The organism is Limosilactobacillus gorillae (assembly GCF_001293735.1).
In the GTDB taxonomy this organism is placed as follows: Bacteria; Bacillota; Bacilli; order Lactobacillales; family Lactobacillaceae; genus Limosilactobacillus; species Limosilactobacillus gorillae.
Genome location: NZ_BCAH01000018.1, coordinates 1 through 56,036 on the forward strand (window position 1 = coordinate 1; position 56,036 = coordinate 56,036).

Here is a 56,036-nt window from a genome sequence, read left to right on the forward strand (position 1 = left end):
TATATCATATTTAGATGTGAAAAAAGAAGCACCGTAATTGCTTGAGTGGGGGTTTTCCTCCCATCACTAAAGTGACGGGTATCCAGCCCATAATATATCAATGAATTAATGTAAGGGCGCCGAACGGTTAATTAACTGTCCGGCGCCCTTATTTAGTTGCTAAATAATTATGGAGACGAGAAGTCCCAGTGATAAATAGGGTAAGAAGGGAAGACGCTGATGGCGCCATAACTTAGGAGAAGTGAAGGCGAGGCCGCACCCGATTAGGACCGTTTGCCAGTAACAGCGCCAACCGCACAGGACCAAAACTAAGACTAACCACTCGACATCACCTTGCCCGATCCCGTGGCTGAAGAGGGCGACCAGCAGTAATAAGCAGGTCACCAGCAGGTAGGCCCAGAGGTTGGTGAAGGAGAAGGGGACAAGCACGATCATAGGTAAGGGGATGAGGCCGATTAGGGTTAGTGGGTTGATCCAGCAGGCGTACCAGTCAGTGGTGGCCATGGTTAAAAGACTGCTTAAGACGACCAGGCAGGCGAGCCACTCTATTAAATCGCTAGGGGAATATAGGGTCAGCCAGGTTCCGCAGATAAGTTCACACCCGCTGGACCAGGGATCGATTCGCTGCCGGCACCAGTGGCAGCGGCCGCCTTGGATGGTAAAGCCAACCAAGGGAACTAACTGCCACCAGGCGAGGGGATGCTTGCAGTGGTCGCATAGGGAACGCGTGGTTAGGGGGCCTATTTGCAAGAGGTGGCGCTGAGTCATCGTGATGATAAAGGAAGCCAGGCAGGCGCCGATGATAAAGGTGATGAAGTGTTCCATGATAATACCTCCTGCCCATTAAGTACGTTAAAACCACGGGTTGTCACGAAATTACCCGGAGTTCTCGTTGACTTTGTGGAAATAGCATGGTACCTTAATAAAGGTGCTTTTTGAAGCAACGGATTAGTCTGTCGTTGGGCAGACGGCATGCGCAGCGATAGCACAAAAATGAATAGCATCCGGCACTTTTTTTTATTCCTAAAAAAGAACCGCCTGGATGTGTGGACTTAAATTAAGGAAGGGGAACAATTATGCCTACCATTAACCAATTGGTTCGTAAGGGCCGCAAGAGCCACAAGGGTAAGTCAAAGTCACCTGCCCTGGGCTTTGTATACAACAGTTTTAAGAAGGAAGAAATCAAGAACCCGTCACCGCAAAAGCGTGGGGTTGCCACCCGTGTTGGGACGATGACGCCAAAGAAGCCTAACTCCGCCCTGCGGAAGTACGCTCGTGTGCGTTTATCCAACTTGATCGAAGTGACGGCTTACATTCCGGGGATTGGCCACAACCTTCAGGAACACTCCGTTGTCCTGATCCGTGGTGGTCGTGTTAAGGACCTTCCTGGGGTTCGTTACCACATCATCCGTGGGACGCTTGATACCGCCGGTGTTGATGGCCGGATGCAAAGCCGTTCCAAGTACGGTGCTAAGAAGCCGAAGAAGTAATCTTTTAATAGGAGGAATTAAGCAATGCCACGTAAGGGACATGTAGCAAAGCCGGAAGTTTTACCGGATCCAATTTACAACTCAAAGCTGGTTACCAGCCTGATCAACCACTTGATGCTTGACGGTAAGCGCGGGACCGCTTCTAAGATCCTCTACCAAGCCCTTGACCAAATCAAGGAACAAACTGGTAACGACCCGATCGAAGTGTTTGAACAAGCAATGGAAAACATCAAGCCGGCCCTTGAAGTTAAGGCACGCCGGATTGGTGGTTCTAACTACCAAGTGCCGATCGAAGTTCGTCCAGACCGTCAACGGACGCTGGCACTTCGTTGGCTCGTGCAATACGCACGTCTTCGTGGGGAACACACGATGGTAGAACGTCTTTCTGGCGAAATCATCGATGCTTCCAACAACACTGGTGCTTCCATCAAGAAGAAGGAAGACACCTTGCGGATGGCCGAAGCTAACCGGGCCTTCGCACACTACCGCTGGTAAGTTAGCGGTTTGAAACTAGTCTTTAAACTAGTTACAATATATGAGGGGTGACGGCGGAAACTCCACTCGTCACCCCTTTTTCTAAAAACAATAACACACGCACGGAAGGAGAACACTTTTAAGATGGCTAACAAGCGTGAATACCCTCTTGAAAAGACCCGTAACATTGGGATCATGGCTCACATCGATGCTGGTAAGACGACCGCCACTGAACGGATTTTGTACTACACCGGTAAGATTCACAAGATTGGTGAAACTCACGATGGTGCTTCACAAATGGACTGGATGGAAGAAGAAAAGGAACGTGGGATCACGATCACTTCTGCCGCTACCACGGCCGTTTGGAAGGACACTCGGATTAACATCATCGATACCCCAGGTCACGTTGACTTCACTGTCGAAGTTGAACGGGCCCTCCGGGTTCTTGACGGTGCCGTAACGGTTCTTGATGCCCAAGCCGGTGTTGAACCACAAACCGAAACCGTTTGGCGTCAAGCCGACGACTTCAATGTTCCGCGGCTGGTCTTTGCTAATAAGATGGATAAGATGGGGGCTGACTTCGACTACTCCGTTAAGACCATCGAGGAACGCCTGAACGTTACTCCGCTTCCAATCCAAATGCCAATTGGTGCCGAAGACGAATTCGCTGGTGTTATCGACCTCGTTAAGATGGTTGCTTACATCTACGACGAAGACAAGCTCGGCAAGAACTGGGACACTGTTGAAATCCCAGCCGACATGAAGGACGAAGCTGAAAGCCGTCACGATGCAATGATCGAAACGTTGGCTGACGTAAACGACGACATCATGGAAAAGTACCTTGAAGGTGCTGAAATTTCCGTTGATGAAATCAAGGCTGCCATCCGTCAAGCAACTCTGAACCAAGAACTCTTCCCTGTATTGGCTGGTTCTGCCTACAAGGATAAGGGGATCCAAATGATGCTTGACGCTGTCTTGGACTACCTGCCGTCTCCAGTTGATGTAAAGCCATTCGTTGCTCACGACGAAGAAGGTAACGCCATTGAACTGACTGCCGGCGATGACAAGCCATTCGCCGCTTTGGCCTTCAAGATTGCCACTGACCCATTCGTTGGTCGTTTGACTTTCCTGCGGGTTTACACTGGTTCCCTTCAATCCGGTTCTTACGTTTTGAACGCCACGAAGGGCAAGCGTGAACGGATTGGTCGTCTGCTTCAAATGCACTCCAACCAACAAAACGAAATCCCAGAAGTCTTCTCTGGTGATATCGCCGCTGCTATCGGTCTGAAGAACACCACCACTGGTGACTCCTTGACCGACCCAGACCACCCACTGCAACTTGAATCCATGGACTTCCCAGAACCAGTTATCCAGGTTTCTGTTGAACCAAAGTCCAAGGCTGACCAAGACAAGATGGACAAGGGTCTGCAAAAGCTGGCTGAAGAAGACCCAACCTTCAAGGCTGAAACGAACCCAGAAACTGGTGAAACGCTGATCGCCGGGATGGGTGAACTTCACTTGGACATCATCGTTGAACGTCTTCGCCGTGAATTTAACGCTGAAGTAACGGTTGGTAAGCCACAAGTTTCCTACCGTGAAGCCCTCACGAAGCAAGTTTCTGCTCAAGGGAAGTTTGTTCGTCAGTCTGGTGGTAAGGGTCAATACGGGGACGTATGGATCGAATTTACGCCGCTGGAAGAAGGGGCTGGCTTCGAATTCGAAGACGCCATTGTCGGTGGGGTTGTTCCGCGTGAATACATCCCAGCCGTTGAACAAGGTCTGAAGGAAGCAATGGAAAATGGTGTTCTTGCCGGTTACCCATTGGTTGACCTTCACGCTAAGCTTTACGATGGTTCTTACCACGAAGTCGACTCCTCTGAAGCTGCCTTCAAGGTTGCCGCTTCCTTAGCATTACGTAACGCCGCTCCTAAGGGTGGTGCCGTAATCCTTGAACCAATCATGAAGGTTGACATCGTTGCCCCAGAAGACAACCTGGGTGATGTTATGGGTCACGTTACCGCTCGTCGTGGTTCGATCGACGGGATGGAAGAACGTGGGAACGCTCAATTGGTTCACTCTTACGTTCCGCTGTCCGAAATGTTTGGTTACGCAACGACCCTTCGTTCCGCAACCCAAGGACGTGGTACCTTCACGATGACCTTCGACCACTACTCTGCTGTGCCGAAGTCCATCCAGGAAGAAATCATTGAAAAGAACGGTGGCAAGTAATTAACTTGAATCACTAATTAAACAGGTGCCGATTTCCGGCACCTGTTTTTTTTTAATAAATAAATGGGTGGCGAAACCACTTTCTTGAAAATAATCCCATAAAATCCTTGCTACACCAGGCTTTTTCCTGTATTATAGAAAAGTGCTTGAGTAAATGAGGGGTAAAGTATCGCCCCCGTAAGGATCTCAGCATTAAGGCGATGAAGTGGAAGGTTGCGACACACCCGGCCGCTTTGCCACAGGATGTGGCGGTAATTTCCATGGAGCTAGTCATATTTCAAATTTGACGAAGGAGGGAACACAATGGCAAACCAAAAGATTCGTATTCGTTTAAAGGCTTACGAACACCGCGTTTTGGATGAATCAGCAGACAAGATTGTTGAAAGTGCAAAGCGGACTGGTGCTCAAGTAGCAGGCCCGATTCCGTTACCTACTGAACGGACTCTTTACACGGTGATTCGTTCACCGCACAAGTTCAAGAAGTCTCGGGAACAATTCGAAATGCGCACGCACAAGCGTCTGATCGACATCATCGACCCAACCCCTAAGACGGTTGATTCTTTGATGAAGCTCGATCTGCCAAGTGGTGTTGACATCGAAATCAAGCTTTAATTAAAAACTTAAAAACAAATAAAAAAATCAAATTAAATTGGAGGTGTACTCATGACCAAAGGAATCTTAGGTAAGAAGGTTGGGATGACTCAAGTCTTCACTGACAACGGTGAATTGGTTCCAGTTACTGTTATCGACGTAACGCCAAACGTTGTTATGCAAGTTAAGACCCTTGAAAATGACGGTTACAACGCCGTTCAACTTGGGTTCGAAGACAAGCGCGAAGTCTTGAGCAACAAGCCTGAACAAGGTCATGCAGCAAAGGCTAACACGACTCCTAAGCGCTTCATCGGTGAAATCCGCGACGCTGAATTAGGAGACGACATTAAGGTTGGGGATAAGGTAGCAGCCGATATTTTCGCAGAAGGCGAAACGGTTGACGTTACTGGTATCACCAAGGGTCATGGTTACCAAGGTAACATCCACAAGGATGGTCAACGTCGGGGCCCAATGGCTCACGGTTCTCGTTACCACCGTCGCCCAGGTTCACTTGGTGCCATCATCAACCACGTGTTCAAGGGTAAGAAGTTGCCAGGTCGGATGGGTAACAACACCCGGACCATGCAACACCTACGGATCGTCAAGGTCGACACCGAAAACAACGTACTCTTAATCAAGGGGAACGTTCCTGGTGCTAACAAGTCCTTTGTTACGATCAAGAACTCCGTTAAGGCTAACACCAAGAAGAGCCTTAGCAAGCAATCCAACAAGTAAGAAAGGAGGAAGTAATCAATGACTAGTGTTGCATTATTCAAGCAAGACGGTAGTCAAAACGGCACCGTTGAACTGAACGACAGCATCTTCGCTGTTGAAGCAAACGAATCCGCTGAATTCGATGCTATTCTTCGTCAACGCGCTTCTATGCGTCAAGGTACTCACGCCGTTAAGAACCGTTCTGCTGTTCGCGGTGGTGGGAAAAAGCCGTGGCGTCAAAAGGGGACTGGTCGTGCCCGTCAAGGTTCCATTCGCGCACCTCAATTCCGTGGCGGTGGGATCGTCTTTGGCCCAACCCCTCGTTCCTACAACTACGCATTACCACGTAAGGTTCGTCAATTGGCCATCAAGTCAGCCCTTTCCCAAAAGGTTGCTAACGACAAGTTCGTTGTTGTTGATGGGTTAAACTTTGACGCACCGAAGACGAAGGAATTCGCTGGTGTAATGAACAACCTTAAGGTTAACGAAAAGGTCTTGATTGTCGTTACTGACGAAGATAAGAATGCACAATTATCAGCACGCAACCTGCCTAAGGCAACTGTTGTGACTCCTGCTGGTGTGAACATCTTGAACGTCGTTGACGCACAAAAGATCATCATTACCCAGTCAGCTCTTTCTCAAGTAGAGGAGGTGCTCGCATAATGGAAGCACGCGACATTATTTTACGTCCAGTTATTACGGAAGCCTCCACGGCTGCCATGGACAACAAGCGTTACACGTTCGACGTTGATTTACGAGCAACTAAGACGCAAGTCAAGAACGCCGTTGAAGAAATCTTCGACGTTAAGGTTGTTAAGGTTAACATCATGAACGTTAAGGGAAAGCAAAAGCGCCAAGGCCGCTACGTCGGCTACACGAAGCGTCGTCGCAAGGCGATCGTTCAGCTTTCTGCTGATTCCAAGGAAATCAAGTTATTCGGCGACGATAACGAATAAATCTAGCGGATAGGAGGAAAACACAGTGGGAATTCGCAAATACAAGGGCACCACTAACGGACGCCGTAATATGAACGGTTACGACTTCGCGGAAATCACGAAGACGACGCCGGAAAAGTCATTACTGGCTCCGCTCAAGCACACTGCTGGTCGTAACAATGCCGGTAAGATGACCGTTCGTCACCGTGGTGGTGGTACGAAGCGTCAATACCGGATTATCGACTTCAAGCGAATCAAGGATGATGTTCCAGCAACTGTTAAGGCCATTGAATACGACCCGAACCGTACTGCTAACATTGCATTGCTTGGTTACGCTGACGGGACTAAGTCTTACATCCTTGCACCAAAGGGTCTTAAGGTTGGGATGACTGTTCAATCCGGTCCCGATGCTGACATCAAGGTTGGTAACACGCTGCCGCTGAAGAACATTCCAGTTGGTACTGTTATCCACAACATCGAACTTAAGCCGGGTAAGGGTGGTCAATTGACTCGTTCTGCCGGTACTTCTGCTCAACTTCTTGGTAAGGAAGAAAAGTACGTCTTGGTACGTCTCTCTTCCGGTGAAGTTCGGATGATCCTGGCTGCTTGCCGGGCAACGATTGGTTCGATCGGTAACGATGAACACGGTCTGCTTGTTAAGGGTAAGGCTGGTCGTTCCCGTTACGCAGGTCAACGTCCTCACGTTCGTGGTTCTGTTATGAACCCTAACGATCACCCACATGGTGGTGGTGAAGGTAAGGCTCCAGTTGGTTTACCATCTCCACTCTCCCCATGGGGTAAGAAGACTGTTGGTAAGAAGACTCGTTCACACAAGGCTCGTTCCAACAAGTTCATTGTTCGTGGGCGTAAGCGTGGTCCACACACGCGTTAATCACTCATAAATCGTCAAATACCCGAGAGGAGGTACAAAAATGGGTCGTAGTTTAAAGAAGGGACCTTTTGCAGATGCTTCTTTATTAAAGAAGGTTGAAGCTCAAGCAGATAGCGACAAGAAGACCGTCATTAAGACCTGGTCACGTCGGTCCACGATCTTCCCGAGCTTTATCGGATACACGTTCGCAGTATATGATGGTCGTAAGCACGTGCCAGTTTACGTACAAGAAGACATGGTTGGTCACAAGCTTGGTGAATTCGTACCAACGCGGACTTTCCGCGGTCATGCTGCCGATGACAAGAAGACTGGTCGTAAGTAAAGGAGGGAATTGATTAATGGCTGAAAACGTTACTTCAGCTAAGGCAACTGCTAAGATGGTCCGTGTATCATCTCGCAAGGTGCGCCTGGTGCTTGACACCATCCGTAACAAGTCCGTTGCCGAAGCATTTGCTATTCTGAAGTTCACTCCAAACGGAGCAGCTTCAGACGTCGAAAAAGTTTTGAAATCTGCTGTTGCAAACGCTGAAAACAACTTTGACCTGGACCAAGCATCCTTGGTTGTAAGCGAAGCCTTTGCTAACGAAGGACCAACCTTAAAGCGGTTCCGTCCACGCGCCAAGGGTTCTGCTTCTCCAATTAACAAGCGGACCAGTCACATCACAGTGGTTGTTGCAGAAAAGTAGGAGGAATGAATAGTGGGTCAAAAGATTAATCCTAATGGTTTCCGTGTTGGGGTCATTCGCGACTGGACTGCTAAGTGGTACGCAGACAAGAACTACGCCGCTTACCTGAACGAAGACCTTCGGATCCGTAAATACATCGAAAAGCGACTTGCTGACGCCTCTGTATCAACCGTGGAAATTGAACGTGCTGCTAACCGCGTCAACGTTTCAATTCACACTGCCAAGCCAGGGATGGTTATTGGTAAGGGTGGTTCAGAAGTTGAAGCACTTCGTAAGGAACTCAACAAGCTGACCAACAAGCGGGTACACATCAACGTGGTTGAAATTAAGAAGCCAGACCTTGATGCACACCTGGTTGGGGAAAGCGTTGCTGAACAACTTGAAAACCGGATTGCATTCCGTCGTGCGATGCGTGGTGCCATGCAACGTGCTATGCGTGCCGGTGCCAAGGGGATCAAGATTCAAGTTGCCGGCCGTCTGAACGGTGCCGACATGTCTCGGATCGAATCCTACTCTGATGGGACTGTTCCTCTGCACACGCTTCGCGCTGATATCGACTACTCCTGGGATGAAGCACACACCACTTACGGGGTACTTGGGATCAAGACCTGGATCTACCGTGGTGAAATTCTCCCAGCTAAGAAGAATAACGCAGCTAAGGGAGGGAACTAAAACATGCTAGTACCAAAGCGAGTAAAGCACCGTAAGATTCAACGCGGTAAGATGCGTGGGGAAGCTAAGGGTGGCAAGACCGTTACTTTTGGTGAATACGGTCTGCAAGCTCTCGATTCCCACTGGATTTCTAACCGTCAGATCGAAGCCGCTCGTATTGCCATGACGCGTTACATGAAGCGTGGTGGTAAGGTTTGGATCAAGATCTTCCCACACCTTTCTTACACTAGTAAGGGTGTTGGTACCCGGATGGGTAACGGGAAGGGTGCTCCTGAAGGTTGGGTAGCCCCTGTTAAGCGCATGAAGGTTATGTTCGAAGTTGCTGGGGTTCCTGAAGAAGTTGCCCGTGAAGCTCTTCGTCTTGCCGGTAACAAGTTGCCAGTTCGCACTAAGATCGTTAAGCGTGAGGAAGTAGGTGGACAATCTAATGAAGACTAAAGATTACGTACAAGAACTGAATGGATTAACCACTGAGCAATTGCTAAACCGTGAGAAGGAATTGAAGGAACAATTGTTTAACTTACGTTTCCAATTAGCAACCGGCCAGTTGGAAAACACTGCAAGCCTTAAGACTGTTCGCAAGAACATTGCACGGGTTAAGACGGTTCTTCGCCAACAAGAATTAAACAACTAGAATACGAAAAGGAGGATTACGCATGAGTGACGAACGTAATGCACGTAAGGTGTACCAAGGTCGCGTTGTTTCTGACAAGATGGACAAGACGATCACGGTCGTAATTGACACCTACAAGAGTGCACCGATCTACGGTAAGCGGGTTAAGTACTCCAAGAAGTACTACGCTCACGACGCTAACAACGAAGCCCACGTTGGTGATACTGTTCAAATCATGGAAACGCGGCCGCTGTCTGCTAAGAAGCGTTTCCGGCTTGTTAAGGTCGTAGAAAAGGCTGTTATCTTATAATACAAACCTTAAATTCGTATTCTAATTCTTATTTATAGACGGAAGGAGGACACTAACCGTGATTCAACAAGAAAGTCGGTTGAAGGTCGCAGATAACTCTGGTGCCCGCGAAATCCTGGTCATCAAGATTTTGGGTGGTTCCCGTGTTAAGACCGGTAATATTGGTGACATTATTGTTGCTACTGTAAAACAAGCAACACCAGGTGGCGTTGTCAAAAAGGGTGACGTGGTAAAGGCCGTTGTCGTACGGACTAAGCATGGCCTTCACCGTAAGGATGGCTCCTACATCAAGTTCGATGAAAACGCAGCTGTTTTGATCAACAACGACAAGAGCCCAAAGGGTACTCGTATTTTTGGCCCAATCGCTCGTGAGTTACGTGACGATGACTACATGAAGATCATCTCACTGGCCCCAGAAGTTCTGTAAAGATTACCAAAAATAAGGAGGTGCACTACCACATGTTTTTAAAGACAGGTGACAAAGTTCGCGTCATCACCGGTAAGGACAAGGGTCAAGAAGGTACGATCAAGAAGACCTTCGCCAAGGAAAACCGGGTGATCGTTGAAGGTGTTAACATGATCAAGAAACACCAAAAGCCAAGTAACATGAGCCCTAACGGCGGGATCATTGACACTGAAGCGCCAATCAATGCTTCAAACGTGATGCTGCTTGACCCATCAACCAACGAACCAACTCGTGTTGGTTTTGCAGTCGTTGATGGCAAGAAGGTTCGGGTTGCCAAGAAGTCTGGCAAGCAAATCGACTAATCATTAGCGAAAGGAGGAACAATCTTCTTATGGAAAACCGTTTAAAAGCTAAGTACGAAAACGAAGTTCGCCCATCCCTGATTGAAAAGTTTGACTACTCTTCAGTTATGGCCGCTCCCAAGATCGAAAAGATCGTCTTGAACATGGGGGTTGGGGACGCAACGCAAAACTCCAAGAACCTTGACGAAGCCGTTGAAGAACTTGGGCTTATCTCCGGTCAAAAGCCACTGATCACCAAGGCAAAGAAGTCCATCGCCGGCTTCCGTCTTCGTGAAGGGATGGCCATCGGTGCCAAGGTTACCCTTCGTGGCACGCGGATGTACGACTTCTTGGATAAGTTAGTTAACGTTTCCTTGCCACGGGTTCGTGACTTCCGTGGGGTTTCCAACAAGGCCTTCGATGGTCGTGGTAACTACACGTTGGGTGTTCGGGAACAACTGATCTTCCCAGAAATCGATTACGATAACGTTAACCGTGTCCGTGGTTTGGACATCGTTATTGTTACGACTGCTAACACCGACGAAGAAGCTCACGAATTGCTGGCCCAATTAGGGATGCCATTTGCTAAGTAATTAGGAGGTTACAAAATTGGCTAAAAAATCAATGATCGCTAAGTGCGAACGTCCGGCCAAGTTCTCAACGCAAGAATACACGCGTTGCGAACGTTGTGGCCGCCCACACTCCGTTTACCGTAAGTTCCACCTCTGCCGGATTTGCTTACGTGACCTTGCCCACAAGGGACAGATTCCTGGTATGAAGAAGGCTAGTTGGTAAACAAATCACCGACAAAAGGAGGAAAAACATCGATGTCTATGAGTGATCCAATCGCAGATTTCTTAACTCGGATCCGTAACGCCAACATGGCACACCACGATTCAGTTGAAGCACCTGCATCCAAGATGAAGAAGGACATCGCCGAAATCTTGAAGCAAGAAGGTTTCATCCGCGATGTTGAATACGTTGAAGACAACAAGCAAGGCATCATCCGCGTATTCTTGAAGTACGGCCAAAACGGCGAACGCGTTATTTCTGGTTTAAAGCGGATTTCCAAGCCAGGTCTTCGCTCCTACGTTAAGGCTGACGCTGTGCCGAAGGTCTTAAACGGTTTAGGGATTGCCATCATTTCTACGTCTAACGGCGTGGTTACTGACAAGGTTGCCCGTGCTAAGAAGGTCGGCGGCGAAGTCGTTGCCTACATCTGGTAATAAATAAACTAACAAAGGAGGTGTACGCATGAGTCGTATTGGTTACAAGGAAATTGACTTGCCAGCAGGCGTTGAAATTTCTCAAGAAGGTAACGTTGTTACTGTTAAGGGCCCAAAGGGAACCCTTTCTCGTGAAATCTCCCCACTGATCACGATGTCTGTTGAAGACAATGTTGTGAAGTTTAACCGTTCTCGTGAAGATAACAAGGTTCGTGCCCTTCACGGGACTACCCGTGCCAACGTTAACAACATGGTTGAAGGGGTCGTAAATGGTTTCAAGAAGACCTTGAAGCTCGTCGGGGTTGGTTACCGTGCCCAATTCAAGGGTGACAAGCTGATCTTGACGGTTGGTTACTCCAACCCAGTTGAAATGGTAAAGCCTGCTGAACTTGAAATTGCCGTTCCAGACAACACTACCATTGAAATCAGCGGGACCGACAAGCAAAAGGTCGGGGACTTCGCTGCCGAAGTTCGTGCCGTTCGTTCACCTGAACCATACAAGGGTAAGGGTATTCGTTACGAAAACGAACACATCGTCCGCAAGGAAGGTAAGACTGGTAAGTAATCTCAGGTTACAACCAGCAAGCTAAACTAAATTAATCTAAATAATAAGAGGTGACAGTTGTGATTTCTAAACCAGATAAGAACAAGATCCGTCAACGTCGTCACATGCGCGTTCGCGGTAAGATCTCTGGTACTGCAGAGCGCCCACGTTTAAGTGTTTACCGTTCTAACAAAAACATTTACGCTCAATTAATTGATGACGTAAAGGGTGTGACGCTCGCAAGTGCCTCAACCCAAGATACTGAAGTAAGTGGTAAGACTAAGACCGAACAAGCTGCCGGTGTTGGTGCCCTGATCGCTAAGCGTGGGGTTGAAAAGAACGTTACCACTGTTGTGTTTGACCGTGGGGGTTACCTTTACCATGGTCGGGTACAAGCTTTAGCAGAAGCCGCTCGTGAAAACGGGCTTCAATTCTAAGGAAAAGGAGGAATTACCCGTAATGGCATCATCATCATACATTGATCCAGCTAAGTTGGATCTTGACGATCAAGTTGTTTCCATCAACCGGATTACCAAGGTTGTTAAGGGTGGTCGTCGTCTCCGCTTTGCAGCCCTCGTGGTTGTCGGTGACCACAACGGCCACGTCGGCTTCGGTACTGGGAAGGCCCAAGAAGTTCCGGAAGCAATCCGCAAGGCTTCTGCCGCTGCCCAAAAGAACCTGATCAAGGTCCCAACTGTTGGGACGACCATTCCGCACGAAGTTATCGGTACTTACGGCGGTGGTAAGATCATGTTGAAGCCAGCCGTTGAAGGTTCTGGAGTTACTGCCGGTGGTGCGGTTCGTAACGTAATGGAACTTGCCGGGGTTAACGACGTTACCTCGAAGCGGTTAGGTTCTAACACGCCGATCAACGTTGTTCGTGCCACTTTCGAAGGTCTGAAGGCCCTGAAGAGTGCCGAAGAAGTTTCCAAGCTGCGCGGCGTATCCGTTGACCACCTGGCAGAATAGGAGGACACTAAACATGGCTAAAGTTAAAGTTACTTTAATCCGCAGTGTTGCCCACCGTCAGCCGACTCAACGCCGGACCGTTAAGGCTCTGGGGCTGGGTAAGCTTCATAGCTCCGTTATCCTCCCAGATAACGCGGCTACCCGTGGTGCAATCTTCAAGGTTGCGCACTTACTTTCCATCGAGGAAGTTAAGTAAAAAACAAAATCAAATAAGGAGGTGCCAACAAATGCAATTAAACGAATTAAAGCCTGTTGCAGGCTCACGTTTCAAGCGGCTTCGTAAGGGTCGTGGCCTTTCTTCCGGTCACGGTTTTACTTCCGGTCGTGGGACCAAGGGTCAAAAGGCTCACGGTAAGACTCGTCTTGGGTTTGAAGGGGGCCAAATGCCTCTCTACCGGCAAAAGCCAAAGCGTGGTTTTACTAGCATGAACCACAAGGACTACGCACTCGTTTCCTTGACGATGCTTAACCAATTCGAAGACGGCGCTGAAGTTACGCCAGAAGTTCTGGTTGCCAACGGCGTAATCAAGAATGTTAAGAGTGGTGTTAAGGTTTTGGCAACTGGGAAGCTTGAAAAGAAGCTGACCATCAAGGCTAATAAATTCTCTGCTTCAGCTGTTAAGGCAATTGAAGCTGCCGGTGGTACGACTGAGGTGATCTAAATGTTCACAACCGTCAAAAACGCGTTCCGGGTCAAAGAAATTCGACACCGGATCTTCTTTACCCTGTTCGTGTTGATTGTTTACCGGTTGGGAGCTTCGATCACCGTTCCGGGAGTTAACGCTGCAGCCCTGCAGCAACTCTCGTCATCGGGATTAGCATCTATTCTTAATACCTTTAGTGGTGGGGGTTTGGAAAATTACTCCCTCTTTGCGATGGGGGTTTCGCCGTACATCACGGCCCAAATTGTTGTTCAGCTGCTTCAAATGGACATTGTTCCGAAGTTTGTTGAATGGTCAAAACAGGGTGAAGTTGGACGGCGGAAGTTAAACCAAGCAACCAGGTGGTTAACGATTGTTCTGGGCTTTGTCCAGTCAATCGGGATCACCGCCGGGTTCAACGCCCTCTCCACCATTAAACTGGTGAATAATCCGGGGGTGAAGACCTACCTCATGATTGGTCTCATCTTGACTGCTGGAACAATGTTTGCGACCTGGATGGGGGACATGATTACAGAGCGGGGACTTGGGAACGGGGTTTCCATGTTAATCTTCGCCGGAATCATTGCCCAAATGCCAAGCGCAATCCAACAGTTGTGGACGGATCAAATCACTGGCGAATCCGGGAGTGCCCTTTGGATAGGCATCGGGTTCATTGCGCTGGTTGTGGTAGCGCTGTTGATCATCGTTTCCTTTGTAACGTGGGTTCAACAGGCTGAACGGCGCCTGCCGATTCAGTACACCCGGCGGACGACCGTTTCGCCGGCTAACAGCTACCTTCCATTAAAGATCAATGTTTCTGGGGTGATCCCCGTCATCTTTGCCGGCTCCTTTATTTCGACGCCGCAAACGATCTTAATGGCCTTCCAGCAAAATCATTCCGGGGATACTTGGTACCAAGTCATGACCAGTATCTTTAACCTTCAATCGGGCCCCGGAATAACCCTGTATATCTTCTTGATCGTTGTGTTTACCTTCTTTTATGCCTTCGTTCAGGTTAACCCGGAAAAATTAGCCGAAAACTTGCAAAAGCAAGGCTCCTATATTTCGGGGGTATGGCCGGGGAAGGGGACGCAAGACTTTGTCTCGGGTCTCTTGATGCGGCTATCGACCGTTGGGTCCCTCTTCTTGGGACTGATTTCCCTGATTCCACTGATTGCATCCAATGTTTGGAACCTTAGTCAGTCAATTGGACTCGGGGGGACGAGTTTATTGATCGTCGTCCAAATTGCTTTGGACGTCGTCCGGCAACTAAACGGGTTGACGATGAAGCGTGAATACATTGGTTTTATCCATGAAAAGTAGCCATAAGGAGGCACAACAATGAGCACAATGAACCTTGTGTTAATGGGGTTGCCGGGTGCCGGTAAGGGTACTCAGGCCCAGTTAATCGTTAAAGACTTTGATATCCCGCACATTTCAACGGGGGATATCTTCCGGGCTGCCATCAAGAACCAAACACCGATGGGTGTTGAAGCAAAGAAGTTCATTGACAAGGGTGAACTGGTTCCTGATGAGGTTACCAACGGAATCGTTCAAGAGCGGCTTGCTCAAAACGATACCAAGGATGGATTTATGTTGGACGGGTTCCCTCGGAACCTCGTCCAAGCTGATGCGCTAAACGCGATGCTTGTGGACAGTGATCGCCAACTGGATGCGGTGATTAATATTCACGTTCGTCCAGAAGTTTTAGTTGAACGACTGAGTGGTCGGTTTATCTGCCGGAATTGTGGGGCTACGTACCACCGTCTCTACAACCCGACGAAGGTTGAAGGCACCTGTGATGTTTGCGGGGGCCATGACTTCTACCAGCGGGACGACGATAAACCGGAAACTGTCAAGAACCGGTTAGACGTCAACATTAAACTGAATACGCCACTGATTGACTTCTACAAGAAGCAAGGTGTCTTATACACTATCGATGGCGAACAAGATATCGATAAGGTTTACCAAGCCGTTAAGGAAGTTCTGACGAACCTGTAAGCGAGGTTAATCTTGCGTATGCACCATCACTGTGGTAAAATACACAAGGTTTATCTAGTTTTCGTGGGAGACAGCAGTCTTCCACCCTTTTTACGTAAGTAAATAGTAATATTAAATCCAAACGGCAAGGAGGAACCATTCAGTGGCAAAAGCCGATGTTATCGAAGTCGAGGGTAAGGTTACTGAAACCTTACCGAACGCAATGTTTAAAGTTGAATTGGAAAATGGGGTTGAGATTCTCGCCCACGTTTCCGGTAAGATCCGGATGCACTACATCAAGATCTTGCCTGGGGATCGGGTTCGAGTTGAAATGTCTCCATATGATCTGACCAAGGGCCGGATTACTTTCCGCTTCAAATAAGACTTAGTCTAAAGATCTTTTAGGAGGATTATTTACAATGAAAGTACGACCATCAGTAAAACGAATGTGCGATAACTGCAAGATTGTTAAGCGCCGTGGCCGGGTTATGGTTATCTGCACTAACCCTAAGCACAAGCAACGCCAAGGCAAGTAATTTAGAATAGGACGGAGGTGTCAAAATGGCTCGTATCGCAGGTGTCGATTTACCTCGTGACAAGCGAATCGTAATCGGCTTAACTTACATTTTTGGGATTGGTAACACGACTGCACAAAAGATCCTGGCTAACGCCGGTGTTTCCGAAGACATTCGGGTTCGCGACTTAACGCCGGAACAAGAAGAAAAGATCCGTGCAGAAGTTGACCAAATCAAGGTTGAAGGTGACCTTCGCCGTGAAGTATCCCTCAACATCAAGCGTCTTCAAGAAATCGGCTCTTACCGTGGCATGCGTCACCGTCGTGGGTTACCAGTTCGTGGTCAACACACGAAGAACAACGCCCGGACTCGTAAGGGTAAGGCTGTTGCCATTGCCGGCAAGAAGAAGTAATTATTATTTAGAAAAGGAGGTTAGTTAATCTATGGCAACCAAAAAGGGTACGCGTAAGCGTCGTGTAAAGAAGAACATTGAGACTGGTGTTGCCCACATCCACTCAACGTTCAACAACACTCTAATTATGATTACCGATGTTCAAGGGAACGCAGTTGCTTGGTCTTCTGCTGGTGTCCTCGGCTTCAAGGGTAGTCGTAAGTCCACGCCATTTGCTGCACAGATGGCTTCTGAAGCCGCTGCTAAGCAAGCAATGGAACATGGTATGAAGACGGTAGAAGTAGAAGTTAAGGGTCCAGGTTCTGGTCGTGAATCTGCTATCCGGGCACTTCAAGCTACTGGTCTTGAAGTTACGGCCATCCGGGACGTAACTCCAGTACCACACAACGGTTCTCGTCCTCCAAAGCGTCGTCGTGTTTAATGTGCATCTGCGGCGATGTTTTAATCGGCCAGGTGCCTTTTACAGAATATGATTCACGTTTTGAAAGGGGTAACAGAGTAGAATGATCGAATTTGAAAAACCAAACATCCACAAAGTTGAAGAAACAGACAACTACGGTAAGTTTGTCGTAGAACCGTTGGAACGCGGTTACGGGACGACTCTGGGCAACTCTCTTCGGCGTGTTATGCTAGCATCCCTGCCAGGGGCAGCTATCACCAGCATTCAAATTGATGGTGTTCTGCATGAATTCAGCACGGTTCAAGGAGTTACGGAAGACGTCACACAGATTATCTTGAACTTAAAGCAAGTCGCTTTAAAGATTGATTCTGAAGACGCAAAGGACCTGGAAATTGACGTTAAGGGTCCGGCCGAAGTAACAGCGGCCGACATCCAAGGTGACGGCGATATTACCATCCTAAACTCTGACCTTCACATTGCAACGGTTTCCGAGGGTGCTGAGTTGCACGTTAAGATGACCGCTGATAAGGGTCGTGGTTACTCATCTGCTGATGATAACAAGACTCGTATGGAGGGCTTGGCGATTGGTGTCTTACCAATTGATTCCATCTATACTCCGATCGAACGTGTTAACTACACGGTGGAAAACACCCGGGTTGGGCAAAGCAATGATTATGATAAGCTGACGTTAGACGTTTGGACCAATGGTTCCTTAACGCCAACGGAAGCAATTAGTCTTGCTGCCAAAATCCTCAATGAACACCTGATGATGTTCGTTAACCTCACGGAAGAAGCTAAGGCTACTCAAGTGATGGTTGAACGGGAAGAGACCCACCAAGAAAAGGTACTTGACAAGACCATCGAAGAACTTGACCTGTCTGTACGTTCATACAACTGTTTGAAGCGTGCTGACATCCAAACCGTAAAGGACTTAACTGAACGGACCGAAGCCGACATGATGAAGGTTCGGAACTTAGGAACTAAGTCACTGGATGAAATCAAGCTCAAGTTGGCTGAACTTGGCGTTGGTTTTCGCCAAGAAGATTAATTAATTATTTAAATTAAAGGAGGGAACACTTTCATGAGTTACCGTAAATTGGGACGGACCAGTTCACAACGGAAGGCTTTATTACGTGATTTAACGACGAGCCTCATCGTTAACGGTTCTATCACCACCACTGAACCACGCGCGAAGGAAGTTCGCAAGACCATGGATCAAATGATTAGCCTGGCCAAGAAGGGCGACCTTTCTTCCCGCCGGAAGGCTGCTGCCTTTGTTCGTAACGTTGTTGCTGACGTTAAAGAAGATGGCGATGACATCAAGATCCAATCTGCTTTGCAAAGTTTATTTGATGACCTTGCACCGAAGTACGCTGACCGCAATGGTGGTTACACTCGGATCCTCAAGACCATGCCGCGGCGTGGTGACGGTGCCAAGATGGTTATCTTGGAACTTGTCTAAGCTGGATTAAGTTAAATACGTAATAAAGAATCACTACGTTTGGTGGTATAGAGCGCTACGATGGTGAAGCATCTGCTTCTAGTCTAGCTTGAAGGTCGGAAACGGCGCGCCCCATTCGTAAGTGATTTTTTATTTGCGTAAAAATTTGCTAGAATAGTGAAGATACTTTAGTTTCAAGAGGAGGAAATTGGGTTTGGCAATGATTGAAGTGAATGGCGCAACCTTTACCTACCCGGGCAATAAGACCCCCGCACTAAGGGACGTTTCCTTTGAAGTCCAGGTGGGGACCTGGCTGGCAATTGTGGGGCATAACGGGTCTGGGAAGTCAACGTTAGCGCGCCTAATCGATGGCTTGCTTCCCCTGGGGACCGGGACAATTACCGTTGACGGCCTTCCAGTGACCGTTGCCAATTTGACGGCGATTCATCAGCGGGTGGCCTTCGTCTTTCAAAACCCGGATAATCAGTTTGTGGGGACGACGGTGGCCGATGACGTCGCCTTTGGCCTTGAAAACCAGCGCCTTGACCGGAATGAGATGCAAGCGCGGGTTAATCAGGCGCTTAAGGAGGTCAACATGCTCGAATTTGCCGATCGTGAGCCAGCCCAGCTCTCAGGGGGACAAAAGCAACGGGTGGCCTTAGCCGGGGCCCTTGCCTTACACCCCCAGGTGTTAATCGTTGACGAGGCAACGGCAATGCTCGATCCGGAGGGGAAGGACCAGATCATGAAGCTTTTGACTCGCCTCCATAATGAGGGGAAGCTGACGATCCTTTCGATCACCCATGATACCCGGGAGGCGGCCTTAGCCGACCAAATGATCATGATCGATGGTGGGCAACTGGTCGCCAACGGGGACCCGAAAAAACTCCTAGCCGACAAGAAGCTGATGGAAGACCACCAATTAACCCCGACCTTTCTGGTGGCCCTAAAGGATGAGTTAGCTAGCCAAGGGGTAACCGGCTTAGATGATGTTACGACCGAAGACGAAATGGTGACGTGGATATGGCAGAAGTTAAATTCAACCAAGTGAGCTACCGGTACGAAGGATCAGACAATATAGGCACGACGGCGGTAGCGAAGATCTCAGCCACGGTTCCCTCGGGGACAACCGCGGCGATCATTGGGCACACGGGAAGCGGTAAGTCGACTTTAATGCAAATGGTTGACGCCCTGCTGCTTCCCACGCAAGGTGAGATTCAGGTTGGGGACCTCACGATCAATGCGCAGACCCCAAAAAAGGAACTGGTTAACGTTCACCGCCGAGTGGGCTACGTTTTTCAATTCCCTGAAAAGCAATTGTTTGCGCCAACGGTCTTAGAGGACGTTGCCTTTGGCCCCATCAACCTGGGCCGCTCTGAAGAGGAGGCCCGTCAGGCAGCGAAAGAAACCCTGGCGGCACTAAACTTCCCACCGGAGCAACTAGACCACAGTCCGCTTGAACTTTCCGGCGGCCAGATGCGTCGGGTAGCCCTGGCCGGGGTGCTAGCCATGGAGCCAGACGTCTTGATCCTCGATGAGCCCACTGCCGGGCTTGATCCGGCCGGGCAAGAGGAACTCTTGCGACTGGTGGAGGGCCTTCACCAGCGGGGCATCACCGTCTTAATGATCACCCACCAGATGGACCAGGTAGCTCGCTTGGCCCAGCAGGTATTGGTGTTAAACGGGGGAAAATTGGCCTTTGATGGGCGGCCGGCCGACCTGTTCGCCCAGCCTGATTTGTTGGAGCAAAACCACTTGGCGGCGCCTCAGTCGGTGGCCTTTGCCAACCGTTTAAAGCAAGCGGGGATTAACATCGGGGCGCCCCTATCGTTATCCAAATTGGCGGCTAAAATTGCCGCGCAAGTAGGGGGTGGCCACAATGATGAATAGCCGGGTCTTATTTGGGAGTTATGTCCCAATGAACGCACCGTTACACCGCTTGGATCCCCGTCTTAAGTTGGTAACCTGCTTTTGGTACGTTGTGCTCGTCTTCTTTGCTCGGGGACCGTGGACCTATCTGATGTTGGTGGCCATGCTGGCAGGGATGATTGGTCTCTCCAAGATTGCCCTGCGTCTATATTGGACGGGGATTAAGCCGCTTATATGGGTAATCGGGCTGACGGTGGCCATCCAGATCCTCTTCTCCTCGGGCGGACATGTCTACTGGCACTGGGGATTGATGGCAATTACCAGCGCTGGGATCGCCCAGGCCTTCGTGATCTTGGCCCGGTTCATCCTGATTGTCTTGGCCTCGACGGTTTTAACCGCCACGACCCCACCGTTGCGGCTGGCCGATGCGATCGAGTCCCTGATGAGGCCGCTCAAAAAGCTTCGGGTGCCCGTCAACCAGATTGCAATGATGATCTCAATTGCCCTGCGCTTCATTCCGACGATCATGGAAGAGGTAAGCACGATCGTTAAGGCTCAGCAGGCCCGGGGCGTTGACTTCGCGTCCGGGAGCCTCTACACCCGGGTCAAGCGGATGGTGCCAATCATGGTACCGCTGTTTATTGGCGCCTTTCGCCGGGCTGAAGACCTGGCCATGGCTATGGAGGCCCGGGGCTACGACCCTGATCAGGAACGGACCCGTTATCGTCAATTAACCTGGCAGCGCCCCGACAGCATCGTGCTTGCGGTGGTGGTGCTTGTTTCTGCGCTCTTCTTCTTGGTTTTAGCGTTCACATAAGAAAGGACGGTTTTTTGTGCACCGCTATAAGATAACCTTTGCCTACGACGGCAGTAATTTTGCTGGCTTTCAAGTCCAACCCGGGGAACGAACGGTTCAACAGGTTCTTGAGCGGGCGGTCAATAAGATTGCCAAGAAGCCAACGCCACCGCTTCAAGTAATTGGCTCCGGGCGGACTGACGCCGGGGTGCATGCCTATGGTCAGGTGGCCCACTTTGATTTACCCTACCAGATTCCGGGCCCAGCTTTAGTCCGGGCGCTCAACTCCAGCCTACCACTGGACGTATTGGTCAAGGAAGCGACGGAGGTTTCCGCCGACTTCCACGCCCGCTTTGGCGCCCACCACAAGCGCTACCGCTACCGGGTAGTGGGGGGCGAGTTTACCAACCCCTTCAAGCGCAAGTACACCGGCCACTTCAAGTACCCGGTTAACGTTGAGAAAATGCAAGCCGCCGCTAAGGACCTGGTTGGCGAACACGATTTCACCTCCTTTGTCGCGTCAGGATCCCAGGCCGTGAGCAATGTTCGTCGCATTGATGAGGTCACGGTAGTTAAGGATGAGGAAAATGACGAGGTGGTGTTTGACTTCGTTGGGAACGGCTTTTTGTACAACCAGGTCCGGATCATGGTTGCCTTCTTGCTAGAAATTGGCAACGGGCGGCGGCCGGTCAGCGACGTCAAACGGGTGCTAGCGGCCAAGAATCGTGACCTGGCCCGGGGAACGGCCCCGGCTAGCGGTCTTTACCTGATGGAGGTCACCTACGATTCCCCGGTGAATTCACAAAATAATTGACGATCGCCGGTTTAACGAGTAAACTACTAAATGGTATTTCTTTTCCATAAATTACTCGGTACACAATTTATTGTAAAAGAAAGACAAATATTGGAGGAACTTAATCGTGAGAACGACATACATGGCAAAACCTGGTCAAGTTGACCGTAAGTGGTACGTTGTTGATGCTAAGGGCATTTCCCTTGGTCGTTTGGCTTCTACTGTTGCAGCTATTCTGCGCGGTAAGAACAAGCCAACCTTCACTCCGCACGTTGACACTGGTGACTACGTTATCGTTATCAATGCCGCAGAAGTTAAGTTAACTGGTAAGAAGGCTACTGGGAAGATCTACTACCGTCACTCCAACCACCCAGGTGGTTTGAAGCAACGTACGGCCGGCGACTTCCTCGCTAAGGATCCTGAAAAGATGGTTGAACAAACTATCAAGGGGATGCTTCCTCACACTCCGCTCGGCCGGAAGATGGGGATGAAGCTGCACGTTTACGCTGGTGAAAACCACAACCAAGCAGCTCAAAAGCCAGAAGTACTCGACATCACTAACTTAATCTAAGGAGGGAACGGAATTGGCTCAACAAGTACAATACAGCGGTACTGGACGTCGTAAGGATGCAACCGCACGCGTTCGTTTAGTGCCAGGTTCTGGTAACATCACTATGAACGGCAAGGCAATCGAAGACTATATTCCGTTTGCCAACTTACGTGCCATCGTTAACCAACCATTTGCCGTAACTAAGACGGAAGGTCAATACGATGTCTTGGTAAACGTAAACGGTGGTGGCTTCTCCGGTCAAGCCGGTGCTACCCGTCACGGGATTGCCCGCGCATTACTGGCCGTTGACCCTGACTTCCGTGATGCCTTGAAGAAGGCGGGTCTCTTAACTCGGGACTCACGGATGAAGGAACGTCGTAAGCCAGGTCTCAAGAAGGCCCGTAAGGCTTCACAGTTCAGCAAGCGTTAATCATTTATTATCGCTTATCAAAAAGCACCGACTTGTGTCGGTGCTTTTTTTGTAGTCGTATATTTGTCTACTTAAGGGTAAAGGTTAGCTTGACCGGGTTGTGGTCAGCGTAGTCAAAGTTGGTGTTGAGGTTGGTGGCGGTGGCCCGAACGTTTGAGGAGACCAAGAAACCGTCACAAACGGTCCGGTAGTTGACTCCTGGGTGATAGGCAATATCGGTTGAGCGCACGGTCGGGACGGTTTCCTGGTTGGTCGCCTTGATTATCGTGAAGTGTTTGGCGACCATGTCTTGGTCGAGCACCGAGATCCAGTCGGGGACCCGTTCTTGGCTAGCGAAGTGGGTCAGCATGTCCTTGCCTAGGGCGTGGTTGTAATCTCCCCCGACAATCACGTAGTTGCCGTTCTGGTAGGCCTTTTCAATCACCGCGTTCAATAATTTCATCTGGGCCTTTCGCATCTGGCCGCCCTTGTCATAGGCCGACATGTGACTGTTGATCAAAAGCAGGGACTTACCGTTATTGACCGGGATGGTGGTAATTGAAAAGCAGCGGTCGAGGTCGGTAAAGCGTGAGATGAAGCTGGTGGTGACCGGGTACTTACGCCGGGTTGCCGTCGTAATCTGGTAGCGGCTGAGCGTCAAGAGGCCGGACTGGACGCTTCCGTGCGGATCGGTTAATGGCCACATCAGGAAGGCCGAGTGGAAGTTGTTGGCAAAAACATGGCCGTAGCCCTTAAACGACTGTTCGAGGATTCGGACCTGATTGACGTGCTTTGAGCGGGTTGAATTCGTGTCGATTTCTTGGAAGAGCATGAAGTCAGGGTGCTGGGTTTGCATGACCTTGACAACGCCCTTAGTGTCATTCAGAACGGTCGTCTTACTTGCCGCCGTTCCGCGCTTGCCCCGCGTCTTAGTACCATTTTTCAATTCACCTTCGTCCATGAAGAAGCTGAACTGGTGGTTGTATGCCCCAAAGCCAACGTTATAGGTGGTAGTGGTGTAATTCTTACCCACCGTCAGTTTGGCTGCCTGGTTATTGCCCACCTTTAGACTCTGGTGGTCAGGGATCCGGTAGTACTGGTGTTGCATGTACAAGACGTAGCCTAGGATGGCCACGGTTAAAACGGCCACCACGCACAGCAGGGTAGTGACGGTCCTCTTAAAAGCTTTCACTGATTTGAACTTCCTCGTTGTTGTTTGGCCCTATCATATCAGATTGGTGGGTGGGACTTAAAGAAGGGATTAAGTAAAACGGCAGCGCCCGTTTTGAAATGCTTGCCACGTGACTCAAAAGAACGAGGGGCGCCGGACAGTTATCCACAAATTAAATTATAGTATGAAAAATGACTAGCTAAGCATTGTGAAGGATGATACAATCATAACCGTAATTAAGAGTTCACAATTCATGATTGAGAGAAAGTGGGGAACCTTATATGTCAAAGAAAGTTGCTTTAGTTACCGGTGCCGGCCAAGGAATCGGGGAAGCCATTGCCAAGCGGTTAGCCAAGGATGGGTTTGCCGTTGCCTTAGTGGCACGTCATGCGGAGGCCTTGGAAAAGGTTAAGCGGGAAATCGAAGCCGAAGGTGGTCAGGCCCTCGTTGTCTTGGCTGACGTTGCTAAGCGTGATGAAGTGTTTGCCGCCGTTGACAAGACGATTGCGGAATTCGGCGACTTTAACGTGATTGTTAACAACGCCGGGGTTGCCCCGACCACGCCAATCGACACGGTGACGCCAGAAGACCTCAACTTCGTTTACTCCATTAACGTCGGTGGGGTAATCTGGGGAACTCAAGCAGCCCACGCGGCCTTCAAGAAGCTGGGCCACCCGGGGAAGATCATCAACGCTACTTCCCAAGCCGGGGTGGTGGGGAACCCGAACCTGACCGTTTACTCCAGCTCCAAGTTTGCTATCCGGGGGATCACTCAGGTAACGGCCCGGGAACTAGCCGAAGAAGGGACAACCGTCAATGCCTTTGCCCCTGGGATCGTTAAGACCCCGATGATGTACGATATCGCCCACAAGGTCGGCCAAAACGCCGGTAAGAGTGATGAATGGGGGATGCAGACCTTTGCCAAGGACATCGCCTTAAAGCGCCTGTCCGAAGCCAGTGACGTTGCCAACGCGGTGGCCTTCCTGGCTGGTCCGGATTCTGATTACATCACCGGGCAAACCCTTGAAGTCGATGGTGGGATGCAATTCCACTAAAATTAAAGAGCGCAATCATCAAATAAGGGAGTGTGACAGCCTTGCCACACCCCCTTATTTAGTTGATAAAACTTCGGTAAAAATTAGTAATCTTTCAGTAATAAATGCGGTAAGATGAATGTATGATTATCTGAATAAACCTGAGGAGGAGAATTTGTGGCTAAGCGAAAGAGACGCACGAAGAAGGGGGGCCAAAAGAAGGCCTATTGGCTGGTTGCCGTTCTGATCATCTTAATTGCCCTGATGGGGGGGTACGTGGGTTACCATTTATACCAACGCCACGTACAAGAGCAGATCATCGAAAGACAGCAAAATGCTAAAAGACTCTTTATCAAGGAGATCGCCCCGGAGGCCCAGGCAATGCAAAAGCAGTACCACGTGATGGCCTCAATCACCATGGCACAAGCAATCCTGGAGTCGGACTGGGGGTCGTCGGATCTGGCGGCCAAGTACCACAACCTGTTTGGGATTAAAGGGACCGGCGCCGATTCCAAAGAGTTATCGACTAAGGAATACGTTAACGGTAAGTGGGTCGTGACCAAGGGCCGGTTCAAGGTCTATGATTCCTGGGACGATTCAATCGCTGATCACACCAAGCTGATGCTTAATGGGACCGACACTAATAATCAGAATTACCAAAGCGTAGTTAATGCCACGACTTACCAACAGGCGGCCGTTGCCCTGCAAGACGCTGGGTACGCAACTGATCCTGATTACGCCTCCAAGTTAATTAACGTGATTAAGTCCTACAACCTTGACAAGTATGATGAATAAGGAGTTGCACCACCAATGAAAGAATTAGAAGAAAAGATTCGTCAGTACGGAACCGTTTTACCGGGTAACGTTTTGAAGGTGGACGCCTTTTTGAACCACCAGGTGGATCCGGTGTTGATGCAACACATCGGCCAAGCGTTTGCCAAGCTCTTCAAGGATGCCGGCGTAACGAAGGTATGGACGGTGGAGTCATCCGGGATCGCTCCGGCGGTGATGACGGGGTTGGCCATGGGCGTTCCGGTGGTGTTCGCCCGCAAGCACAAGAGTTTAACCCTGAATTCTGATATGTACACGGCTGACGTTTACTCCTACACCAAAAAGACCACGAACCGGATCTCAATTTCACAAAAATTTGTTGAACCAAGTGACCGGGTCCTCTTGATTGACGACTTCTTGGCCAATGGTCAGGCCGTTGAGGGGATGCTTGAAATTGCCGATCAGGCCGGTATCGAGGTTGTCGGGGCCGGAATTGTGATTGAAAAGAGTTTCCAACCCGGGGCCGCAGAACTGGCAGCCAAGGGAATTCGAGTGGAAGCACTGGCCAAAGTTTCGTCGCTTGCGGATGGAAAGGTAAGCTTTGAATCAACGGAAGGGGATAATTAAGATGGCTGGACAAAACCTCTTATCGCAAGGAAAGACACTTGGGATCATTGGTTTAAGCAGTAAGGATTGGCCAATGCTGGTGGCGGCCAAGAAACTAGGCTTAACGGTGGGGGTCTACGTTGATCACGCCCAGCCCCAGCTGACCAAGCTAGCGGACTTCACGATTGTGGGCAACTACCGCGACCGCGATAAACTAACCGAGTTCGGCCAAAACAGTGATTTGGTGGTTTATGCCAGCCCGTTGATCGCCCCGGTCGCCATCAAGTACCTCACTAACTTCACCCTGGTACCCCAGGGCTTAGAGGCACTTGAAATCGCTCAGGACCGCCTGATGGCGCGGGCCCTTTTGGATGAGATCAACGTCAATGTCTCGCCCTACGTAACCGTGGTTTCCCTTGATGATATCTACCAATCAATCGATTCAATCGGCTACCCAGCCATTCTAAAGCCCATTCAGCGGGGCGTGGGTGAACGAAGCCTGCAGATCAACCGCCAAGCGGACATCGCCTACGCGGACAACTACATTCAGGGTGGCGCCTACCTCCTGGCGTCCTGGATTGATCACGACGCCGAATACAACCTGACGGTGGCTACTGACGGCCAACAGGTAATGACCTTCCCACTGGTGGAGGAGTTCTTCAACGAAGACCGTGAGCTGATCGAGGCTACGACCCCAACCCAGGTATCGGAGGCCATGAAAGACGAGATGGAACGGATCGCAACCGAAATTGCCAAGAAGCTTGGCTACCGGGGGGTAATCACGGTTCGCTTCTACGTCACTTCGTCCGGGGCTTTATACATTAGCTCCTTTGACCTGGCGCCAACCATCTCGGGGAACATTTTCGAGCAGGTCACGGAGGTTAACCAGTATGAACAGTTCTTACGAGTGGTCGGGGGGATGGCCCTTCACGAGCTGCACGCACTACAACCGGCCGTGCTGGTGCCTCTTTACAATGATCAATTAGCATCGGCCGCCTACCAGCAGGTCCTAAAGGAGAATTGGCAGTTCGCCTTCTTCCCCGATGATGAACCCCGTCGCAAGGATGTTAAGGGAGTGGCCTGGGTGACTGGAGGGCCGACGGCAATGGTTAACGACCTCTTAAATCAGGTTGACGCAACGGAAATTCTTCGTCCCTTAACCACCACTACGGCTGATGAGGAAGAGTCCGATCACGAATAAGTAATTAAAGGGGAACCCAGATGCATCCACGGGGGTATTTCCCGGGAAATTTGGTATAATGGAAGTCACGATTTACTACAGAGAGGATGGTACCAGGCGTGCAAAACCAACCGATGTTAGAAGGAATGAACGATAAACAAAGCGAGGCCGTTTTAACCACGGAGGGGCCCTTACTGGTGATGGCCGGAGCGGGTTCCGGTAAAACCCGGGTTTTAACCCACCGGATCGCTTACCTGATTGAGGAGCGTCATGTCTTACCGTGGCACATTTTGGCGATCACCTTTACCAACAAGGCGGCCCGGGAAATGAAGGAACGGGTTGCCAAGCTACTGGGGGAAGCCGGCAACGACGTGTGGGTTTCAACCTTCCACGCCCTGTGCGTCCGGATTTTACGGCGTGACATCGAACAATTGGGTTACAACCGGGCCTTCACGATTGCCGACACCAGTGAGCAGCGGACCCTGATCAAGCGGATCTGTGAGGAACAAAACATCGACACCAAGAAGTTTGAACCACGCCAGTTCTTGTCGGCGATTTCGAACGCCAAAAATGCGATGGAGGACCCAGCGACCTTTGTTAAAAACCACCAGCGCCCCTTTGATCGGATGACCGGGCGCGTGTACGAAGCCTACCAAAAGGAGCTGGAACGCAACCAAACCTTGGACTTTGACGACCTGATCATGAAGACGATCGAGCTGTTTAAGAAGTCCCCGGAAACCCTGGCTTACTACCAAGATAAGTTCCAATACATTCACGTCGATGAGTACCAGGATACCAACGACGCTCAGTACGAGCTGGTGCACATGCTGGCTCAAAAGTACGAGAATATCTGCGTGGTTGGGGATGCTGATCAGTCGATTTACGGTTGGCGCGGCGCCAACATGAATAACATCTTGAACTTTGAAAAGGACTACCCCAACGCCCATTCCGTGATGCTGGAACAAAACTACCGTTCCACGCAGACGATCTTAAAAGCGGCCAATGAAGTGATCGCCAACAACCTGGAGCGGAAGGATAAGAACCTGTGGACCGAAAACGGGGCCGGCGAAAAGATCTCCTACTACCGGGCCCAAAACGAGCACGACGAGGCTCAGTTCATTGTTAAAAAGATCCAAGAGGAACGGGCTAAGCACAACTACCAGTTTCAAGACTTTGCCGTCCTGTACCGGACCAACGCCCAGTCGCGGGTGATCGAAGAAACCTTCCTGAAGTCGACGGTCCCGTACACGATGGTGGGGGGACACCGCTTCTACGACCGGATGGAAATTCGTGACCTGTTGGCCTACCTGACCCTGATCGTTAACCCGCTAGATTCAATGTCCTTTGAGCGGGTCGTTAACACCCCGAAGCGGGGGATTGGGATGACCTCGGTTGAACGGTTACGGGAGTTTGCCCAGGAATCGAATCTACCGCTGCTGGCGGCGGCCCAAAACGTTCAAAATGCCAATGCCATCACGGCGCGGACCCGTAATAAGATTGACGAGTTTGGCCAACTGATGGCGGCGCTGCAAGAAGAGGCCAAGGTTCTGTCAATCACGGACCTGACTGAACAGGTTCTTGAGCGCTCAGGCTACTTAGACGAGCTGAAGAAGGATCGGACCCTGCAAGGACAAACCCGGCGCGAAAACTTGGAAGAATTCAAGTCGGTAACGGCCGAATACGACCGCCAGCACAAGGATGACGCGGGGATGGACAACCTGCAGAAGCTGGCCGACTTCCTGGCCGGCTTAGCCCTGGTTTCTGACCAGGACGACGTTGATGAGGCCGAACCGGCCGTGACCCTGATGACCCTCCACGCCGCCAAGGGGCTGGAATTCCCGGTAATTTTCTTAATCGGGATGGAAGAGGGGGTCTTCCCGCTTTCCCGGGCAATGACGGACAACAAGGAGCTGGAAGAAGAACGGCGTCTGGCCTACGTGGGGATCACCCGGGCCAAGAAGAAACTCTATATTTCAAACGCCTTCTCACGGATGCTATATGGGCGGATCCAACGCAACCGCCCGTCGGAATTCGTTGAGGAAATCACCCCGGAACTGCTGCAATCAGAGAACCAAAATCAGGGCGAACGCTCGTTAAGCGGACGGATCGCCGGCGGCAATTCCTATTCCTACCGAGCCGCCACGGCCACGACCTACCGGCGCCCATCTAACGCCGGCAAGCGGGTGGCACCGAAGACCAACACTGGTACGGGGGCCGAAAAGAAGGCTTGGCGGATCGGTGATAAGGTGAACCACAAGAAGTGGGGGCAGGGAACGGTGGTTTCCGTCAACGGGGACGGGGCCGACATGGAGTTAGACATTGCCTTCCCGCAACAGGGCGTTAAGCGCCTGCTGGCAAGCTTTGCCCCAATTACCAAGGTGGAGGATTAAGATGGCAAAAGAACAAGCGGTCAGCGAACTGACCAAAGAGGAAGCGACGCGGGAATTAGGCCCCCTGCGCGACCAATTACGGACCTGGGGGGAGGAGTATTACGAACAAGATGCCCCAAGCGTGGCGGATTACGTTTATGACCGGGCTTATCAGCGGCTGGTTGAAATTGAGCGCCGTTTCCCAGACCTGGTAACGCCGGATTCGCCAACCCAGCGAGTGGGGGGGCAGACCGAGAGCCAGCTTAAGAAGGTCACTCACGAAATCCCGATGCTTTCGATGGGGGACGTCTTTTCGCCCGAGGAGCTAGCTGACTTCAACCGTCGCCAGCAGGCGAACAGCGCCGTGGACGTTGACTTTGATTACAACCTGGAGCTCAAGATTGACGGCCTATCGCTCTCCTTGGTCTACGAAAACGGAAAACTCGTGCAGGGGTCAACCCGCGGGAACGGGACCATTGGCGAGGACGTGACCGAAAACGTTAAGACGATCAAGTCGGTGCCTAAGAAGTTGTCCGCACCACTCTCGCTCGAATTCCGGGGCGAGTGCTACATGCCCAAGGAAGCCTTCGTTAAACTGAACGCCCAGCGTGAAGCCGATGGGCAGCCGGTCTTTGCCAACCCCCGTAACGCCGCTGCCGGTTCCCTTCGTCAATTAGACCCCCGGGTGACGGCCCGCCGCCAGCTAGACACCTTCATGTACTACGTCCCAGACTTTCAGGCGCTGGGGGTAACCACCCAAGCAGAGGCGCTTGAAAAGATGAAGGAGCTGGGCTTCACGGTCAACCCCAACTATCGAGTGGTTCATAGCCAAGCGGAATTGACCGCCTACATTGAAGAATTCACGGCCAAGCGGAACCAGCTCCCCTACGAGATCGATGGGATTGTCGAGAAGGTTAACGACTTGGCCACCCAGGTCGACCTGGGAAGCACGGTTAAGGTACCCCGTTGGGAAATCGCCTATAAGTTTCCGCCGGAAGAGCAAGCAACCGTGGTTCGCGACATCGTGTGGACGGTCGGTCGGACCGGGAACGTCACCCCAACGGCGGTCATGGACCCGGTTCAGTTAGCGGGGACAACCGTTTCACGGGCCTCCCTGCACAATCCAGCCTACCTGGCCCAAAAGGATATTCGGCTGGGTGATACCGTTTTACTCCACAAGGCCGGCGACATTATTCCGGAAATTTCCCAGGTAATAATTGAGCAGCGCCCTGACGACAGCCAGCCTTACCAGGTCCCGACCACCTGTCCGGAGTGTGGGGCCGAGCTAGTCCACCTTGATGACGAAGTGGCCTTACGTTGCATCAATCCAATGTGCCCGGCTCAGATCAAGGAGGGCCTGGCCCACTTTGCCTCCCGGAACGCCATGAATATCGACGGCCTGGGGCCAAAGATTATTGAGCACCTCTTTGACCGGGGGCTGGTTAAGGACGTCGCCGATCTGTACCGCTTAAAGGCCGAGCAATTGTTAACTTTGCCTAAATTTGGGGATAAATCGGTCAGCAACCTATTGACAGCCATTGCTAATAGTCGTCATAATTCATGCGAACGCCTTTTGTTTGGCCTGGGGATCCGTCACGTGGGAGTCAAGGTTGCCCAGCTGCTAGCGGCCGAGTTTGGTTCCATCGACGCCCTGATGCGGACCCCACTGGAGACTATCTCCGCCGTCGATTCGATTGGGCCGATCATCGGTGATTCGGTGGCCACCTACTTTGCAAACGAGCAGGTCCACCAGCTGATCGGTGAACTCAAGGAGGTCGGGGTTAACATGACCTACTTGGCGCCAACTGCTCCAGCCACGGCAAGCGACGAGTGGCAAGACAAGCGGGTGGTTTTGACCGGGAAGCTGACGAAGATGACCCGGGGCCAGGCCCAAGAATGGCTGACGGCCAGGGGCGCCACCGTCACCGGGAGCGTCTCGAAGAAGACCGACCTCTTAATCGCCGGTGAAAAGGCCGGTAGTAAACTAGAAAAGGCACAAACGCTGGGGATTCTGGTCTGGAATGAGGACCAATTCGACCAAGCAATGAAGGAGGAAAACTAGACGTGCGAGTAAAGAAAATCGTCTTGGCGGCGGCTTTGACCATGGTGGCCGCCGTGACGCTTGCCGGTTGTGGCAAGAAAAGCTCGAGTGTGACAACCACCGGGTCAACCAGTGGTAACTACCAAGGGGTGATTGAAGACGGTCGCTACAAGACCAGTAAGGCCCGGGGGGTTAATACCGCCCAAAACAGCAATGTGAACAACCTTAAGGCCTTTGAAGCCGGGTTGACCAACGTTTCAAAACAGGTTTTCTCCACCAAGAGCTACATCTTCCAAGAGGGCCAGTACCTGTCCTCAGGCACCCTGGAAAACTGGTTAGGCCGCAAGACCTCCAGTAACCCGACCGGTTTAAACCCGGCCAAGGGGAAGAGCAGCGATCCGAACCCAGTGTACATCCAGCAGATTGAAGAACAGGATTACATGCAACAAAGCGGCGATTCCCTTAAGCTGAAGGGGATTGTGATCGGGATCGGGGTCAACAGCGAGTACACCTACCAAAAGACCACCGGTGGCCCGAACTACACTAAAGACATCTCGGATGCTGAGGTGCAAAAGCAGGGGAAGCTGGCCGCCCAAAAGATCTTGAAGCGGCTCCGGGAACGGAAGAGCCTGAAGAACGTGCCGATCGTGATCGCCCTGTTCAAGCAGGCACCGGACGATTCCCTGGTCGGCGGGACCTTCTTCGCCTATAGTAAGAACGATGGTGACACCATTTCGTCATGGAAGAGCCTGAATTACAAGGCGGTAGTCCTGCCCAAGGCAAGTGACGCCACATCCAACGAAGCCAGTGATCAATCCGATAACTCCAACTTCACTAACTTTAAGACCCAAATCCAGTCCTTCTTCCCGAACCTGAGTGGGGTGACGGCCCAGGCCGAGTACCAGAATAACTCGCTTTCCGGGATGAACATCACGGTTACCACGCAGTTCTACAGTCAAACTGAAATTCAATCCTTCACGGAATACATCCTGCAGGCCGCTAAGAAGTACCTGCCAAGTGGGATTCCAATTGAAATCAAGATTGAATCATCAAACGGGATTCAGGCGGTGGTCTTCCGCAATTCCGGCTCCAGCTCTTACCAAGTTCACGTCTTTGGTGCTTACTAATCTAATGAGTTGAACATGATCAGAGAACCCCGGCGTTCATCAAAAAACGCCGGGGTCCTTCTTTTTTAGCGGGGCTTGAGTTAATAAGTTGCCCTAATTGTGATAAAATAAGGGATTGTATAAATCATCAATGCAGATAGGAAAAGAGGTTGAGAGAATGGCTGAGCAATTAGACCGGCAACAGGTCGAACACGTTGCGGACCTGGCCAAGCTTTCGTTTACTGATGCGGAACTGGCTAAGTTCACTCCCCAACTCGAAGAAATCGTTGGCTTGTTTAATGACCTGGCAGAGGTCGACACGACGGGCGTTGAACCAATGACCACGCCGACGACCGAGGTCAACGTGATGCGCGAAGACGTAGCGGTGCAGAGTAGTGATGAAGAACGAAAAGCCCTGCTTGATAACGCACCGGAAACGGCGAACGGCTTAATCAAGGTGCCAGCAATCATCGACGAAAGCGAGGACGGAGAAGAGTAATGACTTTTTACGGTAAAGACATTTCGGGCCTGCACGCCGATTTGGTTGCGAAGAAGGTTAGCGCCACTGAATTAACCAAGGCGGCCTTTGACCGGATCCAGGCCACCGACGATCAAGTGCAAGCCTTTTTGGCCTTAAATAAGGAGGCAGCCTTAAAGCAAGCGGCCGAACTGGACCAAGCGGGAATTGCCGCGGATCAGCTACTGGCCGGAATTCCGCTGGCCATTAAGGACAACATCGTTACCAAGGGCCTGACGACGACGGCGGCTTCCAAGATCCTGGAGAACTTCAAGCCGGTTTACGACGCCACCGTGGTTGAAAAGTTGAATAAGGCGGGGGCGATCACGGTCGGGAAGGTTAACCTGGACGAATTTGCCATGGGTTCCTCGACCGAAAATTCAGCCTTTCAGACGACCAAGAACCCGTGGGATCTGACCCGGGTGCCGGGTGGTTCGTCTGGTGGCTCGGCTGCGGCCGTGGCAGCTGGCGATGTTTTAGGGGCGCTGGGCTCTGACACCGGTGGTTCGATCCGGATGCCCGCCTCCTTCACCGGGACGGTCGGAATGAAGCCAACTTACGGGCGGGTTTCCCGTTGGGGCTTGATCGCCTTTGCGTCCTCCTTTGACCAGATCGGCTGGCTGACCCAAACCGTTAAGGATAACGCCATTTTGATGAGTGCCATTGCCGGACTTGATGAACGCGACATGACCAGTGCCAACCAAATGGTACCGGACTTTGCCGCCGGCTTGAACGATCAGGCTGACATCAAGGGCATGAAGATCGCCGTTCCGCGTGAATACATGGAAGGCGTTGACGACGACGTTCGCGAAGTGATTGAAAACAGCTTAAAGCATCTTGAATCACTGGGCGCAACGATCGATGAGGTTTCTCTGCCGCACACCAAGTACGGGGTACCGGCTTACTACATCCTGGCCTCTTCGGAAGCCTCCTCCAACCTACAACGGTTTGACGGCATTCGTTACGGCTTCCGGGCCGATGACGTCAAGAATCTGGAGGACGTTTACGTTAAGACCCGTTCCCAAGGCTTTGGGGATGAAGTTAAGCGCCGGATCATGCTGGGGACCTTCTCCCTGTCCGCTGGGTTCTACGACGCCTACTTCAACAAGGCCGCCAAGGTTCGGCGCCTGATCGCCCAGGACTTTGACAAGGTCTTCAAGGACTACGACTTGATTGTCGGGCCAACCGGGACCAGCACGGCCTTCAAGATTGGGGCTGAAATTGCCGATCCAAAGCAAATGTACTTTAACGACGTTTTGACCGTGACCTTGAACATGGCCGGCCTGCCGGGAATGTCGATTCCTGCCGGCTTCTCTAAGGACAACAAGATGCCGGTCGGCCTGCAGTTGATCGGGAAACGCTTTGACGAAGCGACGATCTACAAGGCCGGTTACGTCTTTGAACAGACGACCGACTTCCACAAGCAAACGCCAGAATTAGGATAGGGGGAACGTTAATGAACTTTGAAACAACGATTGGGCTAGAAGTCCACGTAGAATTAAAGACCAACTCCAAGATCTTCTCCCCGTCCCCGGTTAACTTTGGGGCGGCGCCAAACGCCAACACCAACGTGATCGATTGGGGGTACCCAGGGGTCTTGCCGTCCATCAACAAGGGTGTGGTTCGCGATGGGATCATGGCCGCTTTGGCCCTGCACGCCAACGTGACCAAGAAGATGCACTTTGACCGTAAGAACTACTTCTATCCGGACAACCCGAAGGCCTACCAGATCACCCAGTCAGAAACGCCAATTGCCCACGACGGTTGGGTTGAAATTGAAGTTGACGGCAAGAAGAAAAAGATCGGGATCAAGGAAATGCACATCGAAGAAGACGCCGGGAAGAACACTCACACCGGCAGTCACTCCTATGTCGACTTGAACCGGCAGGGGACGCCGCTGATCGAAATTGTTTCCAAGGCCGATATTGCTTCCCCAGAAGAGGCCGTGGCCTACCTGGAAGCATTGCGCCAACGAATTCAGTTCACCGGGATTTCCGACGTTAAGATGGAAGAAGGGTCGATGCGGGTCGACACCAACATCTCCGTTCGGCCGTACGGCTCCGATCAATACGGGACCAAGACGGAAATGAAGAACATCAACTCCTTTAACTTCGTCAAGAACGCCCTGAACTTCGAAGCCGATCGGCACCAAAAGGTCTTAATGGCCGGGGGTGAAATCGTCCAGGAAACCCGTCGTTACGATGAGGCAACCAAGGGAACGGTCGCTATGCGGACCAAGGAAGGCTCCGATGATTACCGCTACTTCCCGGAACCGGACCTGCCACCACTGATCGTTGATGACGCCTGGATCGAAGAAATTCGTTCCCAGATGCCGGAGATGCCAGGTGAACGTCGGCGCCGTTACGTTAACGACTTAGGATTAACGGATTACGACGCGATGGTCCTGACCCAGACCAAGGAAATGGCCGATTTCTTTGAAGCTGCCGTTAAGGATGGGGGCGACGCCAAGAAGGTTGCCAACTACCTGATGAACGACGTCAACTCCTACTTGAACAACCAGCACGTTGACCTGCAAGACACCAAGCTGACGCCGGCCAACCTGGCGGGGATGATCAAGCTGATTGACGACGGAACGATCTCCTCGAAGATGGCCAAGAAGGTCTTCAAGGGAATCCTGGCTGGGGAAGAACCGGCCGCCTTTGCCAAGGCCAATGGTTTAGTTCAGCTTTCCGATCCGGCAGAACTACAGCCGATTATTGACGCCATTTTGGATGACAACCAGCAGTCAATCGAAGACTTTAAGAACGGGAAAGACCGGGCCTTTGGCTTCTTGATTGGTCAAATCATGAAGAAGACCCAGGGGAAGGCTAACCCGAAGGTGGTTAACCAGTTACTCAGTAAGTCACTCAACGAACGTTAGGAGGGGCGGCCATGACCAAACGAGCCCGGATAATTTATAACCCCACCTCGGGGCGTGAAACTCTGCGTAATGACTTGGTCGACATCCTCGCCGTCTACGAGCAGGCCGGTTACGAAACCAGCGCTTACGCCACCACGCCTGAACCGAATTCGGCTAAAAACGAAGCCACCCGGGCAGCCAAGGAGGGCTTTGACCTGATTGTGGCGGCCGGGGGGGACGGAACCTTAAGCGAGGTTATCAACGGACTAGCCGGGCTAACGAAGCGCCCCCTATTGGCGATCATTCCGGCCGGGACGACCAACGATTACGCCCGGGCCCTGAAGGTACCCCGCGATAACCCGGTGGCCGCGGCCAAGCTGATCCTGGACCCGGCCAACCGCTTCAAGATTGATATCGGTAAGGCCGGCGAGAAGTACTTTATGAACATCGCGGCCGGCGGGACGCTGACGGAGTTGACCTACGACGTGCCTTCCCAGATGAAATCGATGTTTGGCTACCTGGCCTACTTCGCTAAGGGCGCCGAAATCCTGCCCCAGGTGAAGCCGGTTGCCATGGAGATCACCTACGATGGGCAAACCTTTAGGGGCAAGGCCTCAACGATCTTCTTGGCCCTAACCAACTCGGTGGGGGGCTTTGAACAGATCGTCCCGGACGCCTCCTTAGACGACGGGAACTTCTCCTTGCTGATCGTCAAGGACTCCAGCCTCCTGGGGATGATGCAGCTGATGGGGAAGGCCCTAAACGGCACCCACATTGATGATCCACGGGTGATCTACGTTAAGGCCAAGGACGTAACGGTGAAGCCCCTTAATTCAAATGATCGGTTAATGATTAATTTGGATGGGGAGTACGGTGGGGACGCACCAATGGAGTTCCACAACCTTCACCAACACATGACAGTGGTGGCCAACATGGACGCCATTCCGGACGACGCGATTACCCGCGACATCACGCCCGACATGCAAAAGGCCGAAGCCGACTTTGTGCGGGGGCTGGATGAAATGGAAAAGGATGCCGGACAAACCAAATAGCGTCTGAAACATAGGACTAGAAGCAACGTAGCAAGGGGCTCCAGTAGAAGTTGGGTTATCCAACCGCTGGAGCCCCTTTGTTCCTTGCGGGGGTGCGCCCCCGCTACATATCAAATTACACGGAGGAAATTATGAGTAAGGTGCAATTACCAGTTTACAAAAACGAGACGGTTAGGGGGACGGTCCAGGACTTGACCTACCAGGGGAACGGGGTCCTAAAGATTGATCACTATCCGATCTTTGTTCCCAATACCCTGCCGGGGGAAGTGGTCGCGGTTAAGGTGACCAAGCTAACGAAAAACTTTGCCTGGGGAAAGCTGCTCACCATCGAAAAGAAGAGCGCCGATCGGATCGATAACCCCAACTGGAAGTACTTGCAAACGGGGATTGCGCCGCTGGGCCACTTGACCTACCCGGCGCAGCTCAAGTTCAAGCAGCGCCAGATTGAAGAACTCCTGGAAAAGGCCCACTTGAACCTAGCGGTGGCCGAAACGCTGGGGATGGCCCAGCCCTTTGGCTACCGTAACAAGGCCCAGGTGCCGGTGCGGATGGTGCAGGGCCAGCTGACGACCGGCTTTTACAAGCGGGGCAGTCACGACCTGGTTCCAATTGAGAACTTCTACATCCAAGACCCGGTGATTGACCAGACGATTATGATCGTCCGTGACATCTTGCGTAAGTACAAGGTGCCGGCCTACGATGAACAAAACCACCGCGGGGTGATCCGGACGGTGATGGTCCGGCGCGGTTTTTACAGCCACCAAGTGATGGTTGCCTTAGTGACTAACGGCAGGGCGTTGCCACATTCAACCGAAATTACCCGGGAAATAAGTGAACGGGTACCCGGCATCGCAAGCATCGTGCAAAACGTTAACGCCAAGCGGACCAACGTTATCATGGGCCCCGAAAACCACTTGCTATGGGGCGAGCCAACCATTCACGACACCCTCTTGGGGATCGACTTTACCATCTCGCCACTGTCCTTTTACCAGGTCAACCCGCAACAGACTGAACGCCTCTACCAAACCGCGATTGATAATGCCGGCTTAGACGGGAGCCAGACCGTTATCGACGCCTACTGTGGGATCGGGACGATTTCGCTGGCCGTGGCTAAGCATGCCAAGCACGTTTACGGGGTTGAAATCGTGCCGGCTGCCATTGAAGATGCCAAGCAAAACGCCGCTAACAATGGGATCACCAACGCCACCTTCGTCGTTGGCAAGGCCGAAGAGCAGTTTGCCAAGTGGCAAGCAGCGGGCCTCAAGCCTGACGTGGTAATCGTTGACCCGCCACGCAAGGGTCTGGACGAACAACTCATTGAAGCTACTGGGAAGATGGCGCCGAAGAAGGTCATCTACGTCTCCTGTAACCCGGCCACCCTGGTCCGTGATTTACAACGCTTTGCTGAACAGGGGTACCAGGTCACCAAGCCAATTCGACCGGTGGATCAGTTCCCGCAAACGACACACGTGGAATCTGTGACGGTTTTAGAGCGCACACAAATCGATTAGAATTTGCTAAATGGTTGTTGGATGAGTCGCTGACCTCGGATTGCTCTATCCTTTGGCTAGTGCGGGATAGGAAAATAGTGTTTAAGCGAGCTTAATGAGTAGCTTCTAATAAATCGAGAGGACGAAATCTAAAACTATGACATCAAAAAAGTGTTAGTGCAACTTTTTAGGAGCGGGAGGTGATGCGATGAAGCCTGGAGTGTTAAATGAGATACTTGCTAAAGCGCCAAATGAAAGTGATCATTGGGATTTCAAAGAAAAATGGTATGCGAATAAAGGTGAGCTACTAAGAGACATTATGAATTTAGTAAATACGGTCCATCATGATGATTGTTATATTATAATCGGTGTTGATGACAGTGGGAAAATAGTTGGCGTCGAAGATGATTCAAATTTTATAAATAGACAGCAGCTACAAGATTTTTTAAGAAGGAAGCCATTCGCTCAGAATTGGTATCCCAAGACAGATGTTGAATCTTTCCAAAAAAATGGACATAGGATTGATGTAATAACAGTCTATAATTCTGATAATACGCCAATTTATCTTAGCAAAAATGTAAATCGAAAAGGCGGGCCACTTAAAGCCGGTTTAATTTACTCTAGAATTAATGATTCTAATACTCCGGTAGACGAGTCAACTACTGACAATCAGATGGAATTATTGTGGCAAAAGAGGTTTCATTTAGATAGAACTATTAAAGCCAGATATAAATATGCACTAAAGCATCCAGAAGATTGGGATGATATCTATCCACTTGAAACAATGGATCAAACGTACGTTTATTCTAAGGATCCGAATTTGGTAATTAAAACCGAGGGGCCCTTAACGGATAAAAATAGACATTTTGATTCGTACATGATGTCAGAATTCACAATAAGAATAGATTGGTCTTTGATACAACTTTACTATGGAAATACAATTATATATGACTCATATATTTTTCCGGTGGATGATGGGTCATATAAAATGATTATTCCAGATCATGGATTTATAAATGTCCCAGATAGCTTTAAGAATAAAAGTTATACATTCTACTTAAAGGACGATTTTCCGTATCTTCTTACAAAGTTTGTAAATAGTTTTGGGCAAGGCAGATCATGGAGAGTAGGGTGGCATAATATACAATCTGATGTTGTCATTTATAATGATGAAGATGAAAGAAACTATTATGAAAGTCTGTTTATGGAGTACTATCAGAATAGTGATAAGAATGACTTTGAACCAAAATTAGATAGGATAAGAAGTCTGATTGGTAAAATAGAACAAAGCGGGACACATGGTGAAGGTGGAGACATAGATCTTATAGCAAAATCAATGGAAGAAGAGCATTTAGTTGTTGAATGTATCAAGAAACTTCAATCTAAGGCACAACAAAACCCCGATAATAGCTAAGCTACTATCAGGGCTGTGTGGTAAAATTTTCTTACAGATTAACTTTTAATGAATCGCCATTTTGGAATTCTACATCACAGTAGGTTTCCTGAATGGTGATTTTTTTGATTAGTTGTCGTACAAGATGTTCATCAAATTCGTTTAGCTGTTTGCTATTGGAATCAATAAACTTTTGGAGATTGACGATTTTCTCAATTTCTTCAGTTTGCTGATCATGGATTGTTTGAAGCTCATCACGTTGTTGTTGGTTTTTTGCAAATTCATTCGCGATTTTTTCATATGATTCGGAGTGGGGTGATTGGTTGACCAGAAGAATTTGTAGTCGATCAAGTTCACGATCTAATTGGGTTGCTTTTTCTTCATTTACCTGATTGATTGCGTGACTGATATTTCTTTGGAGTTTAGCGCGGAAGGCTTTGTTAGGCTTAATGATTTGATTAAAGGCGGCTAAGCAAACTTCCTTTAAGCGCCGTTCTGATATGGGTCGCCCGTGGCAAGTTACAAGGTCATGATCATGGCCGGTTATACAAAGCCATTTAACTACTTGGCCATGTTCGTCAGAGTAGTTATAAGCAACTCGGTGGTAGATATCCCCACAGCGTCCACAGAATACTTTCAAAGAGAAGCAAGTGCGTTTGTTATAATGCCGTGTTTTCCCGCATGGTACTTTGACACCAGCTCGACGCCGTTTTCGTTCTTCTTGCACTCGCCGAAAGAGGTCTTTAGGAATTATCGCTTCATGGTCGTCTTTGATATAGTACTGAGGCATAATGCCTTGGTTGCGAATGCGCTTTTTGGTTAGAGAGTCAATGGTATAAGACTTTTGAAGTAGGGCATCACCGATGTATTTTTCGTTCCTTAGAATTGAGGCAATATTGGAATCGGCCTATTTGGTATTGCCGGCACTATTTTGGGATGCCTTCTGCGGTTAAGTGCCGGGCAATTTGTTTACAAGAATAAAGAATATCATTCAAGGTAATCATAGTAGATACGTTTTACCGTTTTTGCCTGGTCAGGGTTAACGATTAAGTGGCCTTCTTCATCTTTTGTGTAGCCTAGAAACCAATAGTGGCTAACTTTTATCTTGCTGGTAACGATATTGAAGGCCTAACTCAACATCTTGGGCCAAGGAGCCATGATAGTTAGGAGGACTTCACCTTTGGCGTCAGTAGTCTTGATGTTCTCATTTTCAAAGTATACGACGATATTCTTATCTTTTAACTTCCGGATGTATTGCAGGCAGTCAAGGATGTTTCTGGCAAACCGGTTGATTGACTTGGTAATGATAAGGTCGATTTACCCGCCCTCGACAAATGATTGGGTAAACTGAACCGTCGAGAGTACTACTGTAATCGAACGAGATTAGAGCGCAGAAGTTTGAGTAAGCCTTTCTGAGAAAACCGAGGTAAGTAATAATAAATCTCTTGGAAAAATAACCAGTTTGCTATATTATAATGATATAACAAATTGATTATATCAAGGATTAACAATCATGTATCAGATTGATTTTTATGAAGATAGTACTGGTTACTCAGATGTTGAAGAATTTATCAAGCAACTTAATCAGAGTCGTCAGAAACAAGATCATCAAATTTTAACAAAGCTAACCTATCAACTAGAACTTTTATCCCATTTAGGAAAACTAATGCATGAGCCACAAGCAAAATTTTTAAAAGGGTATCGTCATCCGTTAATGGAATTACGGCCTATGCCTGAAAGGTTTTTCTATGCAAGCTGGGATCGTGATCGTTTTGTCATATTGAGTCACTATCGTAAAAAGCAAAATAAGACAGATCCTCGTGAAGTTGAAAAAGCATTGGCTAGACTCGATGACTGGTTAGAGCGAAAGGAGAAATAACTATGGCCACTTGGAATGATATTAAAGGAAGTCTCGATTCAATTGAACCAGCTGAAATGACAGCAATTAAAGGCCTTGCCTACTTACATGCTCAACGAATAAAAAAGGGAATATCACAAGTTGAATTAGCAAAACGGATTGGCATGAAGCAGCCACAACTGGCTAAAATCGAAAATATGTCTTCTATCCCAAGCCTTAGCACTCTAGATCGCTATGCCAAGGGATTGGGCTTAGTTGCAACAGTTTCGTTTAAACCAATGTCAACTGTTTAATTTTTGTGGCCGTTTATAGTTAGCTCAGTGGAACGAATAAAGGGTGAGTAGGGCCATGAAACCAAAAGAATTACATGATGGTATTAAACAAAATTATGAAACGAGTAAGTATGATGACAACGCCAAAGAAATCAATGGCTATCATCGAATGAGCAAGAATAGCTACTACTTACGTGCCTTATCCGTCAATATCGGAATTCTTTTAGTGTTACTTGCGATAATATATTTACCGGTGGCGAAGAGTATGTTTGCAAGCTACATGTGGTTAGCACTTATTTTCCGTATCTTTATCGTGCTGAGTATTTTTGGAGTCATTTATGCTCTAGTAGTATATTTAAGGATTAGAAAGGTAACTCAACCAAAATAGTTATTTAGGTTTGAAAAAGTAGTAGCAAAAAGCATGACGATCTTCACTAGACTGCCATGCTTAATTACTAATGATTGATCACGATATTTTTGACGACGCTTAGATACTTTCCTTTGATAACACATCTCTTTATTTAGCTGCTTTTCAGCAGAGTGCTTCACCTTTCGTAAATTTTTCTTTTCCTCAAACTGTTTTTGTAAAGTGGCCTGTGCCTTGGTACTAATACCTTACGATTTATTAGCCAGTCGTTGGACTCGCTTGGGATTAATACGATTAACGATTTTCAGTTGCTCATCCTTTTATGCTGGAATTGGAATCGCTAGTAATCTCTATTCACCAGATTTAAAATTAACGATATCTTCGGCTCTGAGCTGCCAAGTGTGACAGACGCTACTGAGTAACGACTACCGTCATGACGTGTCCTATAAAAATTACCATCAAAAACAATTGTTAAACAAGATTTGATAACCATCGTGTCCCCTCCTTAAATTTAGATTAGCGAAAGTTGGATATCCCAGGAGGGGAAGGATACTGATCAGGTAATGGAATTAGTGCAGCAAGTTAACCGGGGTGGTATTACCGATCAACAATTTTTTACGCAGATTTGGTCCTTTATTCAAGGCTATTATTAATATTAAATGGAACCACAAATTATGATCCAGCCTTGGTTGAAAGAACTTTAGACGAGATGATTCGAGGTGGCGAAAAATGATTTTGATAATTTACTGTCATCCATATGACCAAAGCTTTAATCATGCTGAACTAGAGGCAATCCAAGATAATTTGAGTATTGCTCATCGGGAATATAAGGTAATCGATTTGTATGCTGATCATTTTAATCCAGCATACTCCAAGGAAGAATTGAGACTCTATCATCAGGGTGAAACTACCGATCCTTTAGTCACAAAATACCTAAAATTGTGTCAACAAGCGAATACTGTGATTTTTATTACCCCTTTCTGGTGGAATAGTATTCCTGGGATGTTAAAGGGCTTTATTGACAAGGTAATGAAAGAGGGAGTGGGTTACACTGTTACTAAAACAGGAGTGAAGGGTGAGCTAACTAATGTTAAGCATTGCTATGTGTTAACCACATCGACTTCTCCAACTTGGTATATTTACCTCTTTTTAGGTAATGCTATCAAGAAAATTTTCATCAACAAAACTTTGCGTCAATTGGGCTTTCGCAACATTAGTTGGCAGAATTTTGGTGGCATTACCAATTCTTCACTTAAGCGGCGGAGAAAATATTTAGATAAATTAACTAGACAAATTTTTAGCTAAAAACAACACCTGGCTAAAATAGCTGAGTGTTATATATCCTGAATATTCACATCTTAACTTTAATCACTTCACTATCTTTGAACGTGCACTTCATGTGGCGTTGGAAGATGGTGTTTTTTAACTAGCCAGTATCAATGATGGCGCCGAAGAAGGTCATCTACGTCTCCTGTAACCCGGCCACCCTGGTCCGTGATTTACAACGCTTTGTTGAACAGGGGTACAAGGTTACTAAGCCAATTCAACCGGTGGATCAGTTCCCGCAAACGACACATGTTGAATCCATAACCGTCCTTGAGCGTACAGATAAATAGCTGAGAAATGCCGGTGTGAAGGCATTATTAATAGATTGAAAGTGTACTAATTCCTGTTTTGAAGTTTGGAATTAGTACACTTTTTACTTTTTGAGTCCGAGGGTCGAGTGGGCAACGTGCTGGATTTTCAGGTTGTGTAGACCAGTGTCCATTTTGGAGAGTTGAGTTGGTTAATGTGATGAGAGAAACTGTAATGGTTGACATGACGGGGATAATGTGAGGTGCCAAAATTCCGATTTTTGGGTGCTCAAGCCGAGTGGATTAGGACACTGTCACGGTGTCGGATTTTGTTTAATTTAGTCACCATGATTGAGCAGAATAGTACACTCAACTATAATTTAAGAAAAGATAGTTATAAGGGTGGAAAATCATAAAATGGCAAATCATCAAATTGAGATTGAAAATAAAGCAATGAAAGAAATCTTAATTGCTATGCATAACCTTGGTGGACAGGTTACTAGAAAACAAGTGCTGCAGGAACTTCATGATAATTCAAAAGTATTCAGCGAGAAAGAAATTGATGAGGTTCGAACATCCAAAAAGAGTGGTAAAGAATATCACCCTTTCCATTGGAAGTTTAATTTTGCAGTAAAGCATCTAATTCTTGCTGGGTTTATTGATACTGACAATGGACACGACTTAGAGCTTTCCAAAAAGGGACGCACTGTTGATATTGATGATTTTGACGCTGATAGGGACGTTAGGTCAATTTCTGAAAGTAAAATGCCCCACCGGAAGGTAACTCGAGTTAAGGTTAACTCAGTTTCCGATAGCACCAACTCTAATCAAGGAGATTCGGAAGACCTAGAAGAACCTTGGCGTCAACAACTGCTAGATGCGTTAATCAAGATGAGCCCTAAAAAATTTGAGCTCTTTTGTCGCGGTTTGCTGACGAAAATGGGGATTGACGTCGATGATGAGATTGGGGTTCAATATGTCGCTGATGGTGGATTAGATGGCTTTGGTTATGTTCGTTCTGATGACTATCGGACTACAAGAGTAGCGTTGCAAGCAAAACGTTGGCAAGGAAAGGTTTCAGCACCAGAGATCGATAAGTTTCGTGGTGCGATGGATAAATTTAATGCTGAGTTTGGGATTTTCATTACCAATTCGGACTTCACAAGAGATGCTGTTAAGACAGCGCGGCAAGGAACCCGAATTATCACATTGATTAATGGTGATCAGATTTGTGATCTAGTAGCCAAGTATAACTATTATGTGGAGCCAGTAACTACTTATCGATTGAAGAGCTTTTATTTGGACGAGGATTAATTTAGAAGGGAATGATTAAATGTCTTTAATCTCGGATTCCATAACCGTTGCTGAAAAAGTGCAGTCAATTGCTAAAAAATATAAGGATAAGGAATTGAATGATGAGATAATATTGCTTCAACAAAAGCTAAGTTTGCTTAGCAATGAAAATATTAAGCTAAGGGAAGAAATGGCTGAAATAAGATCAGATGTTCTTAGTAATAAGAATGTGTATATGGATGACAACGGTTTTCTTAGAAGAAAAAACGATGAAACAAAGTATTGTCCAAAATGTTGGAATAAAGATAGAAGGTTATCTATAATGCCAAACCATGGTGTGAAGGAATTTGATAGTATTAACGAGTATACATTTAAGTGTTCGGCCTGTGGTTTCATGGTCTATAGCAAAGATAACTTTGATAAAAATAGCACCCAGCCAATTAGCTGAGTGCCGCACATCCTGAATATTCACATCTTAACTTTAATCACTTCACCATCTTTGAACGTGCACTTCATGTGGCGTTGGAAGATGGTGTTTTTTGACTAGCCAGTATCAATGATGGCGCCGAAAAGGGTCATCTACGTCTTCTGCAACCCGGCCACCCTGGTCCGTGATTTACAACGCTTTGCTGAACAGGGGTACTAGGTCACCAAGCCAATTCAACCGGTGGATCAGTTCCCGCAAACGACACACGTGGAGAGCGTAACGGTACTGGAACGGATAGAAAAATGACGGTGAAACACTGGTATGATGGTATTCATGATAGATTAAAGGTGCACCAATTCTTCTTTTGGTGATGGAAAAAGATTAAGTAAACAGTGTGCCAGATTTTAGATTTATGTAGACCAGTATCCATTTTGGAAAGTTGAGTTAACGAGTGTATATTGTTAAATTGGTACCTTTTACCCATAAAGTTGGGACTTGGTAGAATAATAGTATACTCATCTATACAAAAACAACACCCTACTAAATGGCAGAGAGTGTTGAATACATATAATAATTATTTTCTTCTATTTTTTATTTGTTGATTAATTCGGTGAATTTGACGTTCTTCTACCAAACGGATGATAATCCAAATCATAATATAAACAAAGATAAAAATTAAAATAGTTTGCCAATTAAATAACCAACGATTGATAAGCATCATTCCTAAGAATAGGATAAAAGTTCCAGTTAGGTGAATAATAAGAGCATTTGAAAAAGATAGTTTTGTTTGGAACAGAAAACTTAATTCCCCAATTAAGCCACTAATAATAAAAACCGTGATGATATTTGTTGTAGAAATGGATGAGTTTTGCGATAAAAAAGCAATGATGGCAAGATAGGCGATAGATCCATAACCCATTCCACGGACAAAGTAACGGATGCCCCTTCTTAAATTTATCATTTTATAATCCCAATCTTCTTTCTAATTCTGGTAGATATTTTCGTGAAACATCGGTACGTTGATCAAAACTTAACTTGGCGATCATATTACCTGTAAAACCAGCTTCTAATGAAACTAAATGGCTTATATTGATAATGCCATGTTTTGATACTTGAACAAAATTTTCATTAAGTCTTATTAGTACCTGGTATAAACGTCCATTTGTTTGAATCACAGTGTCTTTGGTATAAAATGAGAGAACGCTTTTAGTTACCTCCACTTTGATAAGATCAGCCTGTTTAATAGTCAAAATTCTATCTTCTGTTTTTATAGGTATTAAAATACTGCTTTGCTGGTTGAATTTATTCAAATAATTAAGCAAGCTAATGACTTTATCGTTTTTTGTGGTAGCACTTACGGTAATATTAAGATCGTCAGGACCTAGTGATGGGTCTAATTGAAAATGAATTTGCACAATTAACTTTTCCTCTGGTATTGATTTGCTAAGATAGCCGTAATCAGCACTAGAACTATCGACATTCCTAAGAGTACCGTGGCATTATTATAGTTATTTAACTGATAACCATGAATTTTGAAGTGGATGCCAAGATATTCGATCATTTGTTGGCGCCTGCCTGGGAGTAAATATTTATCACTTAGTTTATTCAGCAAGAGGCTTCGTAAGCTTGCGGCTTGATAGCTACTTGGAAATAATTTTACTACGAATTCTGCTGATTTTGATAATGTTCCATAGGGCATATAAGTAGCAATTATGAATCCTGAAGCTGCTCCAATAATGGATGAAAGGCGGCTAAAAGTTGTGGAAGAATGAATTAGATCAACGATGATTAAATTGATAATACTGGCACCAGTTCCACCTAAAACAACAAAAACGAATCCCGGTAGTAGAGCGGTATTTGGTATATTAATATTATCTACTAAAATAAAGTAAATTGCCATGACACAAAATGTAATAACTTGCATTAACGAGCTAATAAATATTGCTGCAACTAAGTAACTACAATTAAGTTGGAAAGGCGTTAAATCAGTTAAACTTAAATCGTCCCATGTTCGGCTTTCCCGATCTTTAACTAACTGACCAAGGGCCTGAAATGAAGTAGTAATGCCTGCAATGGTAACAATTCCGCTTATCATCCATAAATCTAAAATTTTCTTTGCATTAGGCAATGTTTGCCATGAGACCGTTAAATTTTGCTGCAAAAAGCCGATATAAATGAAGAACGAGATCAAAGCGCCTAGGCAAGACATTAATACCCCCGTCTTATTAGTAAAGTAAATTTTCAGGTTTCTTCTAATTAGTGTGGCCATATTATTGCAATTCCTTTCCGGTAATTTTTAAAAAAGCATCATTTATGGAGCCAGGATTATAGGAAAAATTGGTAATATGTTTTTGATTGCTATTTAATAGAGCAATAACTTCTGACAAGTTAAGGCCATCAAAAGAAAATTGCTGGGGTGTTAATTGCTTCTTAGGGTAGTTAGTCTGTAATTTACTACCATCTGTTATCATAATCAGCTTAGTTGGTGCATAACGTTTTTTGATATTAGCTGCTGAACCAGAAACTAGGATTTTACCATTCTCTAAAATGTACATTTGATCCGCATTTTCGGCTTCTTCTAAGTAATGAGTAGTCAAAAAAATTGTAAGGCCATGTTTCTTTTGAAGTTTTTGGAGAAGGTTCCAAATAGCTAGTCTTGTTTGTAAATCTAAACCAGTTGTTGGTTCATCAAGAAAAAGAATGTCCGGCTCTGTGATCAAAGCCCGGGTAATATCGACTCTTCGTCGCTGTCCACCAGATAATGTACCATAACGTTGATTTAAGAAACTAGCGATACCCATTAGATTAATTAACTGATGAATCCACTTGGAGTGGTCTTCATGATATAATTTCGATCTGAAATAAAGATTATCCTTAACTGAAAGATCCTTATCGAGAATGCTATTCTGAAAGACAATCCCGATTTTTACTCCTTTACTGCGGGTAATTGTTCCGGAAGTTGGATTCATTAACCCTGTAAGAAGATTGATAGTAGTTGATTTGCCTGCACCATTGGTTCCCAGATAAGCGATTAATTGTCCCTGATCGATTTGTATATTTGCCTTATTTAGAGCTAATGTTGATCCATATTTTTTTGTAAGGTTAGTCGCTTTAACTAACATGTTTTATTACCCTCCTAATATATTTGATAGTGTGAATATATCAGTAAGGGGAATATTTGTGATTGATTAAAAGACAAGTGGTAGATATGCAGGGATGAAGGGTAATAACGATTAGATAAAAATGACATCCAACCAAAATAGCTGAGTATAGACTGCCCTAAATATTTACATCTTAACTTTAATAATGTTTAGCCGGAAATCCCATGACTTTAGTCATGGGATGAATAGGTGCTTTTTAGTTTTTTGATTGTTAACACTGGTTACAGTGGATTGATGGATCGTTATCTGTCAATGTGATAAAAAATAGCTGTGTAATTAGTTGCATGGCTATTTTTAGTAGGTGAGTTTATTACTTTGATCAATAATATAATTACAAAATATTTAATTGAGAAAAAAGGGAACCCTTGATATTATTGGATTTAGAGAAAAAATATTTAAATTGAGAAAAAGAAAATGTGGAGAAATAAAATGGAGAATTTCACTTCTGATGTTTTATTAGAACTTATCCAAAATGATAATGAATCCGAAACAATCGAATATAAATCTAATTTGAATGATACCGGTCAAATTTGTAAATATATTTCTGCATTAGGGAATGCTGCCATCGCTTCCTTGAATCCGTGTGCTTACTTAATCTGGGGAGTCGAAGATATTACTAAAAAGATAATCGGAACAAAATTTGATCCATATACATCAAAAGCTCGTATTTTACCTAAAGATGGTAATAAAAAGCGAATGAAAAATTCAAATTTCCCATTTATTACTTATATCGAGGAAAATATAAATCCTAAAATTCAACTGAAGTGGAAAGAATTTAAGTATGTTCAAGGAAAAAGGCTGGTTGTTTTAATTATTGACGTAACTCATATAAATCAACCAATTAAGTATAAAGGTGTTGAGTATATTCGATCTGGTACATCACTCAAGCCGTTAAATGAGTTTCCGGAAAAAGAAAGACAAATTTGGAAATCGTTTGAATCTTCTAAGTTTGAAATGGAATTAGCCAAAACTAATGTATCGTATTCGGACATAGAAAATCTGCTAGATATTAATTTTTACAAAAGGATTATAAATATGGATATTATCCATGAAAGTGATATTATTCAAAGTTTAATTGAAAATAATATTATTGTTAGTTCTGGAAATTCCTTTAACATCACTAATTTAGGTGCCTATACCTTAGCAAAGGATATGAGTAGCTTTCCTCACTTAAAGCGAAGAACAGTTAGAATTACTAAATATGAAGGAAACCATAAGATTGACAATGCAGTATACGATGCTATTGGTAATATGGGTATCATAGTTGGATTCCATAATATGATTGTTAATATAATGCTACATATTCCTTATGTTGAAGATTACACTGGTGGTATTCGGAATGATATTCCACAATTCCCAGAATTAGTTGTTCGGGAATTATTAGCGAATACGATTGCTCATCAAGACTTTACTATTAGTGGAATGAGGCCAATGGTGGAAATCTTTGATAACAGAATTATTTTTAGTAATCCAGGTGTTCCATTGATTGATCCAATGAGGTTCCTAGATTTTCCCCCAAGGTCAAGAAATACAGAACTGGCTGACTTGCTGGGCAAATTTAAAATAGTAGAATCTCGAGGAACTGGTATTGATAAAGTTGTTGCTTCTTTGGAAGAGCATGAATTACCAGCTCTGGAAATACTTACGAAAGGAACAGATGCAACACAAGTTACAATTCACAGTAAAAAGCTTTTTAAAGATATGTCTCCAACTGAAAAGAACGAATCGATATATTGGAATGCCTGTTTACATTATGTTAACGATGAGCAAATAAATAATGCATCATTAAGGAAAAGGTTTAACTTAACTAGTAACAACAGTTCACTAATCTCTAAAGCCATTTCTAATGCAATAGAGGCTAATTTGATCAAGCTTTATGATAAAAAAGCAGGTAGAAAGTTTGTATCTTATATACCTTTTTGGGGTGTTAGTGTTCAAAATAGATATAAAATTTAACTACGCGCTTCTGATAACGGATTTCTTTATTCAATCGATTTTCATTAGTGCGTTTAGTCTTTCGTAATTTTTTCTTTTCCTCAAATTGCTTTTGTAAGGTAACTTGTGCTTTGGTGCTGATGCCACGAGACCTCATTGCCTTGTTAGCTAATCGTTGCGCCCGTTTCGGGTTAAGGTGATTAACCATTTTTGGATTCTCGCTTTCTACGTGATGAAAGTGGAATCTTTGATAGCCCTTGTTTACTAGTCTTAGGATTAATGACATTTTAGGCTCGGTACTGCCAAGCGTAACGGATGCTACTGAATATTGATTTCCATCGTGACATTCCCAAACAGCTTTATAGAAGCTACCATCAAAAACAATTGTTAGACAAGATCGAATAACCATCATGTCCCCTCCTTAAATGAATTACGAAAGAGGGACATCCCGGAGGGGAAGGATACTGATCAGCGGTAGCTGACGTCCGGACTACCAACCGAACAGTGTTTTTACTTTCTAAGGTAACAGTATCATAACTTAACTTACTGGTGATTCTTAATTAGGGAGACTAAAACCAGCACTACCACAAAAAAGAAAAAGTATAACTTTTGGGAAGGAGATATATTGAATGAATGGGAATAAGAGCGTTAGATTTGAGAATCAAGTCATGGGAGAAGCATTGAAAGCAATGCAGATGCTTGGGGGTAAGTTAACTCGTAAGGAGATAAAACGAGAGATTCGTGACCATTCAAAGATCATTTCTGAAGAGAGGGTTGACGCTGTAAGAACATCAAAAAAGACGGGTAGGAAATATCATCCGTTTGACTATCAGTTTAATTTTGCAATTAAACATTTAATTATTGCTAGTTACATCACTACTGAAGATAACCGCAATCTTGAATTATCAGAAAAGGGTCGAACAGTTGATATTGTTAGGTTTGATCCAAACCATGATGTTTGGCCAGTGGTCAATGAGCAATCAAATGGTAATTCAGACAATAATGATTCAGAAGAAGAGCCTGTTGAGGAAGAACCATGGCGGACCGAATTATTAAATGCTTTAGTGGAAATGTCACCAAAGAAGTTTGAGTTATTTAGTCGAGGGTTACTTACTCATATGGGAGTTGACCTTGATGACAATATTGGAGTTAAATATGTTGGTGATGGTGGCTTAGATGGTTTCGGCTATATTACTTCCGATGATTTCCGGACCACTCGTGTCGCATTGCAGGCTAAACGTTGGGATGGAAAGGTTTCAGCACCAGAAATTGATAAATATTGTGGGGCAATGGAGCTAAATACGGTATTTTTATCATAGCCTCAGATTTTACGCGTGATGCTATAAAAACGGCTAAAGAAGGTACTCGGGTAATTACATTAATTAATGGGGATCAGATTTGTGATTTGGTAGCTAAGTATCACTACTACGTAGAGTCAGTGACAACTTATAGGCTAGGTAGTTTTTACACGGAAGATGAGTAGTAAATGGAAATTATTAATTAACCGTTATGTGAACGAACAGGAATTACAAGAAAATACGTTAGTACAACTTGGTACCGTCCCCTATCAAGGTAACACATTAAAAATCTAAAATTATTTGGTTTATACAATCTTACAGCTGTGAAATTGTTTCGTTTACCAGGCATTTCAACGGTGTTGAAACATTCAATGCCTTTTTTCACTAAGAATAGCAGTTGGCCAAATGTTTGTGGATATGTGATGTGCTAAGATGTACTTGAAGTCACACCACCACTACCGTTCAATGTTCAATCACTGCATTATCAGCCAGTGTTCCTGGTGCTAACATACTGTGAACCGATTATTCTGGGATAAAAAGTTACTGAAATCTATTGAAGTATGAGTAAATCCTCGATCTGTATGGATTAAGGGCCATTATCCCCACTTGTTTTTTACCAATTCAAAGGCTTGGATGGTTTCTTTGGCCGTGTAATCACTTAGGAGTCGGAGCTTAGCTAACGTTGAATAGTTTAGCAAAATACCCCCTAACGATAACAAGTTTTAGATTTTAAATTTACTACCCTTAAGGGGATTATAGCCAAACTAGCTGGATACTATAAATTTTAACTTTATTCACCATCTTTGAACGTACACTTCATGTGGCGTTGGAAGATGGTGTTTTTTGACTAGCCAGTATCGATAATGGTGCTGAAGAAGATCATCCATGCCTCCTACAACCCGGCCGATCTGATTCGTGATTTACAATACTTTACCGAACAGGGTAATCAGATTGCCAAGCCAATTTCCGATGGATCCAGTTTCAACAAACAAGTGGAGAGAGCGTTACAGTTCTAAAGAAAGCAAACTAAAATGTGTCATGACGGACTTGATTGAAGATTGAAATGGGTCCTTAGTGTGGAGTTATTTTTTTACACTTAGGGTCCATTTTTTATTGCCAAAATTTGGAGAAACGCTGATATAACAAAGATAAAGTTATCTTACAAATCATCGAGCTATTCCTTTTAGTGTGTCTATTTAATAGATGCAGAAGAACAGGCAAGCGATATTTTTATCGTAATCGTACTCTTTGCAATCTTTTTATTTGTAATCTAGCAAAATTACAAATAAAGCTTGACGAATTTTGGAGTGGCTGTATAATGTAATCATCGAATGTATTTAAATGTAATTTATCGAAGGTACGGTGGGAAAATGAAAATAACAAATTTAGTAGATTTATCGGTTGGAGTACCAGCGTCACGAATACAAATGGCGGAGTCCAGATCAGCACCAGTCTACAAAATATATGGACAAGATGAGTTGGAAGCCGATTTAGAAGGGGTAGAATCCAATGGTTCACCAAAAACGATTCGAACAATCAAGCAAGTAATGCAACTAAAGACTGGGGATATAGTTTTCAGTTTGGTGTCGGGGAAGGCATCGCTGGTTAGCCAAACACATGCGGGGTACTTGTATACGCAAAACTATGTTGTACTTACACCATCGAAAAAAATTGATTCGACATACCTTGTTTACCTTTTAAATGAAGATCCGGATATTCAAAAGCAATTTTGGCGTGGTTTGCAAGGATCTCAGGTAATGAAGTATACCGTTACCCTATTACGAGAGCTAAAGATCAAAAAATTGCCACCAGTAGATAAACAACAGGCAATTGGTCAAATATATATCAATCAATTGCGAATACAGGCATTGAAGGAGCGGATAGCTCGTAACGAAATGATACTGAGACGCGGACAATTAAGGGAGATTAACTTAAAATGGAAGAATTAGTGTTTGAAAATGATTTGATTCAATATCTGTCGACGGGTGCGATCGCTACTTCGAATGTCTCAAATAAGTTAGGTGAAGAAGTAGATAGTTACATTATTAAGTCCAAACTTTGGCAGTATAAACCCGACATAAAAACTACTGACCAACTCTGGGATAACTTCAAAAAAATTCTGGAACAACATAATCAAAATACACTTAATCACGAACTCTCCACAGTAGAATTTAATCAGGTTAAGCAAGCCATCTCTAATTTGAAAACACCGTACCTAGCTGGTCAATTCTTATACGGCCTTAATGGGGTTTCTCAACTCGAGGTTGACCTTGATGATGGGCGGCATGTTTTTCTAACAGTATTTGATCAAAAGAAGATTGGGGCTGGTGACACGGTCTATCAAATTGTTAACCAGATCGAACGTCCAGCCCTGATCGCTGGGAAACCAAATCGTCGCTTTGATACCACACTTCTTATTAACGGCTTACCAATTATTCAGATTGAAGAAAAACGTGATACACATGATGTGGATGAAGCCTTAAATCAAATGCACCAATATATTCTGGAAAATCAATATCACGACATTTTCTCCACATTGCAAATCTTAGTGGGAATTACTCCTAACAACGCCAAGTACATGGCCAATACAACGGCGGACAAGTTTAATAAGGATTTTGCGTTCAACTGGCAGCGGAAAGAGAACAATCAGGTAGTTCGCAATTGGAAAGAGTTTGCCGATTCAGTGCTGTCGATTCCGATGGCCCATCAGATGGCCACCAATTATATGATTCTAGATGGGACGAAGAATAAACAGATGCTGAAGGTGATGCGGCCTTACCAGGTTTATGCCACTCAAGAGGTTATCAATCGGCTTAAGCATGTCGACTTTGATATGGGGACCAATAAGGTTGGTTACGTTTGGCACACAACAGGATCCGGTAAGACGATTACTAGCTTTAAAACGGCGTGGTTAGCAAGTCGGATGCCGAAAATTGATAAGGTTGTGTTTGTTGTTGATCGGATCGCCTTAACGCAGCAAACATTCGAAAATTACCGTGCTTACGATCCTGATGCCGACGAACAGAATTTAGGTAGTGTTCGTGATACGAAACGAACGCGAGACCTCAGCAAGCAGCTACGGTCTAAAGATGATGGCATCATTGTGACTTCTGTACAAAAGTTGGAAACACTGGTAAAGAGAAAATCATTTAAGTCACCGGATAGGAATATTGTCTTTATCGTTGACGAAGCCCACCGCTCAACAGGTGGAGAAGGCTTTGAGAGTATCCAGAAGGCCTTTAAACGCGCAGCTTGGGTCGGTTACAGTGGGACGCCAATGTTTGACGATACAACTAAGAGTTTACGTACTGAGGATATTTTTGGCCCACTTTTGCATGCCTATACGATTCGGGAAGCAATCGC

The 56,036-nt window shown here is 46.9% G+C and carries 70 protein-coding genes and 3 pseudogenes (1 of these 73 running past the window's edge); 64 read left to right on the top strand and 9 right to left on the bottom strand.

What is annotated here, in order from left to right; genetic code table 11:
• Nucleotides 1-159: 159 nt before the first annotated feature.
• On the bottom strand, nt 160-825 hold the full coding sequence (locus AOQ57_RS03045; protein WP_157686476.1) for a prepilin peptidase: 666 nt from the start codon (nt 823-825) through the stop codon (nt 160-162).
• A gap of 251 nt (nt 826-1,076) precedes the next feature.
• On the opposite strand from AOQ57_RS03045, the gene rpsL reads away from it, so the two are divergent.
• From rpsL to rpsI, 38 genes are all read left to right on the top strand, one after another.
• Nucleotides 1,077-1,490: a 30S ribosomal protein S12 gene (rpsL, locus tag AOQ57_RS03050; protein ID WP_003681563.1), complete on the top strand. Its 414-nt coding sequence runs from the start codon at nt 1,077-1,079 to the stop codon at nt 1,488-1,490.
• A gap of 24 nt (nt 1,491-1,514) precedes the next feature.
• On the top strand, nt 1,515-1,985 hold the full coding sequence (rpsG, locus tag AOQ57_RS03055; protein ID WP_004562958.1) for a 30S ribosomal protein S7: 471 nt from the start codon (nt 1,515-1,517) through the stop codon (nt 1,983-1,985).
• Nucleotides 1,986-2,108: 123 nt separating this feature from the next.
• On the top strand, nt 2,109-4,193 hold the full coding sequence (gene fusA, locus AOQ57_RS03060; protein WP_093625107.1) for an elongation factor G: 2,085 nt from the start codon (nt 2,109-2,111) through the stop codon (nt 4,191-4,193).
• Nucleotides 4,194-4,496: 303 nt separating this feature from the next.
• Complete coding sequence (gene rpsJ, locus AOQ57_RS03065) at nt 4,497-4,805, top strand: 30S ribosomal protein S10 (protein WP_093625109.1); 309 nt, start codon at nt 4,497-4,499, stop codon at nt 4,803-4,805.
• Between the two features lie 51 nt (nt 4,806-4,856).
• Nucleotides 4,857-5,519 carry a 50S ribosomal protein L3 gene (rplC, locus tag AOQ57_RS03070; RefSeq protein ID WP_093625111.1) on the top strand — a complete coding sequence of 221 codons (663 nt, stop codon included), beginning with the start codon at nt 4,857-4,859 and terminating at the stop codon, nt 5,517-5,519.
• Nucleotides 5,520-5,537: 18 nt separating this feature from the next.
• The gene (gene rplD / locus AOQ57_RS03075; RefSeq protein ID WP_093625113.1) at nt 5,538-6,161 is read left to right on the top strand and encodes a 50S ribosomal protein L4; all 624 of its coding nucleotides are present in this window, start codon (nt 5,538-5,540) and stop codon (nt 6,159-6,161) included.
• A complete protein-coding gene (gene rplW / locus AOQ57_RS03080; RefSeq protein ID WP_093625115.1) occupies nt 6,161-6,454 on the top strand; it encodes a 50S ribosomal protein L23 in 294 nt (97 codons plus the stop codon). The genes rplD and rplW overlap by 1 nt, the downstream gene beginning before the upstream one ends.
• A 25-nt stretch (nt 6,455-6,479) precedes the next feature.
• Nucleotides 6,480-7,325, top strand: a complete 846-nt coding sequence (gene rplB / locus AOQ57_RS03085; protein WP_004562960.1) for a 50S ribosomal protein L2 — start codon at nt 6,480-6,482, stop codon at nt 7,323-7,325.
• Between the two features lie 40 nt (nt 7,326-7,365).
• On the top strand, nt 7,366-7,647 hold the full coding sequence (gene rpsS / locus AOQ57_RS03090) for a 30S ribosomal protein S19 (protein ID WP_003681578.1): 282 nt from the start codon (nt 7,366-7,368) through the stop codon (nt 7,645-7,647).
• Between the two features lie 16 nt (nt 7,648-7,663).
• The gene (gene rplV / locus AOQ57_RS03095) at nt 7,664-8,011 is read left to right on the top strand and encodes a 50S ribosomal protein L22 (RefSeq protein ID WP_003681579.1); all 348 of its coding nucleotides are present in this window, start codon (nt 7,664-7,666) and stop codon (nt 8,009-8,011) included.
• A 12-nt stretch (nt 8,012-8,023) separates the two neighbouring features.
• A complete protein-coding gene (gene rpsC / locus AOQ57_RS03100) occupies nt 8,024-8,683 on the top strand; it encodes a 30S ribosomal protein S3 (protein WP_093625117.1) in 660 nt (219 codons plus the stop codon).
• Between the two features lie 3 nt (nt 8,684-8,686).
• Entirely contained in the window at nt 8,687-9,121 is a 435-nt protein-coding gene (rplP, locus tag AOQ57_RS03105) for a 50S ribosomal protein L16 (RefSeq protein ID WP_093625119.1), read from the top strand.
• The gene (rpmC, locus tag AOQ57_RS03110) at nt 9,111-9,317 is read left to right on the top strand and encodes a 50S ribosomal protein L29 (protein WP_003681586.1); all 207 of its coding nucleotides are present in this window, start codon (nt 9,111-9,113) and stop codon (nt 9,315-9,317) included. The genes rplP and rpmC overlap by 11 nt, the downstream gene beginning before the upstream one ends.
• A gap of 22 nt (nt 9,318-9,339) precedes the next feature.
• Complete coding sequence (gene rpsQ / locus AOQ57_RS03115) at nt 9,340-9,606, top strand: 30S ribosomal protein S17 (RefSeq protein WP_003681588.1); 267 nt, start codon at nt 9,340-9,342, stop codon at nt 9,604-9,606.
• 58 nt (nt 9,607-9,664) lie between these two features.
• On the top strand, nt 9,665-10,033 hold the full coding sequence (rplN, locus tag AOQ57_RS03120; RefSeq protein ID WP_003681590.1) for a 50S ribosomal protein L14: 369 nt from the start codon (nt 9,665-9,667) through the stop codon (nt 10,031-10,033).
• Nucleotides 10,034-10,065: 32 nt separating this feature from the next.
• Nucleotides 10,066-10,374 carry a 50S ribosomal protein L24 gene (gene rplX, locus AOQ57_RS03125; RefSeq protein WP_093625122.1) on the top strand — a complete coding sequence of 103 codons (309 nt, stop codon included), beginning with the start codon at nt 10,066-10,068 and terminating at the stop codon, nt 10,372-10,374.
• 29 nt (nt 10,375-10,403) lie between these two features.
• The gene (rplE, locus tag AOQ57_RS03130) at nt 10,404-10,946 is read left to right on the top strand and encodes a 50S ribosomal protein L5 (RefSeq protein WP_093625124.1); all 543 of its coding nucleotides are present in this window, start codon (nt 10,404-10,406) and stop codon (nt 10,944-10,946) included.
• 16 nt (nt 10,947-10,962) lie between these two features.
• The gene (locus AOQ57_RS03135) at nt 10,963-11,148 is read left to right on the top strand and encodes a type Z 30S ribosomal protein S14 (protein ID WP_093625126.1); all 186 of its coding nucleotides are present in this window, start codon (nt 10,963-10,965) and stop codon (nt 11,146-11,148) included.
• Nucleotides 11,149-11,180: 32 nt separating this feature from the next.
• Complete coding sequence (rpsH, locus tag AOQ57_RS03140; RefSeq protein WP_093625128.1) at nt 11,181-11,579, top strand: 30S ribosomal protein S8; 399 nt, start codon at nt 11,181-11,183, stop codon at nt 11,577-11,579.
• Nucleotides 11,580-11,607: 28 nt separating this feature from the next.
• Nucleotides 11,608-12,144: a 50S ribosomal protein L6 gene (gene rplF / locus AOQ57_RS03145; protein WP_093625131.1), complete on the top strand. Its 537-nt coding sequence runs from the start codon at nt 11,608-11,610 to the stop codon at nt 12,142-12,144.
• Between the two features lie 50 nt (nt 12,145-12,194).
• Nucleotides 12,195-12,560 carry a 50S ribosomal protein L18 gene (gene rplR, locus AOQ57_RS03150; protein WP_012391593.1) on the top strand — a complete coding sequence of 122 codons (366 nt, stop codon included), beginning with the start codon at nt 12,195-12,197 and terminating at the stop codon, nt 12,558-12,560.
• Nucleotides 12,561-12,582: 22 nt separating this feature from the next.
• The gene (gene rpsE, locus AOQ57_RS03155) at nt 12,583-13,092 is read left to right on the top strand and encodes a 30S ribosomal protein S5 (RefSeq protein WP_057194482.1); all 510 of its coding nucleotides are present in this window, start codon (nt 12,583-12,585) and stop codon (nt 13,090-13,092) included.
• Nucleotides 13,093-13,105: 13 nt separating this feature from the next.
• Complete coding sequence (gene rpmD, locus AOQ57_RS03160) at nt 13,106-13,288, top strand: 50S ribosomal protein L30 (protein WP_093625133.1); 183 nt, start codon at nt 13,106-13,108, stop codon at nt 13,286-13,288.
• A 31-nt stretch (nt 13,289-13,319) separates the two neighbouring features.
• Nucleotides 13,320-13,754: a 50S ribosomal protein L15 gene (gene rplO / locus AOQ57_RS03165; protein WP_093625135.1), complete on the top strand. Its 435-nt coding sequence runs from the start codon at nt 13,320-13,322 to the stop codon at nt 13,752-13,754.
• Nucleotides 13,755-15,056, top strand: coding sequence for a preprotein translocase subunit SecY (gene secY / locus AOQ57_RS03170; protein ID WP_093625137.1), 1,302 nt, complete (start codon nt 13,755-13,757; stop codon nt 15,054-15,056).
• A 27-nt stretch (nt 15,057-15,083) separates the two neighbouring features.
• On the top strand, nt 15,084-15,734 hold the full coding sequence (locus tag AOQ57_RS03175) for an adenylate kinase (protein ID WP_305848689.1): 651 nt from the start codon (nt 15,084-15,086) through the stop codon (nt 15,732-15,734).
• 142 nt (nt 15,735-15,876) lie between these two features.
• Nucleotides 15,877-16,095 carry a translation initiation factor IF-1 gene (infA, locus tag AOQ57_RS03180; protein WP_003681606.1) on the top strand — a complete coding sequence of 73 codons (219 nt, stop codon included), beginning with the start codon at nt 15,877-15,879 and terminating at the stop codon, nt 16,093-16,095.
• 37 nt (nt 16,096-16,132) lie between these two features.
• Complete coding sequence (rpmJ, locus tag AOQ57_RS03185) at nt 16,133-16,249, top strand: 50S ribosomal protein L36 (RefSeq protein WP_093625141.1); 117 nt, start codon at nt 16,133-16,135, stop codon at nt 16,247-16,249.
• 25 nt (nt 16,250-16,274) lie between these two features.
• Nucleotides 16,275-16,640 (top strand): 30S ribosomal protein S13, encoded by a 366-nt coding sequence (gene rpsM / locus AOQ57_RS03190; RefSeq protein WP_093625143.1) that lies wholly within the window; start codon nt 16,275-16,277, stop codon nt 16,638-16,640.
• Between the two features lie 31 nt (nt 16,641-16,671).
• The gene (gene rpsK / locus AOQ57_RS03195) at nt 16,672-17,061 is read left to right on the top strand and encodes a 30S ribosomal protein S11 (RefSeq protein ID WP_057727546.1); all 390 of its coding nucleotides are present in this window, start codon (nt 16,672-16,674) and stop codon (nt 17,059-17,061) included.
• An 82-nt stretch (nt 17,062-17,143) separates the two neighbouring features.
• Complete coding sequence (locus tag AOQ57_RS03200; protein ID WP_093625145.1) at nt 17,144-18,088, top strand: DNA-directed RNA polymerase subunit alpha; 945 nt, start codon at nt 17,144-17,146, stop codon at nt 18,086-18,088.
• A gap of 33 nt (nt 18,089-18,121) precedes the next feature.
• Nucleotides 18,122-18,502, top strand: a complete 381-nt coding sequence (gene rplQ, locus AOQ57_RS03205; protein WP_093625147.1) for a 50S ribosomal protein L17 — start codon at nt 18,122-18,124, stop codon at nt 18,500-18,502.
• A 193-nt stretch (nt 18,503-18,695) separates the two neighbouring features.
• Complete coding sequence (locus AOQ57_RS03210) at nt 18,696-19,532, top strand: energy-coupling factor transporter ATPase (protein WP_093625149.1); 837 nt, start codon at nt 18,696-18,698, stop codon at nt 19,530-19,532.
• Nucleotides 19,505-20,371, top strand: coding sequence for an energy-coupling factor transporter ATPase (locus AOQ57_RS03215; protein ID WP_093625151.1), 867 nt, complete (start codon nt 19,505-19,507; stop codon nt 20,369-20,371). The genes AOQ57_RS03210 and AOQ57_RS03215 overlap by 28 nt, the downstream gene beginning before the upstream one ends.
• A complete protein-coding gene (locus AOQ57_RS03220; protein ID WP_093625237.1) occupies nt 20,364-21,167 on the top strand; it encodes an energy-coupling factor transporter transmembrane component T family protein in 804 nt (267 codons plus the stop codon). The genes AOQ57_RS03215 and AOQ57_RS03220 overlap by 8 nt, the downstream gene beginning before the upstream one ends.
• Nucleotides 21,168-21,183: 16 nt before the next feature.
• Complete coding sequence (gene truA / locus AOQ57_RS03225) at nt 21,184-21,960, top strand: tRNA pseudouridine(38-40) synthase TruA (RefSeq protein ID WP_093625153.1); 777 nt, start codon at nt 21,184-21,186, stop codon at nt 21,958-21,960.
• A gap of 106 nt (nt 21,961-22,066) precedes the next feature.
• Nucleotides 22,067-22,510, top strand: coding sequence for a 50S ribosomal protein L13 (gene rplM / locus AOQ57_RS03230; RefSeq protein WP_093625155.1), 444 nt, complete (start codon nt 22,067-22,069; stop codon nt 22,508-22,510).
• Between the two features lie 13 nt (nt 22,511-22,523).
• Nucleotides 22,524-22,919, top strand: a complete 396-nt coding sequence (gene rpsI, locus AOQ57_RS03235; protein WP_093625157.1) for a 30S ribosomal protein S9 — start codon at nt 22,524-22,526, stop codon at nt 22,917-22,919.
• 67 nt (nt 22,920-22,986) lie between these two features.
• Here the strand turns inward: rpsI and AOQ57_RS03240 are convergent, their stop codons facing one another.
• Entirely contained in the window at nt 22,987-24,090 is a 1,104-nt protein-coding gene (locus AOQ57_RS03240) for an endonuclease/exonuclease/phosphatase family protein (RefSeq protein WP_093625159.1), read from the bottom strand.
• Between the two features lie 260 nt (nt 24,091-24,350).
• Between AOQ57_RS03240 and AOQ57_RS03245 the strand changes: the two genes are divergently transcribed.
• From AOQ57_RS03245 to AOQ57_RS03305, 13 genes are all read left to right on the top strand, one after another.
• A complete protein-coding gene (locus tag AOQ57_RS03245) occupies nt 24,351-25,124 on the top strand; it encodes a (S)-acetoin forming diacetyl reductase (protein ID WP_093625161.1) in 774 nt (257 codons plus the stop codon).
• Between the two features lie 156 nt (nt 25,125-25,280).
• Nucleotides 25,281-25,898 (top strand): glycoside hydrolase family 73 protein, encoded by a 618-nt coding sequence (locus AOQ57_RS03250; protein WP_093625163.1) that lies wholly within the window; start codon nt 25,281-25,283, stop codon nt 25,896-25,898.
• 15 nt (nt 25,899-25,913) lie between these two features.
• Nucleotides 25,914-26,501 (top strand): xanthine phosphoribosyltransferase, encoded by a 588-nt coding sequence (locus AOQ57_RS03255; RefSeq protein ID WP_093625165.1) that lies wholly within the window; start codon nt 25,914-25,916, stop codon nt 26,499-26,501.
• A gap of 1 nt (nt 26,502) precedes the next feature.
• Entirely contained in the window at nt 26,503-27,681 is a 1,179-nt protein-coding gene (locus tag AOQ57_RS03260) for an ATP-grasp domain-containing protein (RefSeq protein ID WP_093625167.1), read from the top strand.
• Nucleotides 27,682-27,767: 86 nt separating this feature from the next.
• Nucleotides 27,768-30,050 carry a DNA helicase PcrA gene (pcrA, locus tag AOQ57_RS03265; protein WP_439950840.1) on the top strand — a complete coding sequence of 761 codons (2,283 nt, stop codon included), beginning with the start codon at nt 27,768-27,770 and terminating at the stop codon, nt 30,048-30,050.
• 1 nt (nt 30,051) lies between these two features.
• Complete coding sequence (gene ligA, locus AOQ57_RS03270) at nt 30,052-32,091, top strand: NAD-dependent DNA ligase LigA (RefSeq protein ID WP_093625171.1); 2,040 nt, start codon at nt 30,052-30,054, stop codon at nt 32,089-32,091.
• Between the two features lie 2 nt (nt 32,092-32,093).
• A complete protein-coding gene (locus AOQ57_RS03275) occupies nt 32,094-33,197 on the top strand; it encodes a CamS family sex pheromone protein (protein ID WP_093625173.1) in 1,104 nt (367 codons plus the stop codon).
• A 157-nt stretch (nt 33,198-33,354) separates the two neighbouring features.
• Nucleotides 33,355-33,675 (top strand): Asp-tRNA(Asn)/Glu-tRNA(Gln) amidotransferase subunit GatC, encoded by a 321-nt coding sequence (gene gatC, locus AOQ57_RS03280; protein ID WP_093625175.1) that lies wholly within the window; start codon nt 33,355-33,357, stop codon nt 33,673-33,675.
• Nucleotides 33,675-35,138: an Asp-tRNA(Asn)/Glu-tRNA(Gln) amidotransferase subunit GatA gene (gene gatA, locus AOQ57_RS03285; protein WP_093625177.1), complete on the top strand. Its 1,464-nt coding sequence runs from the start codon at nt 33,675-33,677 to the stop codon at nt 35,136-35,138. The genes gatC and gatA overlap by 1 nt, the downstream gene beginning before the upstream one ends.
• An 11-nt stretch (nt 35,139-35,149) precedes the next feature.
• Entirely contained in the window at nt 35,150-36,574 is a 1,425-nt protein-coding gene (gene gatB / locus AOQ57_RS03290; RefSeq protein ID WP_093625179.1) for an Asp-tRNA(Asn)/Glu-tRNA(Gln) amidotransferase subunit GatB, read from the top strand.
• 11 nt (nt 36,575-36,585) lie between these two features.
• Nucleotides 36,586-37,605 (top strand): diacylglycerol kinase, encoded by a 1,020-nt coding sequence (locus AOQ57_RS03295; protein ID WP_093625181.1) that lies wholly within the window; start codon nt 36,586-36,588, stop codon nt 37,603-37,605.
• A 131-nt stretch (nt 37,606-37,736) separates the two neighbouring features.
• Complete coding sequence (rlmD, locus tag AOQ57_RS03300) at nt 37,737-39,116, top strand: 23S rRNA (uracil(1939)-C(5))-methyltransferase RlmD (protein WP_093625183.1); 1,380 nt, start codon at nt 37,737-37,739, stop codon at nt 39,114-39,116.
• A 187-nt stretch (nt 39,117-39,303) separates the two neighbouring features.
• Complete coding sequence (locus AOQ57_RS03305) at nt 39,304-40,509, top strand: ATP-binding protein (RefSeq protein WP_093625185.1); 1,206 nt, start codon at nt 39,304-39,306, stop codon at nt 40,507-40,509.
• Between the two features lie 31 nt (nt 40,510-40,540).
• On the opposite strand, the gene AOQ57_RS03310 is transcribed toward AOQ57_RS03305, so the two are convergent.
• Complete coding sequence (locus AOQ57_RS03310) at nt 40,541-41,383, bottom strand: recombinase family protein (protein WP_093625187.1); 843 nt, start codon at nt 41,381-41,383, stop codon at nt 40,541-40,543.
• Nucleotides 41,384-41,616: 233 nt separating this feature from the next.
• Nucleotides 41,617-41,805: a recombinase family protein gene (locus AOQ57_RS08415; protein WP_093625239.1), complete on the bottom strand. Its 189-nt coding sequence runs from the start codon at nt 41,803-41,805 to the stop codon at nt 41,617-41,619.
• A gap of 196 nt (nt 41,806-42,001) precedes the next feature.
• On the opposite strand from AOQ57_RS08415, the gene AOQ57_RS03320 reads away from it, so the two are divergent.
• From AOQ57_RS03320 to AOQ57_RS08175, 8 genes and pseudogenes are all read left to right on the top strand, one after another.
• Nucleotides 42,002-42,367 carry a type II toxin-antitoxin system RelE/ParE family toxin gene (locus tag AOQ57_RS03320; protein ID WP_093625189.1) on the top strand — a complete coding sequence of 122 codons (366 nt, stop codon included), beginning with the start codon at nt 42,002-42,004 and terminating at the stop codon, nt 42,365-42,367.
• 2 nt (nt 42,368-42,369) lie between these two features.
• On the top strand, nt 42,370-42,639 hold the full coding sequence (locus tag AOQ57_RS03325; protein WP_093625191.1) for a helix-turn-helix domain-containing protein: 270 nt from the start codon (nt 42,370-42,372) through the stop codon (nt 42,637-42,639).
• Nucleotides 42,640-42,694: 55 nt separating this feature from the next.
• On the top strand, nt 42,695-43,006 hold the full coding sequence (locus AOQ57_RS03330) for a DUF3784 domain-containing protein (protein ID WP_093625193.1): 312 nt from the start codon (nt 42,695-42,697) through the stop codon (nt 43,004-43,006).
• Between the two features lie 708 nt (nt 43,007-43,714).
• Complete coding sequence (locus AOQ57_RS03340; RefSeq protein WP_093625195.1) at nt 43,715-44,290, top strand: NAD(P)H-dependent oxidoreductase; 576 nt, start codon at nt 43,715-43,717, stop codon at nt 44,288-44,290.
• Between the two features lie 137 nt (nt 44,291-44,427).
• A pseudogene (locus AOQ57_RS08170) lies at nt 44,428-44,601 on the top strand (23S rRNA (uracil(1939)-C(5))-methyltransferase RlmD); the annotation flags it as partial.
• A gap of 375 nt (nt 44,602-44,976) precedes the next feature.
• Nucleotides 44,977-45,873, top strand: a complete 897-nt coding sequence (locus tag AOQ57_RS03345; RefSeq protein ID WP_093625197.1) for a restriction endonuclease — start codon at nt 44,977-44,979, stop codon at nt 45,871-45,873.
• 19 nt (nt 45,874-45,892) lie between these two features.
• Complete coding sequence (locus tag AOQ57_RS03350) at nt 45,893-46,300, top strand: hypothetical protein (RefSeq protein WP_093625199.1); 408 nt, start codon at nt 45,893-45,895, stop codon at nt 46,298-46,300.
• A gap of 111 nt (nt 46,301-46,411) precedes the next feature.
• Nucleotides 46,412-46,585: pseudogene (locus tag AOQ57_RS08175) on the top strand (23S rRNA (uracil(1939)-C(5))-methyltransferase RlmD); the annotation flags it as partial.
• Nucleotides 46,586-46,853: 268 nt separating this feature from the next.
• On the opposite strand, the gene AOQ57_RS03355 reads toward AOQ57_RS08175, so the two are convergent.
• The 4 genes from AOQ57_RS03355 to AOQ57_RS03370 are packed head-to-tail and all read right to left on the bottom strand — an operon-like array spanning nt 46,854 to nt 49,401.
• Complete coding sequence (locus AOQ57_RS03355) at nt 46,854-47,240, bottom strand: DUF3021 domain-containing protein (RefSeq protein ID WP_093625201.1); 387 nt, start codon at nt 47,238-47,240, stop codon at nt 46,854-46,856.
• 1 nt (nt 47,241) lies between these two features.
• Entirely contained in the window at nt 47,242-47,694 is a 453-nt protein-coding gene (locus tag AOQ57_RS03360) for a LytTR family DNA-binding domain-containing protein (protein ID WP_093625203.1), read from the bottom strand.
• A gap of 2 nt (nt 47,695-47,696) precedes the next feature.
• Entirely contained in the window at nt 47,697-48,548 is an 852-nt protein-coding gene (locus AOQ57_RS03365; protein WP_093625205.1) for an ABC transporter permease, read from the bottom strand.
• Nucleotide 48,549: 1 nt separating this feature from the next.
• A complete protein-coding gene (locus AOQ57_RS03370) occupies nt 48,550-49,401 on the bottom strand; it encodes an ABC transporter ATP-binding protein (RefSeq protein WP_093625207.1) in 852 nt (283 codons plus the stop codon).
• Between the two features lie 468 nt (nt 49,402-49,869).
• Between AOQ57_RS03370 and AOQ57_RS03375 the strand changes: the two genes are divergently transcribed.
• On the top strand, nt 49,870-51,396 hold the full coding sequence (locus AOQ57_RS03375; RefSeq protein WP_162200218.1) for an RNA/DNA-binding domain-containing protein: 1,527 nt from the start codon (nt 49,870-49,872) through the stop codon (nt 51,394-51,396).
• On the opposite strand, the gene AOQ57_RS03380 is transcribed toward AOQ57_RS03375, so the two are convergent.
• A complete protein-coding gene (locus tag AOQ57_RS03380; protein ID WP_093625211.1) occupies nt 51,368-51,784 on the bottom strand; it encodes a YjdF family protein in 417 nt (138 codons plus the stop codon). The two genes, AOQ57_RS03375 and AOQ57_RS03380, sit on opposite strands and share 29 nt — an antisense overlap.
• A 220-nt stretch (nt 51,785-52,004) precedes the next feature.
• Here AOQ57_RS03380 and AOQ57_RS03385 point away from each other — a divergent pair.
• The 4 genes and pseudogenes from AOQ57_RS03385 to AOQ57_RS03395 form a co-directional block, all read left to right on the top strand.
• Nucleotides 52,005-52,858: pseudogene (locus AOQ57_RS03385) on the top strand (restriction endonuclease).
• 678 nt (nt 52,859-53,536) lie between these two features.
• On the top strand, nt 53,537-53,689 hold the full coding sequence (locus AOQ57_RS08180; protein ID WP_157686478.1) for a hypothetical protein: 153 nt from the start codon (nt 53,537-53,539) through the stop codon (nt 53,687-53,689).
• 354 nt (nt 53,690-54,043) lie between these two features.
• Nucleotides 54,044-54,622 carry a restriction endonuclease subunit S gene (locus AOQ57_RS03390; RefSeq protein WP_093625213.1) on the top strand — a complete coding sequence of 193 codons (579 nt, stop codon included), beginning with the start codon at nt 54,044-54,046 and terminating at the stop codon, nt 54,620-54,622.
• Nucleotides 54,610-56,036, top strand: the start of a protein-coding gene (locus tag AOQ57_RS03395; protein WP_093625215.1) for a type I restriction endonuclease subunit R. 1,771 nt of this gene lie beyond the right edge of the window; the window shows 1,427 of its 3,198 coding nt (coding positions 1-1,427); it begins with the start codon at nt 54,610-54,612; its stop codon lies beyond the right edge, outside the window. The genes AOQ57_RS03390 and AOQ57_RS03395 overlap by 13 nt, the downstream gene beginning before the upstream one ends.

Bases quoted from the DNA above. Each gene is read 5' to 3' on its own strand.
- AOQ57_RS03220 (WP_093625237.1), top strand. From the start codon at position 20,364: ATGAATAGCCGGGTCTTATTTGGGAGTTATGTCCCAATGAACGCACCG.
- AOQ57_RS03330 (WP_093625193.1), top strand. From the start codon at position 42,695: ATGAAACCAAAAGAATTACATGATGGTATTAAACAAAATTATGAAACG.
- AOQ57_RS03215 (WP_093625151.1), top strand. From the start codon at position 19,505: ATGGCAGAAGTTAAATTCAACCAAGTGAGCTACCGGTACGAAGGATCA.
- rplX (WP_093625122.1), top strand. From the start codon at position 10,066: ATGTTTTTAAAGACAGGTGACAAAGTTCGCGTCATCACCGGTAAGGAC.
- rpsJ (WP_093625109.1), top strand. From the start codon at position 4,497: ATGGCAAACCAAAAGATTCGTATTCGTTTAAAGGCTTACGAACACCGC.
- AOQ57_RS03345 (WP_093625197.1), top strand. From the start codon at position 44,977: ATGGCAAATCATCAAATTGAGATTGAAAATAAAGCAATGAAAGAAATC.
- rlmD (WP_093625183.1), top strand. From the start codon at position 37,737: ATGAGTAAGGTGCAATTACCAGTTTACAAAAACGAGACGGTTAGGGGG.
- rpmD (WP_093625133.1), top strand. From the start codon at position 13,106: ATGGCTAAAGTTAAAGTTACTTTAATCCGCAGTGTTGCCCACCGTCAG.
- AOQ57_RS03255 (WP_093625165.1), top strand. From the start codon at position 25,914: ATGAAAGAATTAGAAGAAAAGATTCGTCAGTACGGAACCGTTTTACCG.
- AOQ57_RS03045 (WP_157686476.1), bottom strand. From the start codon at position 825: ATGGAACACTTCATCACCTTTATCATCGGCGCCTGCCTGGCTTCCTTT.
- AOQ57_RS03375 (WP_162200218.1), top strand. From the start codon at position 49,870: ATGGAGAATTTCACTTCTGATGTTTTATTAGAACTTATCCAAAATGAT.
- gatA (WP_093625177.1), top strand. From the start codon at position 33,675: ATGACTTTTTACGGTAAAGACATTTCGGGCCTGCACGCCGATTTGGTT.
- rpsM (WP_093625143.1), top strand. From the start codon at position 16,275: ATGGCTCGTATCGCAGGTGTCGATTTACCTCGTGACAAGCGAATCGTA.
- AOQ57_RS03295 (WP_093625181.1), top strand. From the start codon at position 36,586: ATGACCAAACGAGCCCGGATAATTTATAACCCCACCTCGGGGCGTGAA.
- rpsK (WP_057727546.1), top strand. From the start codon at position 16,672: ATGGCAACCAAAAAGGGTACGCGTAAGCGTCGTGTAAAGAAGAACATT.
- AOQ57_RS03245 (WP_093625161.1), top strand. From the start codon at position 24,351: ATGTCAAAGAAAGTTGCTTTAGTTACCGGTGCCGGCCAAGGAATCGGG.
- rpsG (WP_004562958.1), top strand. From the start codon at position 1,515: ATGCCACGTAAGGGACATGTAGCAAAGCCGGAAGTTTTACCGGATCCA.
- AOQ57_RS03200 (WP_093625145.1), top strand. From the start codon at position 17,144: ATGATCGAATTTGAAAAACCAAACATCCACAAAGTTGAAGAAACAGAC.
- AOQ57_RS03370 (WP_093625207.1), bottom strand. From the start codon at position 49,401: ATGTTAGTTAAAGCGACTAACCTTACAAAAAAATATGGATCAACATTA.
- rpsS (WP_003681578.1), top strand. From the start codon at position 7,366: ATGGGTCGTAGTTTAAAGAAGGGACCTTTTGCAGATGCTTCTTTATTA.
- AOQ57_RS08180 (WP_157686478.1), top strand. From the start codon at position 53,537: ATGGTGCTGAAGAAGATCATCCATGCCTCCTACAACCCGGCCGATCTG.
- AOQ57_RS03365 (WP_093625205.1), bottom strand. From the start codon at position 48,548: ATGGCCACACTAATTAGAAGAAACCTGAAAATTTACTTTACTAATAAG.
- fusA (WP_093625107.1), top strand. From the start codon at position 2,109: ATGGCTAACAAGCGTGAATACCCTCTTGAAAAGACCCGTAACATTGGG.
- rplQ (WP_093625147.1), top strand. From the start codon at position 18,122: ATGAGTTACCGTAAATTGGGACGGACCAGTTCACAACGGAAGGCTTTA.
- rplO (WP_093625135.1), top strand. From the start codon at position 13,320: ATGCAATTAAACGAATTAAAGCCTGTTGCAGGCTCACGTTTCAAGCGG.
- rpsH (WP_093625128.1), top strand. From the start codon at position 11,181: ATGTCTATGAGTGATCCAATCGCAGATTTCTTAACTCGGATCCGTAAC.
- rplC (WP_093625111.1), top strand. From the start codon at position 4,857: ATGACCAAAGGAATCTTAGGTAAGAAGGTTGGGATGACTCAAGTCTTC.
- gatB (WP_093625179.1), top strand. From the start codon at position 35,150: ATGAACTTTGAAACAACGATTGGGCTAGAAGTCCACGTAGAATTAAAG.
- rplV (WP_003681579.1), top strand. From the start codon at position 7,664: ATGGCTGAAAACGTTACTTCAGCTAAGGCAACTGCTAAGATGGTCCGT.
- AOQ57_RS03175 (WP_305848689.1), top strand. From the start codon at position 15,084: ATGAACCTTGTGTTAATGGGGTTGCCGGGTGCCGGTAAGGGTACTCAG.
- rplW (WP_093625115.1), top strand. From the start codon at position 6,161: ATGGAAGCACGCGACATTATTTTACGTCCAGTTATTACGGAAGCCTCC.
- rpsQ (WP_003681588.1), top strand. From the start codon at position 9,340: ATGAGTGACGAACGTAATGCACGTAAGGTGTACCAAGGTCGCGTTGTT.
- AOQ57_RS03260 (WP_093625167.1), top strand. From the start codon at position 26,503: ATGGCTGGACAAAACCTCTTATCGCAAGGAAAGACACTTGGGATCATT.
- AOQ57_RS03355 (WP_093625201.1), bottom strand. From the start codon at position 47,240: ATGATAAATTTAAGAAGGGGCATCCGTTACTTTGTCCGTGGAATGGGT.
- rplF (WP_093625131.1), top strand. From the start codon at position 11,608: ATGAGTCGTATTGGTTACAAGGAAATTGACTTGCCAGCAGGCGTTGAA.
- AOQ57_RS03390 (WP_093625213.1), top strand. From the start codon at position 54,044: ATGAAAATAACAAATTTAGTAGATTTATCGGTTGGAGTACCAGCGTCA.
- AOQ57_RS03350 (WP_093625199.1), top strand. From the start codon at position 45,893: ATGTCTTTAATCTCGGATTCCATAACCGTTGCTGAAAAAGTGCAGTCA.
- AOQ57_RS03380 (WP_093625211.1), bottom strand. From the start codon at position 51,784: ATGGTTATTCGATCTTGTCTAACAATTGTTTTTGATGGTAGCTTCTAT.
- rplP (WP_093625119.1), top strand. From the start codon at position 8,687: ATGCTAGTACCAAAGCGAGTAAAGCACCGTAAGATTCAACGCGGTAAG.
- rpsL (WP_003681563.1), top strand. From the start codon at position 1,077: ATGCCTACCATTAACCAATTGGTTCGTAAGGGCCGCAAGAGCCACAAG.
- gatC (WP_093625175.1), top strand. From the start codon at position 33,355: ATGGCTGAGCAATTAGACCGGCAACAGGTCGAACACGTTGCGGACCTG.
- AOQ57_RS03325 (WP_093625191.1), top strand. From the start codon at position 42,370: ATGGCCACTTGGAATGATATTAAAGGAAGTCTCGATTCAATTGAACCA.
- AOQ57_RS03305 (WP_093625185.1), top strand. From the start codon at position 39,304: ATGAAGCCTGGAGTGTTAAATGAGATACTTGCTAAAGCGCCAAATGAA.
- secY (WP_093625137.1), top strand. From the start codon at position 13,755: ATGTTCACAACCGTCAAAAACGCGTTCCGGGTCAAAGAAATTCGACAC.
- rpsE (WP_057194482.1), top strand. From the start codon at position 12,583: ATGGCATCATCATCATACATTGATCCAGCTAAGTTGGATCTTGACGAT.
- AOQ57_RS03320 (WP_093625189.1), top strand. From the start codon at position 42,002: ATGTATCAGATTGATTTTTATGAAGATAGTACTGGTTACTCAGATGTT.
- rplE (WP_093625124.1), top strand. From the start codon at position 10,404: ATGGAAAACCGTTTAAAAGCTAAGTACGAAAACGAAGTTCGCCCATCC.
- pcrA (WP_439950840.1), top strand. From the start codon at position 27,768: ATGGTACCAGGCGTGCAAAACCAACCGATGTTAGAAGGAATGAACGAT.
- AOQ57_RS03340 (WP_093625195.1), top strand. From the start codon at position 43,715: ATGATTTTGATAATTTACTGTCATCCATATGACCAAAGCTTTAATCAT.
- rpmJ (WP_093625141.1), top strand. From the start codon at position 16,133: ATGAAAGTACGACCATCAGTAAAACGAATGTGCGATAACTGCAAGATT.
- rplD (WP_093625113.1), top strand. From the start codon at position 5,538: ATGACTAGTGTTGCATTATTCAAGCAAGACGGTAGTCAAAACGGCACC.
- ligA (WP_093625171.1), top strand. From the start codon at position 30,052: ATGGCAAAAGAACAAGCGGTCAGCGAACTGACCAAAGAGGAAGCGACG.
- rpmC (WP_003681586.1), top strand. From the start codon at position 9,111: ATGAAGACTAAAGATTACGTACAAGAACTGAATGGATTAACCACTGAG.